The sequence below is a fragment of the Cereibacter azotoformans genome (assembly GCF_021391315.1).
Classification (GTDB): Bacteria; Pseudomonadota; Alphaproteobacteria; order Rhodobacterales; family Rhodobacteraceae; genus Cereibacter_A; species Cereibacter_A azotoformans.
The window spans coordinates 1-57,370 of the sequence record NZ_CP090024.1; the positions used below are offsets into that span (position 1 = coordinate 1).

Sequence of the window (57,370 nt, forward strand, 5' to 3'; positions counted from 1 at the left end):
ATGCGTGACTTCAGCTACCTTCAGGACATGAACGAGCGGAGCCTGGCGCAGCAGGCCGCTGTGCGCAAGGCGACCTTCTCGCCGTCCGAGACCAAGCAGCTGCGACCCTTCTCCATCTGGGAAATCTCGAGCTTCATGTTCGACGTGCCCGCAGACACGCTGCGCAAGAAGCTGGCGGAGGATCCTTCGTTGCCGCAGGGCGTGGTTGAGGAGGAAGGCCGCCAGAGATGGTTCACTCTGGCCGAGATCAACGAGCTTCGCCGACGGGTCCGGTTTCGCGGGAAGAAGCTGTTGCCGGAGCGTCCGAAGGGGCGCGCGCTGCGCGTGGCCGTCTCCAACTTCAAGGGCGGCGTGGGCAAGACGGTGGTGGCGCAGCATCTTGCCAACGCGGCCGCGCTCGACGGCTACCGCGTGCTGGTGGTCGATTTCGACCCGCAGGCGACGCTGACGCACTCGATGGGGCTGGTCGAGGTCAAGGAGTGGGACACGGTCTGGGGCATCATGTGCCGCGATCTCTGCAAGGAGGCCGACCGGATCATGGAGGCCTATGACGACCCGGCAGACTGCCCCTACCCGGCCGCCGACGAACTGCCCAAGGATGTCCAGGAAATCGGCACGATGCGCGTGCAGGACTTCATCCAGCGCACGGCCTGGTCGACGATCGACATCATTCCGTCCTGCGCCAACGCGGCCTTCGTCGAGTTCGCCTCCGCGCAATACCGCTCGCTGCACAAGGCCTGGTCCTTCTTCGGCTGCGTCGCGCGTTATCTCGACGAGCTGCCCGAGGACCAGTACGACCTCGTGATCTTCGATTGCCCGCCGGCCATCGGCTATCAGTCGCTGAACGCAGCCTTTGCGGCGGACGTGCTCTACATCCCCTCCGGGCCCGGCTACTGGGAGTATGACTCGACGACCTCGTTCCTCGGGCAGCTTGGCGACGCGCTGCAGGAGATCTCGGTCGGCTTCGAACGGATCGCGGCGGATGCCGGGATCCAGCTCCCCAAGCGGTTCGTCGATATCCGTGTGCTGATGACCCGGTTCGAGGCTGCAAACCCGCTGCATGTGGCGATGCTCCAGGCGTTTCGAAATGTGTTCGGGGCCGACGTCTGCCAGCACCCGATCGAGATGACCCGCGCCGTGGAGCAGTCCGGCCGGTTCCAGATGTCGGTCTATGAGCAGGACTACCGCGAGATGACGCGCGAGACCTGGAAACGGGCGCGGCAGTCTTTCGACAACGCCTATGCCGAGTTCAAGGAGACGATCCTGAAGGCATGGAAAGAACGCAACGAGATGCGGGAGGTGGCGTGATGGTCAAGGGCAACAGGTTCGGGATCGGTCCTGTCGAGGCGCCGACGACCGGGACCCGGCGCAGCCGCGATCCGGGTCCGATGGGCGTGGCGGTGCGAGAGAGCGCCGCGAGTGCGCAGGAGGCGAGCGATGCGCTGGTCGAGCAGCGGAGGCAGAATGCCGCCGATGCGCGGGAGTTCCGCGCGGCGCGCGACGAGGGCAGGGTGCTCGTCCGGCTGCCGGTGGGCGAGATCGAGGTGGACCAGCTTCCTCGCGATCGGCTCGACCTCGAGGGCATTGCCGAAAGCGACGAGATGGAGGAACTGAAGGCCTCGATCCGCGAGCGCGGACAGCGCGAACCCATCGAGGTCTACCTCTCGAGCTCGGGGCGCTATCAGCTCAAGAAAGGATGGCGTCGTCTCACCGCGCTGCGCCAGCTTCATGCGGAAAGTCAGGAGGAGCGGTTCGCCTGCGCCATTGCGCGCGTCACGACGCCGGATGCCGACCGCGCCGATCTCTACGTCGATATGGTGGAAGAGAACGTCATCCGCCAGGACCTGAGCTTCGCCGAGATGGCGCAGATCGCCCTGGCGCTGGCGGCCGATCCGCAGGCGGGGGTGGGCGATGCCGATGCCGCCGTTGCGAGGCTCTACCGCTCGCTCCACAAGGTGAAGCGCTCCTACATCCGGTCCTTCGTGGCCTTGATGGCGGCCGTGGGCGAGGATCTCCCGTTTCCCCGGGCCGTTCCGCGGGACCTCGGGGTGGAGGTCGCGCGGAAGCTCGGCGACGGGCTGGAGATTCCGCGGGGCCGTCTCGCGGCCTGTGCCTCCGCGGAGGAGCAGAACGATCTGCTGCGGGGGCTCGTCCAGGGGGCCGCACGCCCGGCGGATGTCGGGGCTGCGGCTGCGCCGACGGCGCGCCAGAAGTACGAGTTCCGGGTGGGCGACACGAAGGTGACCGCCCGCAATGGTGAGTTCCGAATCCGCGCCGCCTGCGACTATTCCGGCATCGAGCGCAGGGTGCTCGAGAGGGCGGTCCGTGCTTTCCAGGATGCGCTGTCCCGCAAGGAGTGAGACGCCGCAGTTACCGGTCGGGCTGGTTACCGGCCGGTAACGGTTTCATGCTGTCAGGGCGGGGGTCCGGGCCGGCGAAACTCCGATGTGCGCCGTGCCATCCGGGGCGGCCGATGGGACAGCTGACGTGCGGCGACCTTGTTGCTTGTATCGCCCGGTGCATGGTCAGCGACCGGAACGCCGAGGACTTCCGGCGAGCGCGCCGCGCTTCAACGGCCTGACCTCCGCGGTGTCAGGTCATAGGCCCAGAGGAACCTCTGGCCGTCGCGCGGCTCCGTCGATCACAGTAACCCGGCTTTTTCTGCCCTGTTGAGCAGCATTTTCACCGAAGAGGGGTTCCACCTGGTTCGACCTCGTGGGGTGCGTTCACGCATGGCCTCCAGCCGGTCGCAGATCGCCTGAAGGGTGATGTCGGGGTCTGCGCCCTTAATGGCGGCGACGATGACGGACAGGCGGTCGTCGCCGCGCCGCCGTCCGGCGCGTCCCAGCACGGTCTCGGGGAGGAAGCCGTCGCGAACATAGGCGTTCACGGCGCGCAGCAGGCGGGCCTGCGTCCAGTGGCGATCGTAGGGCAGGGGAGCGTTCACGATGCGCAGCAAGTCCTCCCAGGCCATGTCGGGCCGCAGTCGGCGGACGTGGGGCACCCAGTCCTGCGCGGTCTCGCCCAGGCGTTCCATGTAGCCGTCGGCCCGTGCCAGCCGAACCTTGCGCAGCGCCGCCGGATCGCGGGCCCGCAGGCCCGGATTGCCGCCCACGCGGCCTTCGGTCCGTGCGTGGGCGAGCCCTGCCTTGGTCCGCTCGCGGATGAGGGCGCGCTCGAACTCGGCCGCGGCGCCAAGAACCTGAAGCGTGAACTTGCCCTGCGGTGAGGCGGTGTCGATCGGATCCTGCAGTGACCGGAAGAAGGCGCCCTTGGCTTCGAGGCGCTCGATCACCTCGAGAAGATGCGAGAGCGAGCGCGCGAGGCGATCAATGCGGACGACCACCAGCGTGTCGCCCTTGCCGATGCGCTCGAGGAGGCGCGTCAGCACGGGTCGGGCTCGATTGCCGCCCGATGCCTGCTCCTCGTGGATCTCGGCGCATCCTGCCGATCTCAGGGCCTGCGCTTGGGGCAGGGGGGTCTGATCCTCGGTCGAGACGCGGGCATAGCCGATCAAGGGCATCGAGACGGGCCGTTTGCAGTTTCATCTGCTGCAAATAAACGACCGTTTGTAAACGCAAGCAAGGGGCAGGCACCCTGTTCCCGACGGTCAGAAACCGCTTGGTTTTCAGGTGAATGTGCCGCTGGAACCGTAAGGGCGTGCGCCCGTCACCCATGCCCTGAACGGTGCGATGCGTCAGCCGGAGTACCATCCGAAAAGGTCCCTCAGTAGCGCGCATAATGGCAGCAGTCTGCGCGCTAAATCCTCCAACCATTTGTCACAAAAAGGTACTTGCCGTGCTGCAGATGGTGGTCCCGGAGCCGCCCTGGCGGTGCGTCCGCTTCCGCGCGATCCGCCTGCGGATTTCCGCCGCAAATGCCATCGCCCAAGCGATCTCATCGTCGCGCACGTCCCGCTCGCTCTCCTTCAGCGCACTCTCGGCCGCCAGCAGCACCCGGTCACATCACTCCGACAGCCGATGCGCCGGCACGTTCAGTTCGCGCGACAGGGCCTCCAGGCTCTCGCCCCGCATCAGCCGCTGCACCACGTCCAGCTTCCTCTTCGCCGAGAAGCGCGTGCCCGGGCCAGCCTCGGCCCCGGCTCCGCCAGCGTGTGGGGCGCGCGTCGCCGGGGCCGAGGCCTCCGCTGCGCCAGGTTTCTGCTCGTTGTCTATCCCCGTTCCCTGGGAAAGTAGCGCTCGGCGATGTCTCAAGAAACCGTGCCCCGGCCGGCCCAACGCGCCGGGCGCTGGCGCGGCCAGCCTTACGCGCCGCCGGAAGGGGGACGGCCGCGGGAGGAACCGGAGCACCCGCCTCTTGATCTCGCGCGCCAATAGACCGACTGTGCGCCCGCCTTCCGCATCGACCGCATGCGTCCTACGCGCAGGGCTGCGCCCGAACGAAGATGAGCAACGAGCCACCAGGCCGCGAATGACCCTTTCCCCTAACCAGACACTCGAGCGAAACCGAAGACTGATAGACGATCTGCGTGCCCGACCAGCAGAGACGCCTTGGCTGGAGTTCAAGGAGAACAACGCAGATGCCTCGCTGATTGGCAAGCTGGTCTCCGCGCTGTCGAATGCTGCCCGTCTGGCTGACCAGCATTTTGGGTATCTTGTATGGGGTGTCCGCGATGGCAACCACGAGGCTGTCGGCACCAGCTTCGACTTCGCAACGAAGCGCGAACAAGGCCAGCCATTCGAGCTCTGGCTGGCCAACCGACTTCAGCCCGGCCTCGATTTCCGGTTCGAGGAGGTCGACTATCGGGGCGTACGGCTCGTCCTGCTGACGATACCGGCCGCGGGCACGGCACCGATCGAGTTTGACCGTATCAGCTACGTGCGGATCGGCAGCGCCACACCGAGGCTCTCAGATCATCCGGAGCGGCTTCGTGCGCTCTGGGCCAGGCTTCAACCCTACGCGTGGGAAGCCGGACTCACTGCGCAGTTCGTGACCGGCGACGACGTCCTCGCGCGGCTCGACTATGCGAACTATTTCGACCTGACTGGTCAGCGATTGCCGGACAATCGGCACGGCATCTTTGACAGGCTTCAAGCGGATCGGCTGATTCAGCAGGACGTTGGAGGGCACTGGAACATCACCAACCTTGGCGCGATCCTCTTTGCCAAGCGCCTCGCAGACTTCGGCCCCTCGCTCGAACGAAAAGGCGTCAGGTTCGTCGCCTATGGTGGTCCCGGCCGCGCCTACGCCGTAACGCACCGCCAGGATGGACAGCGTGGATATGCCGCCGGATTTCAGGGACTTATCGATTTCATCGACGGACTGCTTCCGCGCAACGAGCACATCGGCTCGGCCTTCCGGGAAGAACGTCCACTCTATCCTGCCATTGCCATTCGAGAGCTGGTTGCGAATGCGCTGATCCATCAGGACATGACGATCACGGGTGCCGGGCCCCTGATCGAGCTTTTCAGCGACCGCATGGAGATCACGAACCCCGGTGCGCCGCTAGTCAGCCCCGACCGGTTCCTTGACGCACCGCCGCGGTCCCGCAACGAGGCGTTGGCATCGCTGATGCGGCGGATGCGTCTCTGTGAGGAACAAGGCACCGGCATCGACAAGGTTCTGACCGCGGTCGAACTCCATCAGCTTCCGCCGCCCGATTTCCGCACGGAGGGAGAGGCGGTCAGGGTAGTGTTCTTCGCGCCCCGCCGCTTCGCCGACATGACGCCCGAGGAGCGCGTTCGCGCATGCTACCAGCACGCCGCCCTGAAATACGAGAGTGGCCAGCGGATGACCAACGCAACCTTGAGGGACCGTTTGGGGATAGATCCTCGCAACGCCTCGCAGGCCTCTGTCATCATCCGGCTTGCGGTGGGATCCGATCTCATCCGGCCAGCAGATCCGGAGCATCCTCGCGCAGGTTATGTCCCCTTCTGGGCTTGAGCCGACATGTTTTGATCGGGTTTTGATCCAGGAGTTGTGCCCCAGCGACGGATCTGCACGAAGCTATGTAATGTCAGATAGTTACGCACCGCACCCGCTCCATCTGGACTTGATCGGGTTTTGATCCGGGCCTGCTCCCTCGCAGGCCGCCGCCTGTTCTGGAGCCTGGGGCCACAGTCGGTTCTCCGCGCGAAGGCGCCATAGTGGTGCGCACACCGGGGTCATCGGGTCACGGATTCCGATAACATCCGGTCAGCCATTCCGATTTGATCCGGTCGTGGATTCCGGGGTGCCCGATCGCTCCGAGATCCTGCCGTAAGACACGCTGCTGGGCGATCGCTGTCAATCGGCTTCCAAAACTGGCTCTGACGCAATCTCTGTGCAAGTTTGGTGTGACGCCCTAGCTCTGGCACATGATGTAGCTGGAGGATTTGGCGATGGGCGGGATTGCGAGCTATGGCGGGGTACTGCCGCCGGGTCTTCGACTTCACGACGTGAGGCTGGAGGGGGACGAGGTGCTGATCCGCGCGCGTGTCGCAAACGATAGGGCCCGTTGTCCGTCGTGCGGCACGGTTTCAACCCGGCTCCACAGCCGATACGCGCGCCGTCTGTCGGATCTTCCCGCTCACGGGCGTCGCGTCCGGATCGTGCTGACCGTGCGGCGCTTTCGGTGCCCGAGCCGGACGTGCCGAACCCGGATCTTCGGCGAGCGTCTCGACGAAGGGATCGGCCAGCGCCATGGTCGCCGAACCGCGCGGCTGCAAGGGCTCGTCCACTGTCTTGGACTGGCCTTGGGCGGCCGGCCCGGGCAGGCGCTGGCCCATCGACTGCTGCTGCGCGTGAGCAAGGACACCTTGCTTCGCGCCGTGAAGAATGGCCTGGTGTAGAGCGTCAACCTTCTTGGCCGTGACCGACAACCAGGATGGCCGGTTTTGACCGCTGCGGTCGTTGGTGTTACTCGGCGCTGATCTCCCTAAGCTTGTCGTTGATGTTGTCGGTGGCTTCGACGCCGATGTTGTCGCTGGAGGCTGTCGGCGCAGCGACAGGCTCGGAGGATCGGCGTCGTGCGGCGGCGCGGCGGCGGAAGCTCTCGCCGTTCATCTCGAGGATGGTGGCGTGGTGAACCAGCCGGTCGATGGCGGCGACGGTCATGGCCTGATCGGGGAAGACGCGGTTCCAGGCGCTGAACGGCTGGTTGGCGGCGATGGCGAGGCTTCGCGTCTCGTAGCGCCGGGCGATGAGCTCGAAGAGCACCGAGCTCTCGGCCTGGTCCTTCTGGGCGTAGGTGATGTCGTCGAGAATGATCAGGTCGAACTTGTCGAGCTTCGCGAGTGCGGCCTCGAGGACCAGATCGCGGCGGGCGGCCTGCAGCCTCTGCACGATGTCGGTGGTGGGGGTGTAGAGGACGCGCTTGCCGGCCTCGACGAGAGCATGGCCGATGGCACAGAGAACGTGGCTCTTGCCGGCGCCCGAGTTGCCGATGGCGATGAGATTGGCGCCGGTCTCAACCCAATCCCCGGCGGCCAGCGCCTCGATGCGGGCCCGGGTCACGCCGGGCAGTGCCTTGAAGTCGAGCGTTGCCAGCGTCTTGCCGCCGGGGAGTTCGGACTGCTGCAGATGGCGCTGGATGCGGCGGGCATCGCGATCGGCGAGCTCGACCTCGGCCAAAGCTGCGAGGAAGCGCGACGCGGGCCAGCCCTCGGCGTCGGCGCGGTCTGCGAGCATCGTCCAGTGGCGCTGGATGCTGGGCAGGCGGAGAGCCGTGAGCATGGCGGGCAACGCATGCACATCGACGGGGCGCGGGGCAGCGGCGGTCATGCGCGCGCCTCCAGCAGTTCGTCGAAGCGGGCGAGATCGGTGAGGTTGACGGGCGTGTCGTCGGGCAGCTCGCGCCGGCGCGGCTCCAGCTTACTCCTTAGCGCATGGGCTTCGGGCAATTCGCCATGACCGAGGGTCTGGGCAATCAGCGCGGCCAGTTCAGCCTCACAGCCCTCCTCATGGGCGAGCCACAGCAGATCGACCATGCGACGGCAGGCGTCGCGACGCGGCAAGGCGGCGGACAACGCGACCCAGGCCTCGGCGTATTCCGATCGCGGGAACAGGCCGTCGCGGTAAACGGAACCGGCCAGCGCCTGCGGCTTGCGGCGCAGGGCGTGGATGACATGGCGATAGTTGACGCAGTGGACGCGGGTGCCGTCATCGCGGCCGCGACGGCGGGGGTGCGTGACGACAGGGGTCGCTCCGAGAAAGGCCTCGATCCGGTCGTCGTAGACATGGACCCGTTTCGCCGGAGGCGAACCTCCGGTTCGACCGCTTGCCGATCAGTTGGGAGGGCGCCGAGTAGAAGACCTGGTGGACCAGGAAGCCCCCGGTCTTCGTGACCCGCGCGACCACCTCGGTGAAGTCGGTGGTGCGCCGGGCCGGCAGCGGCCTGAGCGCCGCCATCTCAATGCGCACCGCGGACTCGCGCCGGCGGTTGCGTCGAGCAACCAGTTCATCGACGAAGCGGCGCCAGCTGGCGAGATCGGCGAAGTCGCGGGAGCCGCGCAGGATCAGGGCCTGATCAAGGGCGACCTTCAGGTGGTTGTTGTGGGCCTCGACAGATCCATTCTCGTGCGCCTCGCCCGGATTGTTGCGGCTGGCGAGCATGCCGTAGTGGGCGCAGAAGGCGTCATAGCGCTTGGTGACGTCCGCCGCGGCCTCGGCATCGAGGTTCCGATAAGCTGCGGACAGGCTGTCGGTGCGATGCTCGCCAGGCACTCCGCCAAGGGTCCAGAGCGCGTTCTGGAGGTTCTCGGCCAGCGCCGGGAAGCTCTCGCCGCCCAGCACCACGGCGGCATGTTCCCAGCCGCTGTAGGCCAGGACGAAGTGGTAGAGGCGCTGCTCAAGCGGCTGCCCCGCGATCGTCACGCAGAGTTCGTTCGCATCGGTGAAGTCCGACAGCGCCATCCGGCCGGGTTCCGGCGTCTGGCGGAAGATCACGTCGCGCTCGGGTCCGTTCAGGGCACGCCAGTCGCGGACGCGCCGCTCGAGCGTCCGGCGCACGCGGTCGTCGGGGAAGGCCTCCGGATCGCTCGTCTGAAGGTGCCGCAACAGGGTGACGGCCTGAACGGCTGGATCACGCGCGAGGATCGGCAGCAGCACCGGTTCCCACACCGCCTCGAGCGGGTCGGGCACGGTGCGGCCCCGGGGGGCCGGACGTTGCGATGGAAGGCGCGGATCGGCATCGATGCGGCGGGCGGTGCGTTCGCTGAAGCCGGCGCGGGCGGCGGCGACACGCTGGCTGTGCTGGAGACGGTCGGTCATGTAGACTCTCACTTGCTGGTCGGTGACGGGTTTGCCCGGCACGGTCGGATCTCCGTTTGGTAGCAGAGACCTCGACCCTACCGGCCCGCAGCGGCCAGCACCTACCCTTCTCCCCCGAAACGAGGGCCAGCCGCTGGGTTCAGCCTCCGGGACGGGCTACGCCCGTCCTCCGGCTGAACCCAGCGGCCAACTTGCCTGACGGTTTCGGCCAACTTGGTTGTCGCTCATCAGCCTGGCTTCGGAAGCGCCACCGCCCCGCGTCATCGGCATCGACGACTGGGCCTGGAGGAAGGGGCACCGCTACGGCTCGATCCTCTGCGACCTCGAGCGGCGCAAGGTGATCGACCTTTTGCCGGACCGGGAGCCGGCGACCGTCGAGGCTTGGCTAGCCGAGCACCCCAGCGTGGAGATCGTCTCCCGCGACCGCGGCGGCGGGTATGGACTGGCCGTGGCGAACGGACGACCTGAGGCCGTCCAGGTGGCCGATCGCTGGCACCTGCTCGAGAATGCGAGCCGCGCGTTCCTTGATGCGGTCCGCAGTTCCATGCCGGAGATCCGTCGGGCGCTGGGGCGGGCAAGGTGGATCCCACCTTGCTGACCTCGGCGGAACGCATTCAATACGTTGGATTTCTCCGTCGGCAAGAGGCGAACGCGGCGGTGCGCGCGCTGGCCGATGAGGGAATGCCCATCAAGCAGATCGTCCGGCGAACGGGCTGCAGCCGACAACTGGTGCGCCGGATCCTGAGGGGGCAGCGCGAGGACGTCTTCCGCGTCCGGCAGCACTCGCTCGAGCCATGGCTGCCTTGGCTGGATGCCGAGTGGACGGCCGGGTGCCGGAACGGTGCCGAGCTCTGGCGTCGGATGCAGGCGGCCGGATTCCGCGGCAGCCTGCGCGTCGTCACTGAATGGGCAACCCGCCGTCGCCGGGCGGAGGCGTCGCGCGCCGAACTTCCGGCCCGCTGCCCGGCAGCCCGCACCATCGCCAGGGCGATGACGTTGCGACGCCACGACCTCGCTCGGGACGAAGCCCTCATGGTCGCGGCGATCGAGGCGAAGGTGCCGGAGCTCGCCACGGCCGCGGCGCTGCTCGACCGGTTCCAGCGCATGGTCCGAAAGCGAAGCGCCGACCATCTGGCCGAGTGGCTGGATGCTGCCGCCACCAGCCCGCTCGCATCCTTCGCCAGAGGCCTGATGGCAGATCAGGCCGCCGTCTTGGCCGCTTTGCGGGAGCCGTGGTCCAACGGGCAGACGGAAGGCCAGATCAACCGCTTGAAGATGCTCAAACGCCAGATGTTCGGCCGTGCCGGCCTTGTGCTTCTCAAGGCCCGCCTGATCGGAACGGCCTCATGACCGCCGAAGCTGCACCGAAATTGAATCAGACCCAAACTTGCACGCCGGATCACACTGATCACTGGCACCGTGCCGTTCGGACGTGATCTGACGGCGCGCCTCACCAGTGGTCGGGATCAGGCGACCAGTTGTGCCGCCTTGCGCTTCGCATAACGAAGGTCACGAGCCGTTTTGCGGGCGGCTTCATCGGAAAGGACAAGAGCAATTCGTCGGGCCTGAGCCGACTGGCTCGCTTCAATCGCTGCAGCTTCTGCGGCCTGTCGGCGCACATCTTCCTCAACAACTGCGGCAGCCTCGGCGGCCGCGATCTGCAGCTGCTCCAGCTTCTCCGCTTCGCGCGCTGCGCGCCTTGCGTCGCGTGCCCGCGCCACCTCGGCACGTGCAGCCAGCTTTACGGCCAGATCAGGCGCGGCAGTCGCGCTCTTGAACTTTTCCAGAAGCGCCGCCTTGGCATTGCTCGCATCGCTTCTGCGATCCGAATATTCCTTGAATTTTGTCATTCCATTTTCTCTGCTGATGGCGTGAATCCGAAAAGGATCTGTCAAGCTGGATTGGCGCGCTGTTTCTTTGATGGCAGAGAAGAAATTGCCTTTCCTGCCTGCTCTCTTTCAAGGCGCGCTATTCTCAGTCGGCGGGTTATATTCGCACGCTCGGAGAGCTCCGCATCCTGTTCCCGCAAAGCGCGCGTGCGATCCAGAAAATGCGATTGCGTTTTACTGAAAGCCGTTTCCGCAATCTGCCGTGCTCTGCTCATTGTACCAGACATGATGAACTCCGATTTCGAGAACGTTTCCAACTCGTACCGGAGGAGAGATCTCCCACTCCGCCACTTTGTTTTGTGAGCGCGGCAGGCGAGGCTGTGCCGCTCTGCCTTCCGGGGCCATGAACTTGTGGGTAGGACCACTCAACGCGCACGCCTACGGGCCGGATCATCCGGCCGCGCGCCGGGTCGCGTAGCCTACAAGATCTTCCGGAATGTAGCCGGCCGATCTGGCCGCAGCGGCAAAGGCGCGTCGCGCCACGCCGACAGGCACAATACAGTTCATGGCGGCATCAACCTGTTTCAGAGCGGTCGAACGGGCATCGTCGGCAATCGGCCATCTCTTCAGCAACCAGTATTTTACTTGTTCGATCGTGCTGAATTTTTGCACATCCCCATCAGGAGATATGACAAGGGAAAGGGGTGGCCCCCAGTTAATTTCAATCAACCAGATATCTTTCATGAAAGACGAACGGCATACGCGAGATCGTATCTTCACCGTTCCAGGGATCGCGGGTCCGGCTTCGAACCGATCCAGCATTCGCTTTTTTCAGCCTGAAATTCAGGCAAGGACGAGGTTCGTCGCGGACTCACGACCGTTGCGGTCGGTTTCCATGTCGTACGTCACGGCCTGACCGTCATTCGGCTGATGGATCCCGGCGCGTTCCAGCGCAGTCACATGGACAAACACGTCCTTGGATCCGTGCGCCGGGGCGATGAAACCGAAACCTTTGGTGGCGTTGAACCATTTCACGGTGCCATTGGCCATCGTGATATTCCTTACATAAGTGCCGCCCGCGAAATGCGACGGCCCGGCAAAGCTGAAGATCCAAAGCTGAGCCGAAAGGGACAGGTCCGAAAAACAGAAGATGCTCAGTACACATAGTGCAAGAGAGGCAAGATTACTAGCTGAGGATTCCTGAAGGTGGCCGTCTGCGGTGTTACCTGCTGTTATCGCAGAAAACTATCCTTCTGCGGCTCAGCATGACCCTCGCCCGTGTCGGCGGACCTGCCGCCCGTTTGAGGCGATGTATTGCCATACTTCGTCCAAGGGAGCGCCTCGCGACGCTGGGCGCGAGCGAGGCGCGAAGTACTGAAAGACCGCTTTCCGCCCTCCGCGTCGGGGTCACATTGCTACAGCAGCGGGGTCCGGATCCATAGTGGGCTGTCCCCGCTCTCTGCAGTGCAGCGACTGTGCTGCTGTGGGCAATCCGTCGTCAACCTGAGCGTCTGAAGAGGTCGATCCACTTCAGTCGTGTGTGGAGAGCTTGCGCACGACGCGATAGAGCAGGCAAGACCCTAGACCGTAGTTGGCGATCACATAAAGCGGGAAGCTCGACATGAAGTCTCAGCCTCGCCGCCGATGATGATCTGGCCGCGCCGTCGCCCGATCAGCCGGCCGCTTGCCAGGAGGTGACGGCCGGCATTCCATTTGATCAGACACCTGTGTCATAGCCCACGCATATTGCCGTGGTGCGGTGCCTGAGGATCAGGCCGCCCGTTCGGGCAGGTCCATGCCCAGCCACTCGTTGTAGAAGGCGTCGATGTCGGGCTCGAAGTCGTGGATCACCGGATACCACGGCGTGGGCGCCTCGACGTCGAGCAAGTCGCCCGACAGGGGGCAGTAGTATTCGCGGATCACCTGCCACGATGTCGAGGGTGCCATCAGGCGGGGATAGATCTCCTCCATCTCGGAGGGCGTCTCGCGCACGCGCATCACGGCGTGAAGCTTCCAGTTCTCGCGCCAGTCGCAGAACTCGTGTCCGGCGTGGGACTTCACCACCCACCTGTGGTCCGTCTTGCGCTGGACGATGTAGAGCTTCGGCCCGACCGGCAGGATGATCCGGTCGTCCCACGGCACCTGCTCCTGCAGGATCTCGAGATACATCTCGAAACGCTCCTTGTCCTTGGGCGTAGCGAGCATGGTGTGGAGCGTGTCGCGGTCGATCTTGCCGTCGACGAGGTCCTTGATCTTGGTCTTGGTGTAAGCCATTTGGCAGATCCTCTGCTTTCGGGATGATGCGCCACGCGGGTGGCGTGGCGGCGCTGCGTCATTCCTCGACGAACTGGACGGTCTTCACGTCGGGCAGTTCGGAGAGATCCATCGAATACTCCCGGCCATAGGACGGGATCGGCAGGTCCGCCTCCATCAGCCGCCAGTCCACCGGCAGGTCCCAGAACTTGCGGAACCCTTCCTCCCAGCGCGGACCGAGCTTGAACGACGCCGCGTACATCTGCTGCACATGCACGCCCGCCTCCTTGCGCAGGATCCGCTCGCGTTCGCGGGCCATCCAGTCGCGGGTGGGCACCGCCTTGGCCAGACGCTCGCGGCGGATGGCGGCGCGGCGGGCTTCGGTGGCGGCCTCGTCCACCCCGAAGAGCCCGTCGGCCTGCCGCACCAGCGCCACGCCATAGACGCTGTCAGCGAAGCGTTCGATCAGGTAGCCGCCGTTCACGTCGTCGGCAACCGCCTGCGGATCACGGTCGAGCGGATCGCCGAAGCCCGGGCCGCCACGCATGTAGTTGAGGTAGAGGTCGTAGTCCTTGAACATCGCCTCGGTGGTGATGGCCTGCTTGTCGCGCTTGATCCGCGCGTCCTTCAGCATCCCGTCCCAGACCGGGTTCTGGGGGTCGGTGTCGCCACCGTGGGGGATGTCGCCGCCCTTGGCGATGGTCTCGCGCAGGCCGGTGTCATGCGCCTCGAAGCGGTAGCCCGAGGCCGCCGGATAGCCGCCCATCAGCCCCCAGTCAGAACTGATGTGACCATTGCCCATGAAGAACATGGTCCAGTCCTTGGCATTCCAGACCATGCGCAGGCTCTCGAAGCCGCAGCCGCCGCGGTACTTGCCCGCCCCGCCCGAGGAGGCCTTGATCTGGCGGCCGAGGTAGATCAGGGGTTCCGCCAGCTCCCAGATCTCCATGTCGCCCATGTCGCCCTCGGGGTTCCAGATCGCCGCGGCGTGGCTGATGCCATCGGCGATGGCCGAGGCTCCGACCCCGTTCGCCGCGCATTCGAACGAGTTCACGGCATGGATCTCGTCGTACTGGTTGAAGCCCCCGCCTTGCAGCCAGTTCGACGTGTTGGCGTTGCCGGCGTTCACCTCTTCCAGGTAGCCGCGGCCGAAGTAGCTGCGCGAAAGCCCCCGCCACAGCGCCGTCCACGAACTGACGAGGAAGTGCCAGCTGTAGGCGAAGGCCACGCGCCGGTCGTCGGGGTTCATCCAGGTGCCCTTGGGCAGGCGGAATTCGGTGCCGTAGGCCGCGCCGTCATTGATCATCTCGGTCGGGATCAGCGTCTGGGTCATCATCACCCAGATACCAGAGGTGAAGCTGACCGAGTGGGCGTTGTAGGTGTGCCAGCCCCAGCGGCTCGAGCCTTCGAAGTCCAGCCGCCACGTTCCGTCCGGCCGGATCGTCATCTCGGACGGCGTGTGCATGATCGTGTCGACCTTGGCGAAGTCGGACGGTACGCGCACGTCATCGTGCGCATAGGGCACGTCGACGAAGCCCACCTGCCGGTACTTGCCGGGGATGGTCATGGCCTTGATGCGGTTCTGCAGGCCAAGCCGGCCGTGCTCCACCGCCTCGTAGGCGAACTGCCAGTAGGCCTCGATGCCTTCCTCGGCGATCACCTCCTCGACCATTCGGCGGATCATGTGGCAGCCGGCGATTCGGGTGCGCTCGTCCAGCATCCAGTAGCGGGTGGTGCGCACGGCGCGCTGGCTTTCGTGCAGCCAGTCGCGGAACAGCGTGTCGTTCTCGCCGACCTTGCGGCAGGTGATCGAGTAGCCGTCACCGAAGCGCTGCACCTGCCCCGTGGTCATCGAGCCGGGCCCGACGGCGCCGGTGTCGATCACATGGGTCACGCCACCAACCCATCCGATCAGCTCGCCCTTGTGGAAGATCGGCACGATCGTGTGGATGTCGCAGGGGTGGACGTTGCCGATCAGGCTGTCGTTGTTGCAGAAGATGTCCTTGTCCTTGACGCCGGGGTTACTCTCCCAGTCGTTCTCGATCATGTACTTGATCGCGGCGCCCATGGTGCCGACGTGAATGATGATCCCGGTCGAGGTCAGGATGGAATCGCCGGCCGCATTGTAGAGGGTGAAGCACAGTTCCCCCTCCTGCTCGACAATGGGCGAGGCCGCGATCTTCTTCGCCGTCTCGCGCGCATCCACCACCCCGGCCCGCAGCCGCGAGAACAGCTTGTTGTAGAGGATCGGGTCCTGGTCGCGCAGTTCCATCTTCTTCAGCCCGGCGTAGTGGCCGGTGCGCTTCGTCTCGGACATGATCTCGTCGCGGTGCTGCTTCAGCGTCTGGCCGCCGCGGACGATGCCCTTCAGCTTCATTGGTGCGTTCATGGTCGTGCCCTCCCTTACACTTCCTTCAGGTGGAACAGGCGATGCCCGTCGAGCCAGGTCTCGAAGCCGCCTGGCACGACGAAGGTCGTGGCGTCGGATTCGATGATCGCGGGGCCGGTGATGCGGTTGCCGGGCTGGAGCATCTCCATCCGGTAAAGCTGCGCATCGACCCACTTCTTCTTGCGGTAGAACTTGCGGGTGCCGAGCTTCGCCTCCTCCGGCGGGGTCGGTCCGACCTCGGGTTCCTTCGGGATCTTCGGCTTGGGGATCGGCACCGTGCCGCGCATGATCGCGCCGGTGACGGAATAGCCCAACTCGGGCGAGCGCGCCGAGGCCGCGTAGACTCGGCCGTAGGTGTCGTTGAAGGCCGCGACCAGCTTGTCCCAGTCGGCCGCGGTCTTCGCGGTATGGATCGGGCTTTCGATCTCGAGGTCGTTCAGCTGCCCGCGGTACTGCATCCGGAAGCCGGGTTGCAGCCTGACCTGCTCGCGGCTGTAGCCGTTCAGCTCGAACTCTTCCAGCACGCGCTCGGTCAGCTCGTGCCAGGCCGCGTTCAGCGTCTGCGCCTCGGCGATCTTCAGGTCGTCCGAGGCAGTCTCGGCGATGTTGAGATCGAGCGACTTGTCATAGCGATACTCGAAATCCGCCGCCGCGCAGCCGAAGGCCGAGAAGCCCGCGGCCCAGGCGGGAACGATGACGTCCTCGAAGCCCAGCCCCTCGGTATAGCCGTAGGTGTGGACCGGCCCCGCCCCGCCGTAGCTGAAGCAGGTGAAGGAAGCCGGGCTGTAGCCCTTGCCCGAGATCATCGAGCGGAGGTAGTCGCGCAGGTCGCTGTCGAGAAGCTCGATCACCCCCGCCGCCGCGTCCTCGACAGAGAGGCCCAGCGGATCGGCCACCTGCACCTTCATCGCGTCCCACGCCCGTTGGCGATCGAGCTTCACCTGCCCGCCGAGGAAGTTGTCGGGGTTGAGGTAGCCGAGGATGACGTGGCAGTCCGAGATCGTCACCGTCTCGATGCCCGATGCCTCCCAGCAGACGCCGACGCGGTAGCCCGCCGAGTCGGGCCCCAGCTTGATCGCCTTGGTATAGGGATCGAGTCGGATGAAGGACCCCGCGCCCGCGCCGACCGAGTCCATGGCGACGAGCGGCAGGGACAGAACCAGCCGCGCCATGTCGGGGTCGTTCCTGATCGTCAGCTCGTTCTGGGTGATCAGCGCCACGTCGAAGGACGTCCCGCCGATGTCCGAGCAGGCGATGTTGCGGTAGCCCAGCACCTCGCCCAGGTACTTCGCCCCGATCACGCCGCCGATCGGCCCCGAGACGATGGTGCGCGCCAGCTCCTTGGCCTTCCAGCTGATCGTGCCGCCATGCGTCGCCATCACGCGGAAGTCGAACTTCGAGCCGTTCTCCTTGAAGGCGCCGGTGATCTTCTTCAGCGTCTGGCGCGAGGGCTCCGCCGCATAGGCCTCGAGGATCGTGGTGTTGGTGCGGTGGGTCTCCTTGCGCACCGGGTAGTAGTCGACCGAGGCAAAGACCGGGATCTGCGCGCCCGCCGTCTCGACCTCCTCGCGCACGATGTCGCGCACGCGGCGTTCGTGACCGGGGTTCTTGTAGCTGTGCAGCAGCGAGATCACGATGCCCTCGACCCCTTGCGCGATCAGGTCGCGCGCGGCCTGACGGGCGGTGTCCTCGCGCAGCGGGATCACCACGTCGCCCGACATGTCCACCCGCTCCATCACGCCGCGCGTCAGGTGGCGCGGCACCAGCGGCGGGTCGTAATAGTGGGTGTTCAGATGGATGCGGTCTTCATAGGCGAAGCCCAGATAAGCCTGGATTGCACGTCCCATGCGGTGGAAATCCTCCATACCCGCATTGACGATCAGCCCGCATTTCAGGCCCTTGCGCTGGACCACGCGATTGAGCATCGCGGTGCCCGAATAGACCCCGGTCTGGATCGAGGACAGCGCGTCCTCGAGGCTCAGCCCCCAGTGCGCCAGCCCCTCGCGGCTCGACTCGATCAGGCCGAGCGCCTCGTTCTCGGGTGTCGATTGCGCCTTGCCGACGACGAACTCCCCTTCCGCGTCGACGAAGAACGTGTCGGTCATGGTCCCGCCCGCGTCGATGCCAAGCACCTGCACGGACCGGGCGTTCTGCTTGTCCAGTGGCATGAACAGCTCCTTCCTCCCTGACGCCGCCCCCGGAGCGGGGCGGCTGGAGAAAGGCTAGGCGGACCAAGCGGCCCCCGGTTGTCCGATAATCGTCCGGCCCGACGGACATGCCGCGGACGCCAAGTCAGCCCTGCCGCATGCGCGGAATGCCGTGGCTGTCGAGCTTGAGATAAAGCGTCGAGCGTGCGATGCCGAGCCGCTGCGCCGCGCGCGAGAGGTTGCCCCCCTCGGCTTCGATCGCCTCGAGGATCTCAATGCGCTCCTTGTCGCGCAGGGTCTCGCCCGCAGGTCTCGGCGCGTGGCGGAACTCCGGCGGCAGGGTGCGCTCGTCGATCAGCCCGGTGGGCGACAGGGCATCGAGGGCGCCGATCAGGTTCTTCATCTCCAGCAGGTTTCCGGGCCACGGATGCGCCGCCAGCGCCGTCGTGGCCCGCGAGGTGAAGCGCAGCTCGCGCCGGTTGTTCTCGATGGCGTGGCTCAGCACCAGTTGCTGCAGGAGCGGCCGGATCTCGTCGGGACGCTCGCGCAGCGGCTGGATCTCGAGCCGCGCGCCCGCGATCCGGTAATAGAGATCGCTGCGGAACGCGCCCCGCTGCACCTCCTTCAGCAGCGGCCGGGCCGAGAGGGCGACGACCCGCATCCCGGCGTGCGAGACATCCTCCACCAGGTTCAGAAGCAGCTTCTGGATCTCGGGCGGGGCCTCGCCGGGACCGTTGAGGCAGAGCACGCCGTGCGATGCGCCGATCCGGCCATGGGCGAGGTCGTCGCAGAGCCGGCCCGCGATCAGCCGCGAGCAGTCGATCAGCTCGAACGGACCATCCGCCTGCGGACTGGCGCGGTGGATCGCCTGCGCGAGGAAGGTCTTGCCGACCCCGGTCTCGCCCTCGATGAGCAGCGCGATGTTGGTCTGCGCAAGCCTCTGGGCCTGCGTGCACAGGACGGTGCTCGCCGCTCCCGCCGCTCCGATCTTGACGAGGTCGGCGTTGGCATCCGCGGCATGGGCCCGGCTGCGCCGCAGCGAAATCAGCACACCAATGGCATCTTCGCCGGTCGCTATAACCTCGAGATCCGTGCCAGGCAGGCATTTCGACAACGCTTCGGTGATCGTATGCGGCGTCTGGTCGATCAGGTCCGGAACTCGGGCCCTCAGCGCCGTCAGCGTCTGGTCGTCGTCACAGAAGCGCGCGAAATCGTCTGTGGCAAAGACGTCCGCCCCGCTGCGGTCCACGATCAGCATGGGTTCATTGCCGCGGCGGAGACGCCGCAGGTGCAGCTGCTCCATCAGACGCTCGCGCTCGCGGGCGAGCATATGTGTCAGTTCGGATTCCACCTGCGCCGCCAGTGCAGCCGAAAGGGCAACGGCATTGTTTTGTGGAACATGGCTCGGCCAGGAGATGTCAACGAGCCCGAGGAGGCTGCGAGACCCGGCATCGCTGATCGGCGTCGCTGCGCAGCTCCAGCGCTGAATCGCTTCGCAGAAATGCTCGGGGCCCCGTACGGCTATCGGGCGGCCCGCCGCCAGCGCAGTGCCGATGGCATTGGTGCCGATGACATCCTCTGTCCAATGGCCGCCGAGGTGAAGATGGTTCTCGCGGCCACGCGCCAGTGTCACCTCGTCGCCCACGGCATCCAGAACCACCCCTGCCTGGTCGCACAGCAGAAGGATTGTGTCGGTTCCCCGCAAAAGGGTTCCCGCCTGTGCGAGCGCCGTCCGCGCTCCGCGGCGCAGCCGTCGAGACAGGGCCCGACGTGTAAGCAGCCCTTCCTCACCCACTAAAGGCGCATGTTTGCTGTTCTCGATCCGATACTTCGCGGATCGATTCCAACTCTGCAGCACCTCCTGGCGGATGTTGGGGGGGACGCGGCCGACGGCCACGAACTCCTCCCAGTCGCCCTTGCCAACGCTTGGCGCCGGTAATCCTCCCGGTTTAGCGGGATCCGGCCGTAGAATTCACGCGGCCATCTTCAGCTTCATGGCAGGTGTGACCCCGCCGATGCCCATGTTGGGGCGTTCGTTGTTGTAGTTCCAGAGCCATTCGGTGGCGATCTGCTGCACTTCCTCGATGGTTTCAAAGATGTAGAGGTCCAGCCATTCATGCCGGACCGTCCGGTTGTAGCGCTCGACGTAAGCGTTCTGCTGCGGCTTGCCGGGCTGGATGTAGGTCAGGGCGATGCCCTGCTTCGAAGCCCAGGTCATCAGCGTGGAACTGACGTATTCCGGGCCGTTGTCCACCCTGATCGCCAAGGGCTTGCCGCGCCACTCGATGATCTGGTTCAGCGACCGGACGACCCGCTCGGCGGGCAGCGAGAAGTCGACCTCGATACCCAGACCTTCGCGGTTGAAGTCGTCCAGCACGTTCAACAGCCGGAACTGCCGCCCATCCGCCAGCCGATCGGCCATGAAATCCATCGACCAGACCAGGTTCGGCGCCTCGGGCACGGCCAGTTCCTCGGGCTTCTCCCGCTTCAGCCGTCGCCGCGGCTTGATGCGCAGGTTCAGTTCCAGTTCGCAGTAGATCCGATGGACCCGCTTGTGGTTCCAGACGTGCCCTTTGACGTTCCGCAGGTGCAGGAAACACAGCCCGAACCCCCAGGTCTTGTGGACATTGGTCAGCCCGACCAGCAGGTCTGCGATCATCTCGTTCTCTTCGTCGCGCTTCGGGCTGTAGCGGAAACAGGTCTCGCTGACGCCAAACGCCCGGCAGGCCAGCGCGATGCTCACACCCTTCGTCGCCACCGCCTTCTCGGCCAGCTCGCGGCGCTGAGCTGGCCGCGTCACTTTTTTCCAAGGGCCTCGCGAAGCAGGTCGGCCTGCATACTCAGGTCGGCGAACATGCGCTTCAGCCGCCGGTTCTCGTCCTCGAGGGCCTTCATCTGGCTCATCATGGACGCGTCCATGCCGCCATACTTCGCCCGCCACTTGTAGAACGTCGCAGTGCTGATCCCATGCTCGCGGCACAGTTCGGCCACGGCCAAACCGCCCTCCGCCTGACGCAGCACGCCCATGATCTGGGCTTCGGTGAAACGGCTCTTCTTCATCGGAATCTCCTCGTCCATCCTGCCGAGAAAATTCTACTTCCGCATCCCTCTAACCTTGGGGAGGATTACCCGTGGCGTTGAACACACGCTGCGCAGCGGCCCGCAAGCCCTTGTGATCGTCAGCGACAACCAACTTCGCGCCGCGCAGGCCCCGCTCGGCGAGAGGACCTGAGGAAGTCTGTCCAGAACGTCTCCGCGTCGGAAGGCCCGGTGGCAGCGCCAAGAGCCTCGCGTGTGCCATCTTCATTGACCAGCCACTGGAGGTTGCTTCGTATGCGCCGCCTATGGCCCATTGAGTTCCCGGGTTCCGGATCGGGATGGGAGGGGCGAGTCTCGTTCTGAGGGTTCAGAAGGAGGCGACCATGCCGGATGGCGGTGAAGGGTTCGACGGCCGGATCGAGGTGATCCGGCGCACTCGTGGCTATCGGCGTTGGCCGGACGAGGTGAAGGCCCGGATCGTGGCAGAGAGCTTTCGCCCGGGCGTCCGTGTGGCAGAAGTGGCGCGGCGGCACGGGGTGCTTGCGCACCAGCTTTCGGCTTGGCGGCGGCAAGCCCGTAAGGGGCTGCTCGCTCTGCCCGAGGACGCGGTGGAGGGCCTGGAGGCTGCCTTCGTGCCCCTGACGGTGGAGCCGGAGTGTGGCGCCGGACTGGATGGCCTGTCAGGCGTGGTCACCATCGAGATCGGCGCCGTCATCCTGCGGGTTCCGGGTAACGTTCCGGCCGAACGGGCGGCGGCGCTGGTGCGGGCGCTGCAGGAGGCACCATGATCGTCGCCGGCCAGCGGCTGCCGATCGTGGTGGCGACCCGGCCCGTCGACTTCCGCTGCGGCCATCCGGCGCTGGCGCTGATCGTGCAGAACGAGCTGAAGCTCGATCCGCATTCGGGCGTGACGGTGATCTTCCGCTCGAAGCGGGGCGATCGGCTGAAGATTTTGGTCTGGGACGGCAGCGGCCTGGTGCTGATCTACAAGCGGCTCGAGCAGGGAAACTTCGCCTGGCCGAGGATCCAGGACGGGGTCATGCGGCTGTCCCGGGCGCAGTACGAGGCTCTGTTCGAAGGGCTGGAGTGGCGTCGGGTGGTGGCACAACGGGTGGCGCCTCCGGCTGCGGCGGGGTGACTCAGGCGGTCGTTTCCGACCTTGTTTTACTGGGGTCCGCGGCTCGGATCGGGTCGAAGGGCGCATGTCGCAGCCCCTCGATCTCAGCCGGTTTCCCGATCTTCCGCCCGAGGTGGTGACGGCCTTCCAGGCCCAGCATGCGGCTCTGGAAGCGGCCCGGTTCGAGGCCTCCGTCGAGCGTGCCGCGCGCCTGCACGAGCAGGCGGTGGTGGCCGAGAAGGACGCCTTCATTGCCGAGCTCAAGGAACTGATCGGGACGCTGGAGGGCCAGGTCGCGCAGTACCGGCAGGCGAAGTTCGGGCCGAAGTCCGAGAAGCTTGATCCGGCCCAGCTGGAACTGGCCCTCGAGGATCTGGAGACCGCCATCGCCGAGACCGAGGCGCGCATCGCCGCGGTCGAGGAGAGGATCGCAGCCAGCGCTCCCGATGCGGAGAAGAAGCCCCGCGCGCCCCGCAGGGCCCGTGCCCTGCCGGACCACCTGCCGCGGGTCGAACGGGTGATCGAGCCGGCCAACATCGTCTGCCCCTGCGGCTGCGGGGACATGGTCCGGATCGGCGAGGATCGAACCGAGCGGCTCGACATCATTCCGGCCCGGTACCAGGTGATCGTCACGATCCGCCCGAAATACGCCTGCCCGAAGGGGCGGATTGGCGTCGTCCAGGCCAAGGCTCCGGCGCATCTGCTGGAAGGCAGCTGGCCGACCGAGGCGCTGCTTGCCCATGTCGCCGTGGCCAAGCATTCCGAACACATGCCGCTTCTGTGATCGGGCGGGTTCGGTCAATGGCGATGACGGTCCAACGAGCAGGTCCATGCTTCTGTCCGTGGTCGGCGCGCCGCCACAAGATGCGGACTGTGGAGGTCGGGATGCTCCTAAGCTCTACCTCGGCTTCACTTCAGCCATGGGCAAATCCGAGCTGATCCCGTCCGTCGTCCCTACTCGGGACTTCACACCGTCGCCCAAAGGCGCCGGATCTCAGTGATGACGAGCACGTGGTCCTGGTGGCTCGCGGGGCCTGATAAATTTCGTCATCATGCTGCTGCGAGGTCCTGGGCCGAGGCTGGTGGCCGACCCGCCGCCCAGTATGCGGTTCCGGACTTCCACATCGCCAGCAGGATCGTTGCGAGCTTGCGGCTCACGGCAACGATCGCCTTCTTCATTGATGTCCGTTTCGCGATCCTCAAACCCCAGGACTTCAAGGGCGACATGACCCGCGCCCGCCCGAGAATGCTCGCCGCGGCCTCGAAGAGCATGACGCGCACCCGCGGATCACCGGCCTTGGTGATCCGTCCGGCGATATCAGTCTTGCCCGATTGCCACCTTCGCGGGGTCAGTCCCGCCCAGGCGCCAACATCCCTGCTGCGTGGGAAGCGGTCCGGGTCATCGACGGCACTTCGGAAGGTCAGCGCCACGATCACGCCCACACCCGGGGTCGTCATCAGCAGCCGTGTCACGGGATCGGACTTCGCGAGTGCCATGAGCTGGCCGTCGAGGCTGGCAAGTTCGTCAAGGAGCAGGGCTCGCACCCGCAACATGGCGTCCACGATGCCCTCGAGGAGCGGGTTTCCGGCGGCAAGTTCGCGCGCCCGGGCCTCCCACGTCTTCCGCGTCACAGATCCCATCTTCAGCCCGAAGGTCCTCAGCGCGGCGCGGAGCGAGTTCTCCGTCGCCGTCACTTTTTCTATGAGGAAGGTGCGCGCGGTGAGCAGAACGCGGGTCTCCTGGGCGGTCAGCGACTTCACGTGTACGCGCTTGAACCAGCCAAGGCGCACGAGCTGGGCGATGCCGCGGGCGTCATGGCGATCGGTCTTGACGCGCATCGCGGCGAAGGCCGCTCGGACGTGACGCGCCTCCATCACCGAGACAGAGAACCCCTCGCGGACAAGCCCCTCGTGGAGCCACTGGGAAAGGTTTCCGGCTTCGAGGCCGACATGCTCGATGCGCCGGCCCTGGTGCCGGATAGCCTTGGCAATCGCCTTCGGCTCGCTCGCAGCGCGTGTCTCCTTGACGATGCGACCGCCTTCGTCGACGACGCAGATGTGCGTCTCGTCGAGCGACACATCAAGACCCACGAAAAACTCCATGGCATGAGCTCCTTGATCGGTTGCGATGCAGGACAGGGTCTCAACGTCGACGCTTGGCGCAAAGCCCGATCAGCGCATCTCTGGGGCCTGTCGCGAGCGACCCTTCATCGCCAGCGCATGCGGCAAGCAGCGAACGACCCGCGCACACCCCGTCGCCGCGGCCCTCAGGGTGCTGCCGGCGACACCGACCTGCTGGCGGCGATCCGCGAGGTGATCGAGGTCTCGCCCTTCACGGGGAAAGGCTATCGCAAGGTCTAGGCGCGGCTGCGCTTCCGCGGCCTCCGGACGGTGGCGCGCCGGGTGCGGCGGCTGATGAAGGCGCATGGCCTGCTCGCACCCCACCGGCCCGCGCCGCGGGCGGCTCATCCGCACGACGGGACGGTGGTGACGGCGCGGGCGGATCAGGTCGGGGGCACCGACATGAGCGGGAACGTTCGCATCATGACGGATGGCGAGCAGCGACAGCGTGCCTCCGAAGAGGCGCGCGGTCGCAAGGATGTCGGGGGCTCAAGGCGAAGCGAAGATACCCGGCCGGATCGGCGTAAAACGGCCGGTATGGCGAATGTCTCTGCCGCCCGCCCCGTCAGGGCAGTTGTCACCGGTTCTGGATCTGGAAGTGTATCCTGAGGCGGGCGGGACAGGACGACGGGTTTGGCTTACTCACGGGAACGAAAGGCGGCGGTTCTTACGAAGATGCTGCCGCCGAACAACATGCCCCTGGGCCAGTTGGCCAAGGAGGACGGGATCAGTGTCGCGACGCTCGCCAAGTGGCGGGCGGAGGCTCGGGCGAAGGGCCAGCTCCTGCCGGATGCGAACGCCGGGCCTGAGGGCTGGACCTCCCAGGACAAGCTGGCGGCGGTGATCGAGACCGCTTCGATGAACGAGGCGGAGCTGGCTGAGTACTGCCGCCGCCGTGGCATCTACCCCGAGCACTCGCTGTCTGGCGCGAAGCCTGCGCGCGCGCCAACGACTGGGAGCGGGCAGCCGCGAGCCGGATCGCCCGCGAGACGCGCGACGACAAGAAACGGATCCAGCAGCTGGAGCGTGAGTTGGCGCGCAAGGAGAAGGCGCTGGCCGAGGCGGCCGCGCTGATGATCCTGCGAAAAAAGGTCGAGGCGATCTGGGACCGCAGGGAGGGCGAGGACGAATGACCTCAGCCCCGGATCGCCAGGAGATTGCCGCCCTCGTCGCTGCCGCCACGGAGGCCGGGGCCCGGCCCTCGGCCGCCTGCGCCGCAGCGGGCCTCAGCCCGCGCACCCTGCGCCGCTGGCAGGGCCCCGACGGCGGGATCCGCGAGGATCGCCGCCCCTCTGCCGACCGCCCGGCGCCGGCCAACAAGCTCACCGAGGAGGAGGGCGACCGGATCGTGGCGACCTGCGCCACGCCGGAATTCGCGAGCCTTCCGCCGAGCCAGATCGTGCCCCGGCTGGCCGACCGAAACATCTGGATCGCCTCGGAATCCAGCTTCTACAGGGTGTTGCGCGAGCGCGGGCAGAACCATCGCCGTGGCCGCGCCCGCCCCGCTGCGCGCCGGAAACCACCGACGAGCTTCGAGGCGAAGGGGCCGTGCCAGGTGTGGAGTTGGGATATAACGTGGCTTCCAGAGCCGATCGCGGGGACCTTCTTCTACCTCTACCTCATCGTCGACATCTTCAGCCGCAAGATCGTCGGCTGGGAGGTCCACGACCGCGAGACCTCGGAGTTCGCCGCACAGGTCCTGAAACGTGCGGTCTGGTTCGAGAAGTGCCTGACCAGCCCGCTCGTACTCCACGCGGATAATGGCAGCCCGATGAAGGGCGCGACCATGAAGGTGACGATGGAGCGGCTGGGCGTCATCGCGTCCTTCAGCCGGCCGCGGGTGTCGAACGACAATCCCTTCTCCGAGGCGCTGTTCCGGACCTGCAAGTACACACCCCGCTGGCCGACCCGGGGCTTCGCGACGATCGACGAGGCGCGGGCCTGGGTCCAGAGTTTCGTCCGCTGGTACAACACCGAGCACCGTCACAGCGCGATCCGCTTCGTCACCCCCGACCAGCGCCACCGCGGCGAGGACAAGGCGCTGCTGGCCGAGCGCCGCCGCGTCTACCAGCTGGCCCGCGCCGCACACCCCGAACGCTGGTCAGGCCAGACCCGCAACTGGCAGCCCATCGGCTCGGTCTGGCTGAACCCGGAACGGCCCGATGCCGGGCGCGGAGGCCATGGGTTCGCCGCCGCGCTCCCCCATCAAGCTGGCGGCGGCGGACCCATGGCCGGGTCGGCCGTACAGGCAGCCTGAAAACGAGAGACCGGGACAACTAGCTTGCCTGTGAATGTGGTATTCGCAGCCCTTGGCCGATCGTGTCCCGACGCTTGGTGTGGTGTAAGAGTGCCGACCCTCGGAGAGGTTCGAGCCTGATCAGGCAGCCACGGCGGGCAGCCTGACGGTTGGATTGTCGGCGACGCGGGCGAGCGTTTCAAGGCTCATGTATCTGCGGGCGACGGCCCATTCGTCGTTGGTCTCCAGCATCAGCGCACCGACCAGTCGGATGATGGCCTCGTCGTTGGGAAGTTAGGAGGATCAGAAATGCTTCCAGTGGAAGGATTTCCCGACCAACGCCGATGACATCGGCCCGGCGCTTGATCTCGCGGTTCACCCGCTCAAGGGGATTTGTCGAAGCGATCTGGGTCCAGTGCTCGCGCGGAAAGTCCATGTAGGCCAGCACGTCGTCCCGCGAAGCGTCCATCATGGCGGCAAGCTTGGGCTGCTTCTCGCGAAGAGCGTCAGCCACGACCGCCCATTGTGCCTCGGCATCAGCCTTGGTTTCCTGGGCGAAGATCGTCTTCAGCATGGCCGCCACCGCCGTGCGCTGCTTGGTGGGCGCGTGGGCGAGTGCGTTCCTCATCCAGTGGATGCGGCACCGCTGATGGGTGGCGTTGAAGACGCGGCGAGGTGAGGAGGATCAGGCGACCGTCCGGTGGACGGTCGACCCGACGAACGCGCGCAAGCCCTTGTGGTCGTCGGCGATCACCAGCTTCACTCCGCGCAGACCGCGGTCGGCGAGGCTGCGCAGAAACTCGGTCCAGAACGTCTCGGCCTCCGAGGAGCCGGTGGTCACGCCCAGCACCTCGCGCTTGCCATCCTCGTTCACCGCCACGGCGATTATAACGGCACGGCTGACGATCCGCCCGCCCTCGCGCACCTTCACATAGGTCGCGTCGAGCCAGAGATAGGGCCATGCGCCCTCGAGCGGCCGGGAGAGGAACGCGTTCACCCGCTCGTCGATCTCGCTGCAAAGCCGGCTGACCTGGCTCTTGGACATGCCGCCCGCGCCCATGGCCTTGACGAGGTCGTCCACCGACCGCGTCGAGACGCCATGGACATCGTTCGTCGGGCGGTCCTTCCACTGGAAGGCCCGCTGATCCTCCTCACCCTGGAACACCGCCACCAAGGCCTTCTCGGCCGTCCGGCGCGGCTCCAGGAAGCTGGGCAGGTAGCTTCCCTTCCGAAGCTTCGGGATCTCCAGCGCGATCCGGCCCGCCCTCGTGTCCCAATCCCGTTCCCGGTAGCCGTTGCGCTGCGCCTCCCGCAGCGGTGAGCGAGCACCCTTGGCGGCGCCGGTGCGCAACTCCACCTCCAGTTCCATGATCCGGTCGGCCGCGAAGGCCAGCATCTCGCGGACAAGGTCCGTATCGGCCTGCTTTTCAATCAACTCCAGCAGCGCCATTCTGTCGTCGGTCATCGTTCGGCGGCTTACGCGGCGCCACTGGCGCCACGGTCCGCCTCACCCTCGTGGTGGTTCCAGGTCTTGCAACCCGAACCTCTACCGAAGACCGGCGATGGCCCCCACCGGAACCACCGGCCGCGCGCTGCGCTACGCCGAGGGCTCCGCGCCCGGCCTCCTACACCAAGCCTTGGGACACGGCCCCGCGGCCTTGCCCAGGTGGGCGCGCCGCGTTCCCTTTTAATCCTCGGGACACAGCAACGCCCGGGTGAACCGATCACGCACCTGTCATCCCCGAGCAGCGCGCAGGCTGTCAACCGGAAAGCGAAGGCGTCGAGGCCCCGGTTGACAGAACCGGCCCCCCGCCGCATCGTCGCGGTGCCCTGGTTCCCGCGGTGATCCCGCGGGCGAAGAGGGAAGCCGGTGCAACTCCGGCGCTGCCCCCGCAACTGTGAGCGGCGAGCCATCTGCCATGCCACTGGCCCCATGGGCCGGGAAGGGGCAGCCGGCGTCCGAGCCGCGAGCCAGGAGACCTGCCGGGCCTTGACGACCATCCCGGGCGGCGGGCCCGGAGGCATGGGCCCGTGCGCTCGCGCCGGGATCAGCCACCCTTCCGCCTTCCGGTCAAGCGACCGAAGGAGTGGCCATGGAGCCGAAAGACACAACCCTGAGGCCTTCAAGGGCTTCACCAACCGCGACTGCCCGTTCCTGCCCTGCCATCCGGGGGTGAAGCGCGCGTTCAACTGCCTGTTCTGCTACTGCCCGCTGATCGCCTACGACTGCCCCGGGCCGTATGAGATCTATACCGACCGCAACGGGCTGGTGCGCAAGGACTGCTCGGCCTGTACCCTGCCGCATGACGGCTACCAGCAGTCGTGGAACTTTATCCAGAAGTGGCTGGAATTCCCGCAGCCCTGGTCGGGCCAGCCGCAGACCGACCCGCCGACACCGCGGCCCCGTCCGGCCGAGGGTGCGACCGAGGCCGTGGCCGAGGCACATCGCCGCCACCGCGAGGGCTGACGCCGCGAGGTGCGCCGGGTATGCCGCGGCCGAAGCGCCCCGGTGGCCTAGTGCGCCAGCCTCAGCAGCGCATCGAGATCGAGGTCCGCCTCGATCCCGTCGGCCAGCCGATCAAGCGCGGTCTCTATCCGCGCGGCGTGGTCCCCGGCCGATCCGGCGCCGCCCATGGCCTGAAGCCACCGGGCGCGGAAGGCCCCCGCGCCGAAGATGCCGTGCAGGTAGCTGCCCATCACCCGGCCGTCCGGCGACAGCGCGCCCTCGGGTCGGCCGTCCGGGCTCAGCCACGGGCGGGCGAGGCCTGCGCCCGTGGTCACCCCCATGTGCATCTCGTAGCCGGTCACCCGCGTTCCGCTGATCGCGTCTGTCGCGGTGATCTCGCAGAGCCGCTTGGCCGGGCCGATCACGGTGTCGATGTCCAGCAGGCCCAGGCCCTCGGTCTCGCCCGGCGGGCCCTCGATCCCGTCGGGGTCCGTGACGCGCCGGCCCAGCATCTGGAAGCCTGCGCAGATCCCGACCACCCGGCCGCCGCGGCGGTGATGGGCGCGGATGTCGATGTCCCAGCCCTCGGCCCGCAAGGCTTCCAGCGCGGCGCGCGTGGATTTCGCGCCCGGCAGGACCACCACGGCGGCCTCGGCGGGCAGCGGATGGCCGGGGCGCACCCAGTGCAGATCCACCCCCGGCTCGGCCGCCAGCGGGTCGAGGTCGCAGGCATTGGCCAGCCGCGGGATCTCGGGCACCGCGATCACCAGACCGCGGCCGGGCTGCCGCGCCTGATCCAGCGCCAGCGAATCCTCGGCCGGAAGGGCGCGGGCGGCCTCGGACCATCGCACGAGACCCAGAACCTGCCAGCCGGTCGCCTGCCGGATGTCGGCGGCAGCGGGTGCGAAGATCGCCGGATCGCCGCGGAACTTGTTCACGATCACCCCTGCCACACGCGCCCGCTCGGCCGCGGTCCACAGGAGATGATGCCCCAGCACCGCCGCCGTGACGCCACCGCGCGAGTCATCGGCCAGCAGCACCGCCGGCAGGTCGGCGGCCGAGGCCAGCCCCATGTTCGAGATGTCCTGCGGGCGCAGATAGCGCTCGGCCCCGCTGCCCGCGCCCTCGATCAGCACCAGATCGCGGCCCTCGCAGAGCCGGTTCAGGCTTTCCACCACCCGCGGCAACAGGGCGGGCTTCAGCCGCTGGTAGTCGGCCGCGGAAAGCCGCCCCTCGACCCGGCCCTGCACCACCAGCTGCGCGGTCACGTCGCTGTCGGGCTTCAGCAGCACCGGGTTCATGTCGGTGGTGGGCGCCAGCCCCGCCGCGCGAGCCTGCAGGGCCTGCGCCCGGCCGATCTCGCCTCCGTCCACGGTCACCGCGGCGTTGTTCGACATGTTCTGCGCCTTGAACGGCGCGACCTGCAGCCCCCGGCGGGCATAGGCGCGGCAGAGGCCCGCCACAGACAGGCTCTTGCCCACGTCCGAGCCGGTGCCGAGCACCATCAGCCGTCGCGCCCTCATCGCGCCAGCGCCAGCAGCGCGTCGAGGTCGAGGGTCGCCTCGACATGGGTCGCCAGCGCGTCCAGCGCCGTCTCGACCTGGCCCGCGTGATCGAGCCCCGAGGCCCGGCCCCCCATCGCCTCCAGCCAGTGCGCGCGGAAGCCGTCGGCGCCGAAGAGCCCGTGGACATAGCTGCCCATCACGCGCCCGTCGGCCGAAACCGCGCCCTCGGCCCGCCCGTCGAGGTCGAGCCACGGCCGGGCAAGGCCGGGGCCGTGCGTCACCCCCATGTGCATCTCATAGCCGGTGACGCGGGCGCCGCTGATCCGGTCGGTCGCCCCGAGCGTCAGAAGCCGCTTCGAACGGCCGATCACCGTCTCGACATCCAGCAGCCCAAGGCCCGGCGTCTCGCCCGGCGGGCCCTCGATGCCATCAGGGTCCGCGACGCTCCGGCCCAGCATCTGGAACCCGGCGCAGATCCCCACCACGCGGCCGCCGCGGCGGTGATGGGCGCGGATGTCGATGTCCCAGCCGTTCGCCACCAGTTCCTGCAGCGCCTGACGGGTGGTCTTGGAGCCCGGGAGCAGCACCACGTCAATTCCCTCGGGGATCGGTTCGCCGGACCGCACCCAGCGCAAATCCACCCCCGGCTCGGACGAGAGCGGGTCGAGATCGTCGAAATTCGCCACGCGGCTGAGTTGCGGCACCGCGATCCGCAGCCCCCCGCCGTCGCTGCGCAGGGGCCGCGCCAGCGCCAGCGCATCCTCGGCCGGCAGCAGCGTCGCGGCATCGAACCAGCGCACCACGCCCAGCAGCGGCCAGCCCGTCTGCGCCGTCATCACCTCGCAGCCCGGCGCATAGAGCGCGAAGTCGCCGCGGAACTTGTTGACGATATAGCCGCGGATGCGCGCGCGTTCCTCCTCGGTGTGCAGCATCCAGCTGCCGACGACCGCCGCCAGCGCGCCGCCGCGGTCGTTGTCGGTCAGCACCACCACCGGCAGGTCGGCCTCGACCGCCAGCAGCATGTTGGCGATGTCCGACCGGCGCAGGTGGACCTCGGTCGCGGCCCCCGCACCCTCGACAATCACCAGGTCGGCCTCGGCCGCCACGCGGGCGAAGCTGTCCATGATGGCGGGCATCATCAGCGGCTTCAGCTCGTGGTAATGCTTCGCCGGCCAGTTCCCCAGCGCGCGGCCGCGCAGCACCACTTGCGAGCCGACCAGCGCCTGCGGCTTCAAGAGCACCGGGTTCATGTGGATGGACGGAGCCACCCCCGCCGCCCGCGCCTGCAGCGCCTGCGCGCGGCCGATCTCGCCGAAGTTCGGCCCGTCCGGTCCCGGCGGCAGGTCGCTGTCGGCGGCGACGGCGGCGTTGTTCGACATGTTCTGCGCCTTGAACGGGGCAACCTTCAGCCCGCGGCGAGCATAGGCGCGGCAGAGCCCCGCCACCAGGAGGCTCTTGCCGACATCCGAACTGGTGCCCTGGATCATCAGCGCCCGCGCGCGCCGCGGCGGGGGCGGGTCGAGCAGCGGCACGTCGATCTGCGGCAGGGCGGGGCGGGGATGGTGGGTCATGCGAACTCCGGGGCGACAAGATGGAAGAACGAGCCGGTGACGAGCCCGCGGCGCGAGCCGGCCTCGGGCACGGGATTGCCCTCGGCATCGGTGACGCGGGCCAGCGGCGCGTCGGGCTGCGCAAGGATGGTGGAATATTGGAACTCAAGGCCGCGCAGCGCCGCGCCCGGCGCATGGCCTGGCATCGGCGCCAGCAGCTCGGCCCGGCGGTAGCCCAGATGCAGCCGCCGCCGCTCGAAGCTGGTGACGAGGCCGAGGAGGCCCGTCATCGTGTGGCGGGTGCCCGAGGCATCCACCAGCGCCTCGCCCAGCACCATGCAGCCGCCGCATTCGCCATGCACGGGGCGGCTTTCGGCGTGGCGGGAAAGGCCCACGCGGAAGGTCGTGGCGGCAGCAAGGCGGCCGGCGTGCAGCTCGGGATAGCCGCCGGGCAGCCAGACCAGATCGGCCTCGGCGCCCGCGTCCATCGCCCAGCCGTCGAGGTTGCAGGACGGCCGCCCCGCCGCCACCCGATGAAAGGCCGGGTCGATGTAGTCCGGCCCGTTCTTGAAGGGCTGCACCGCCAGCCCCGTCTCGCTGAACGCCCGCAAAAGCCCCAGCGTCACCGTGGTCTTGCCCACACCCGAACCGGGCGCGGCGATCATCAGCCCCGGCGGCAGCGGGCCGGGTTGCAATGCACCGGCCTCGCCCGCCGAGGGTATCCCGTCCTTCCGCATCCGAACCTTCCCGTGTCGGAGGAACGACGCGCGACGGCGGCGAGAGCCGGAAACCGGAACCCGTCGCCGGAACACCCCGTCCGGTCAGCTTCATGTGGCTGGCAGGTCTCCCGGCTTGCGGATCCCGGGCGTCTGCCCGACGGGCACCCCGCCTTCCCGGCCCTTGCAGGGCCAGTGGCATCGGGGCGACCTCTCCGTTCACGGTCGCGGGGGCGGCTGCGCCAACGGCCCTTGCAGACCGCATCGCATTCCCTTTTCACCCGCCGAGGCGGGCACCAGCCCGACGCTGCTGCGCTTCGAAATTGTCGATGTCAAATGGACGGATTGCCGCGGATCCAGGGCGCACATTTGACCGTACGATACCTGAACGGTCGGCGGCAGCCGCGCATCCGGTGCCGGCAACCTGCTGTGGACATTGCGCGTGCGGCATGAGAATCTCGTGCTGATGGTGTTCGGCTCTCGCGAGTCGGATGAAAAGGGAATGCGGTGCGCCCTGCCGGGCAAGGCCGCAGCTGCCCCCGCAACTGTGAGCGGCGAGCGAGACCGGAAAAGCCACTGGGCTCTGGCCCGGGAAGGACCGGCCGAGCGGTGACCCGCGAGCCAGGAGACCTGCCATCTCCGGTGCCTTCGCGCACCGCAGTCACCTCAACCCGGGCGGGGCGCCCTGGGGCGGAGACCGCGATGAGCCTGACGCCACACCCGCGATCACCGTTGTCGACCAGCGCTCCGCCACCTGCGCGGAGGGCGCATCGTTGCTCGAACTGACAATCCATCAACTTCATGCCGATGTCCCGCCCGAACGGGCGCGCGAACTTGCGATGCTCGGCTACATGCAGTGGCTCGGCGGACTGCCGGCCGGTGCAAGCTACGTCGCCGAGGCTTGCCGGGCACTGGCCAAGGCTGCGCCCTTCGTTGCCACGGCACCGGGCGTGCAGGCGTTCTGCACCATTCTCGCCCTGTCGATCGCAAGGCCGCTGGCGCCGCTGGATCTCGCGCTTCCCGCCTCACGCCGTCGCGGCGGCGCGCGGATGCGCCGTGCGGCGCTCTGATGGCAGAACCTCGAGGGACACTCGAGGGACAGAGGAAGCCAGCCGCGCCAGCCTGACAAGTCTCGGCTGCGCCCGCAGCGGCGAGGAGATCGGCCTCTGGGCGGCGCCTCGGAGGCCGAGCGAGCGGCGATCTGAAACGCGCTGCCGGCGAGGTGCGACGCGCTCGGGATCGCCTGCCGGCGCCTGCCGCTGGGAGCGCAGGAGATCCGTGACTTCCCGGCTTGCCGGCGTGCTTCGCCCGCGCGACCGCCAGCATCGGCTCGGAGAAGTCGAGCGCAGTCACGTCGTGGCCAAGGTCGTGGACCAGCCGCGTCACTTCGCCGGTACCGCAGGCCAGTTCCAGCACTCGTGCGGGCGCGGGACCGAGGTGGTCACGCATCGGCTGCGCCCAGGCGTGCGCCTCCGGTCCCGGCGCGATGCGATGGCCGAAGGCGAGGTCGAAGGTCGCCGACCGCCGCGACCAGTAGTCCCTTATGTCCTCGACGAGGTCATGGTTCGCCTTCATTCTTCCCCCTGTGCGAGGATCGCCTCGAACCGGTCCCGCGCGCGCGCCGGCAGGTCGTCGGGCAGCACCGGGGCGGGCGCCTCGCCCACCTCGATCAGCATGACCATCCCCATGGCGAAATGCGGGCTGCACTTGATGCCGTAGACCCCGGGCACGTTCACCGTCACGGTGAAGTCCTCGTTGATCCGCGACTTGAACGGCTCGGCGCCGTCGGGGATCATGCCGTCGATGGTGGCGGCGTTGTGGCTGGGCTGGGCGGGAAGGAATCGCACGGCGTCGCCCGGCGCGAGGCTCAGCCGGTCGGGTTCGTAGATCATCGGCCCACGGTCGTTGCGGTTGAACATGCGGACCTCGTGGGTCTCGGCCCAGGCCGGAGAGGCGAGAAGGGCGGCGAACAGCAGGGCTGCGGGTGTCATCGGGTCAATCCTCGAGGCAGCGGAAACGGAAGTGGGTCGTGGCGTCCGCGGGATCGAGGAGCGCCGTGGCGCGGACGCGGAAGATGTCGGCGAGGCGCGCGGGCGTGAGCACTTCGGCGGGCGGGCCGCAGGCGGCGAGGCGTCCGCCCTCCATCACCGCTAGCCGGTCGCAGCCCATCGCCTGGTTCAGGTCATGGAGCGCCATCACCACCGTCACCGGCAGCCGGCTGACGAGGCGCAGGAGCGACAGCTGGTGGTGGATGTCGAGATGGTTGGTCGGCTCGTCCAGCATCAGGAGCCGCGGCCGCTGCGCCAGCGCGCGGGCGATCTGCACCCGCTGCCGCTCGCCGCCGGAAAGGGTGGACCAGCGGCGCCGGCCCATCGCGGTGAGGCCGACGACGCGAAGCGCCTCGTCCACGATGGCGGTATCCTGCGGCCCGAACGGCGCCAGCGCCGAAAGCCAGGGTGTGCGGCCCAGTTCCACCACATCGCGCACCGTGAGAGCCTCGGAGGTCTCGGCGATCTGCTCGACGAAGGCGATCGCCCTTGCGACGTCGCGACGGCTCAGGGTGTTCAGGGGAATGCCGTCCAGATGCACCGCTCCCTCGGGCCGGGGCGCGAGACCGGCCATCAGCCGCAGCAGCGTGGACTTTCCCGAGCCGTTCGGCCCGATCAGGCCGAAGGTCTCGCCCGGCACGATCTCGAGCGAGACGCCCGCGACGATGGTCTGCCTGCCCGCGCGCCAGCCGAGGTTGGTGGCGCGCAGCCTCATGCCCGCCCCCGGTTGCGCATGAGGATCAGCGCGAAGCCCGGCGCCCCCACCAGCGCGGTGACGACGCCGATCGGCACCACTTGGCCGGGGATCAGCATCCGGGAGGCTATGTCGGCGGCGATCAGGAACACCGCCCCCGCCAGCGCCGCGGCGGGCACCAGCCGGGCGTGACGCGGCCCGACGAGGAAGCGCATCGCATGCGGGATGACGAGGCCCACGAAGCCGATCGAGCCGACGAGGCTCACCATCGTCGCGGTCATCAGCGTGACGGTGCCGATCAGCACCGCCTGCACCCGGCGCACCGGCACGCCCAGCGAAGCGGCCGAGGAGGAGCCGAAGGAAAAGGCGTCCATCGCACGGGCGAACCAGAGGCAGACGAGGAAGCCCGCCGCGGCCGCGGGCATCGCCAGCGCGACATCGGGCCAGCGCACGCCCGAGAGGTTGCCGAGCAGCCAGAACATGATGCCGCGCGCCTGCTCGGCATTGGCGGACTTGGCGATGAAGAACGAGGTCAGCGCGTTGAAGAGCTGCGATCCCGCGATGCCGGCCAGCACCAGTTGCGCCGAACCGCCCCCCGCGGCACGCGCCAGCGCCGCCACCAGCAGGAACGCGAGCCCCGCGCCGCCGAAGGCCCCCGCCGAGATGCCGAGGAGTCCGCCGCCGAGGCCCATGATCGTCACCGCCACCGCCCCCGTCCCGGCGCCCGCCGAGACGCCGAGCAGGTAGGGATCGGCCAGCGCATTGCGGACCAGCGCCTGAAGCACCACGCCGGAAAGCGCGAGCCCCGCGCCGCAGGCGGCAGCGACCAGCGTCCGGGGCAGGCGGTAGGCCCAGATGATGCCGGCGTCGATCGGATCCACGGGGTAGCCTGCGCCCCAGAGGTGATTGGCCAGCACCGCCGCCACCGTCCGGAGCGGCAGCGGCGTCTCTCCGACGACGACGCCCGTCAGGATCGCCGCCAGCAGCACGGCGGTTCCCGCGGCGCCCCGGAGCGCGAGGGATCGTGGCAACGCCCCGAAAACCGCCGCGGCCGTCATTTCAGCCCGAAGGCCGGCAGCGCCTCGGCCAGAGTCTCGAGCGCCGTCACGTTGCGGATCGAGGGATCCATCGAATGGGCGTCGAGGATGACGATGCGGTTGTTCTTCACCGCGTCCATCTGGCTGGCCACCGGATCGGTCTTCAGGAATTCGAGCTTCTTCTCGACGTCGTCGGCGGGAAAGCGGCGCCGTTCCATGCGGGCAACCACGATCACCGAGGGGTTGGCGCGTGCGATGGTCTCCCACGACACGGTCGGCCATTCCTCGTCGCTCTCGACGACGTTCCGCAGCCCCAGCTTCTCCATCATGTAGCCGGGCGGGCCCTTGCGTCCCGCAACATAAGGATCGACGTCCATCTCGGCGGAGGAGAACCAGAACAGCGCGGAAGCGCCCGTCAGGTTCAGCGCGCGGGCCTTTTCGATGGCGGCGGCCTCGCGCGACTTGAGGGTCGCGACCAGTTCCTCGCCCTTGTCAGGCACATTGAAGATCCGGCCGAGTTCGGTGACGCCGGCGTAGACCGACTTCATCTCGAACAGCGCCTGCCGGGTGCCGTCCGAGCCGGTCGTGTTGTCCTTCTTCCAGCAGTCTGCAGGCAGGATGTAGGTCGGGATGCCCACGTCGGCGAACTGCTCGCGGGTGGCGACGATCCCCTGCGGGCCGACGTGCCATTCGTATTGCACGGCGACGAGGTCCGGCTTTCGGTTCACCACGCTCTCGAAGCTGGGATCGTTGTCGGCGAGCCGCTCGACCTTGGAGTTCAGTTCCTCGAACTCGGGCAGGACCTTGGTGAACCAGACCGAGGTGCCCAGCACCTTGTCGCCCAATCCAAGCGAATAGAGGATCTCGGTGGCGGCCTGTCCCACCGTCACGGCGCTTTCGGGTGCCTTGTCGAAGGTCAGATCGACCCCGCAGTTCGTCAGCGACAGCGGATAGGTGGTCTCGGCGGCGGCGGGCAGGGCTAGCGCCGCACCAAGGGCGGCGGCGGGCAGGAACCTGGCAGGCATGGGAGGTCTCCGGAGGATGAGGCGACCGGAGACGGGACGGGAAGGTCGGTCCGATGGCTGACGCCGCCCCGGCGCAGGGCGCGGGGATCGGGCGGTCTGGCTGACGACGGCGCCACCGGGCACCGTTGGACATGGTTCATTCGACACCTCCCCGGACACCCCGCCCGGGCCGCGTTGCTTCACGTGTCGGCAGGTCTCCTGACTGGCGGGTCGTGGCTTGCAGCGGCCTTCCCATGACCCCGGGGGTCACAGTGGCCGGTTCGCTGCTTGCTCGCCGCCTACAGTTGCGGGGGCAGTTCCGGTTCGCCGGCGGACCGGCGGCGGATTCCCTTTTCATTCCCTTCGGAAACCGACGCGCGAGGTGTAGCGGCCGGGTGTGCGCATGGCAATGGCCTTTGTCCGCGCGCCCGGGCGCGATCCCGGCGGTCGGCCCGACATGCCGACCCGAATGGCAGGTCCGGCCTTGGTCCAAGATATCGGCCTCATCCCGCCACCGGGGCCTGCTCACCGAGGCTCGCACCGCAGGGTGGGGTGCCGGCCCTTCGAGTCGATTGACAGAACGCCGCGGGAGAGGCCACGGATCCGGTCAGGTCACACCGCGATGGCAGTGTCCCACTTCGTTCTCTAATCGCCTTGGTCAAGCGCTGATCTCTCTGCCGTTGATCCTGGGTGCCGGGCTCTGAGGTTCTCTCCGTGGTCACCGCGCGGGAGCCACATGTTGGCGTTCAGGGTCGGGTGGATCGAAGTGGTGTGCGCGGTCGGTACCGCATACCCGGGAGCGATCTCACCCTCGCCGCGCGTCCCGGCTGGACGCATTCCGTTACGCTGGCTGTCAGCGTCGTTCCGTTCGTTTTCCTTATGCCACCGCGGCCTCCCGGAAGGGCGTGTTGGTGCGCCACATGGCGTGCAGCGTCACCGCCAGCTTCCGGGCCAGCGCCACCTTTGCCTTGCGCGGCCCGGTCCTCTCGGCAATCGCCTTGGCCCAATCCCGCAGGCGTGGGCCACCCAGGTTCCGGCAGAAGATTGCGTTCGCGGCTTCAAACAGGCACTTCCTCGTGAAGGCATCTCCCCGTTTGGACACCCGCCCGTTCCGGCTGATCTCTCCGGACTCGTAGCGCCTGGGCGTCAGCCCAAGATAAGCGCCCGCGCTGGAGGATCGGCGGAAGCGGGAGGCATCATCGAAGGCCGCGACAACCGCCATTGCCGTGATCGGTCCCACGCCGGGCGCAGTCATCAGCAGGCGGACCGTCGCATGACGCCTGGCAACCGCCCTGATCCGACTATCGAGCGCGGCGATGCGGGCGAGGATGTCCCGCCTGGCCTGCATGAGCGCCTCGAAGATCGGCACGAGGTCCGGGACAACGGTCAGCTCGTCCCGGATGATCTCCTCGGCGCGGCGCTTGAACCCGCCGACCCGCTTGCCGAACATGATGCCGAAGGTCTTCAGCAGCCCCCGGATCTCGTTCTCCAGCCTGACGCGCATGCCAACCAGCGCCTCCCGCGCGGTCAGCATCGCCCGGTTGACATAGGCATCGTGGCTCTTGATCTGCGCGGCCTCGAACCACCCGGTGCGGACGATCTGCGCGAGCCCGCGGGCATCATGCCGGTCGGTCTTATTCGGCATCATCTTCAGCACGCCATTGGCGTGGCGCGCATCAATGCAGATGATCGGGACCTGCCTTTCCGTAAGGGCGTTCCAGAGCCAGACCGCCAGAGGCCCGGTCTCCATGCCGACCCGCTCGAGACCGCTGGCGCGTTCGGCCAGCCAGCCGGTGATCGCATCCGGGCAGGTCGGAACCTTCGTCTCGGCTACGAGCACCCCGTCCTGCCCCACCACGCAGATCGCTGTCTCTTCCTGGGACACGTCCAACGCCGCAAACACTCCCATCGCATCCTCCTTGCTCAAGCCCCGGCGAAGTGCCGGAGCGACAGACCCATCCTGCAACGGCGACGACCGCGGGTGGGACGTGGCGATTACGCTAAGTGGTGTAGGAGCGCCGACCTTCGGAGAGGTCAGGGCCTGATCAGGCAGCCACGGCGGGCAGCCTGACGGTTGGATTGTCGGTCACGCGGCCAAGCGTTTCAAGCGACATGTATCGTCTTGCAACCGCCCATTCGTCGTTGGTCTCGAGCATCAGCGCACCGACGAGGCGGATGATGGCCTCATCATTGGGGAAGATGCCGATGACGTCGGCGCGCCGCTTCACCTCGCGGTTCACCCGCTCCAGCGGGTTCGTGCTGGCGATCTGGGTCCAGTGTTCGCGTGGGAAGTGCATGTAGGCCAGCACGTCGTCGCGGGAGGCATCCATCAGGGCCCCGAGCTTGGGCTGCTTTTCGCGCAGGGCATCGGCCACGATCTCCCACTGGGCTTCGGCGTCGGCCCGGGTCTCCTGTGCGAAGATCGTCTTCAGCATCGCCGCCGCGGCGGTGCGCTGCTTGGCCGGGGCGTGAGCCAGCGCGTTTCGCATCCAGTGAATGCGGCACCTCTGGTGGGTGGCGTTGAAGACCCGACGTGCCGCAGCCCGCAGGCCCTTGTGGTCGTCGGCGATCACCAGCTTCACGCCGCGCAGGCCCCGGTCGGCCAGGGACCGCAGGAACTCGGTCCAGAAGGTCTCGGCTTCGGATGGCCCGGTGGCGACACCCAGAACCTCGCGCTTGCCGTCCTCGTTGACCGCCACCGCGATTATCACCGCCTTGCTGATGATGCGCCCGCCTTCCCGGACCTTGAGGTATGTGGCGTCCAGCCAGAGATAGGGCCACGCGCCCTCCAGAGGCCGGGAGAGGAAGGCGTTCACTCGTTCGTCGATCTCGGCGCAGAGGCGGCTGACCTGGCTCTTCGACATGCCGCCCGCGCCCATGGCCTTGACCAGATCGTCGACCGAGCGCGTCGAGACACCGTGGACGCAGGCCTCTTGGATCACGGCCACGAGGGCCTTCTCGGCCGTGCGGCGCGGCTCCAGAAAGCTGGGGAAATAGCTGCCCTTCCGGAGCTTGGGGATCTCCAGCGCGATCCGACCTGCTCGCGTGTCCCAGTCACGGTCGCGGTATCCATTGCGCTGTGCTTCCCGCATCGGCGTTCGCGCGCCCTTGGCCGCGCCGGTCCGGGCCTCAATCTCGGCCTCCATGATCCGTTCGGCCGCAAAGGCCAGCATCTCGCGCACGAGGTCGCCATCGGCCTGCTTCTCAACCAGCTCGATCAGCGCCATTCTCTTTTCGGTCATCGTCGTCTCCGTTGTCGGTTGCAGGTCTCGCAACCCAAACCTTCTCCGAAGATCGGCGATGACCGCCAGCGTCACCCGCGGCCGCGCGCTGCGCTACGCCGGAGGCTCCGCGCGCGGCCTCCTACACCACTTAGCGTAATCGCCACGTCCCACCCGCGGTCGTCGCCGTTGCAGGATGGGTCTGTCGCTCCGGCACTTCGCCGGGGCTTGAGCAAGGAGGATGCGATGGGAGTGTTTGCGGCGTTGGACGTGTCCCAGGAAGAGACAGCGATCTGCGTGGTGGGGCAGGACGGGGTGCTCGTAGCCGAGACGAAGGTTCCGACCTGCCCGGATGCGATCACCGGCTGGCTGGCCGAACGCGCCAGCGGTCTCGAGCGGGTCGGCATGGAGACCGGGCCTCTGGCGGTCTGGCTCTGGAACGCCCTTACGGAAAGGCAGGTCCCGATCATCTGCATTGATGCGCGCCACGCCAATGGCGTGCTGAAGATGATGCCGAATAAGACCGACCGGCATGATGCCCGCGGGCTCGCGCAGATCGTCCGCACCGGGTGGTTCGAGGCCGCGCAGATCAAGAGCCACGATGCCTATGTCAACCGGGCGATGCTGACCGCGCGGGAGGCGCTGGTTGGCATGCGCGTCAGGCTGGAGAACGAGATCCGGGGGCTGCTGAAGACCTTCGGCATCATGTTCGGCAAGCGGGTCGGCGGGTTCAAGCGCCGCGCCGAGGAGATCATCCGGGACGAGCTGACCGTTGTCCCGGACCTCGTGCCGATCTTCGAGGCGCTCATGCAGGCCAGGCGGGACATCCTCGCCCGCATCGCCGCGCTCGATAGTCGGATCAGGGCGGTTGCCAGGCGTCATGCGACGGTCCGCCTGCTGATGACTGCGCCCGGCGTGGGACCGATCACGGCAATGGCGGTTGTCGCGGCCTTCGATGATGCCTCCCGCTTCCGCCGATCCTCCAGCGCGGGCGCTTATCTTGGGCTGACGCCCAGGCGCTACGAGTCCGGAGAGATCAGCCGGAACGGGCGGGTGTCCAAACGGGGAGATGCCTTCACGAGGAAGTGCCTGTTTGAAGCCGCGAACGCAATCTTCTGCCGGAACCTGGGTGGCCCACGCCTGCGGGATTGGGCCAAGGCGATTGCCGAGAGGACCGGGCCGCGCAAGGCAAAGGTGGCGCTGGCCCGGAAGCTGGCGGTGACGCTGCACGCCATGTGGCGCACCAACACGCCCTTCCGGGAGGCCGCGGTGGCATAAGGAAAACGAACGGAACGACGCTGACAGCCAGCGTAACGGAATGCGTCCAGCCGGGACGCGCGGCGAGGGTGAGATCGCTCCCGGGTATGCGGTACCGACCGCGCACACCACTTCGATCCACCCGACCCTGAACGCCAACATGTGGCTCCCGCGCGGTGACCACGGAGAGAACCTCAGAGCCCGGCACCCAGGATCAACGGCAGAGAGATCAGCGCTTGACCAAGGCGATTAGAGAATGAAGTGGGACACTATCCAAAGCAGGTCTTCCAGGTTCACGGGGCAGCGGCTGATGGACGGGTTCTGTTCCGCAAGAAACTCTCCCGGCCCCAGTTCGCGAAGTTCATGGCGTCGCTGCCGCCGTGACTCTGAGCGAAGTTATGAATAAACGGGGCGGTCGCGCCGCCCCACGCCCGCACCGCCTATGCACCAACCCTGACAATCTGATGACGGGAAAAACAACCGGAACGGATGATACTCGGCGCAGTCGAAAGTTCTGAACAATCCATCAGATTTCAGGGGGTGCGCTGTCTGGGCCCCCGACATATCCGTTTTGTGGGTGCAACAGGGATCCGCGTCACAGCGATAACCCGCTGCGCCTGCCTTGAGGGAGGATCAACCAGCGCCGGCCAAGCAGGCGGCAGCAGCAATGACGGAGACTAGATGCAAGCCCTCGCGAGAGCCCTGAACTTCCGCGCGAAGATCATCCTTGCCCTTCTCCTTGCTGGCCTCCTCCCTTCCGGCGCGATCCTGACACTCGATATGGCCCGCTTTGAGGCCTCGGTGAGGAGATCGGTCGAGTCCCAGTTGCATCAGGCCAGTGACGCAAAGGGAGCGATGCTCGAGGCATGGTTCGCCAACCTGCTCACGGTGGCCGGAAGTCTTGCAGAAAATCCCTTCGTGATCGCCGCAATGATGGACCTCGAACGCGGCGCGGAACAGCTTGGAAGGAGCGGGTCCCGGCCCGTCAACGAGGCAAGGCTTCGTGAGCGTTACCAGATCCAGGCTGATCGGACGCGCGACGCGTCCCCCGACGCTCTTGATCGATGGATGCGGCTGGACGTGGCGGCGCGTCGCCTGCAGGACCTTTATGTATCCGGCAATCCGAGGCCCTTGGGAGAGAAGCAGGCTCTCGAGGACGCAGGCGACGGCAGCCCCTACTCCGCAGGGCACCGCAAATACCATCCTTTCTTGCGCAACTACTTGAAAGATTTCGGGTTCTACGACATATTCCTCATTGAGCCCCAGGCCGGCTCGATCGTCTACTCGGTGTTCAAGGAGACCGATTTCGGAACCTCCCTGTTCGACGGCCCGTACAGCGGCACCGCCTTCGGACGCGCCGCCCAAGCCATCGTGCGCAACGCCGGAAGCGATCCGTTTCTGGTCACCGATTTCGCGCCCTATGAACCGTCCTACAACGCTCATGCGGCCTTTATCCTTATGCCTCTTCGTCAGGACGGCACGCTTGTCGGCATCCTCGCCTTCCAGATCCCGATTGAACCGCTCAATGACATTCTGAGAAGGCCGATCGCGGGATTTGCCACGTCTGACGGCTTCCTCGTCGGCGCCGACCGTCTCCTGCGTTCCGTGCCGCTGAAGGACCAATCCCTGGAAGTGGGATCGCCGGTCGATGGCGACATCGTGGAAGCCGCCCTGGCTCGAGACGAGGGTGTCATGCGAGGTGCGAACTACGCCGGCGACGATGTGTTGGCGGCCTTCCGGCCGGTAGCCATTCCCGGCATGACATGGGCCATCGTGTCCGAGATCTCATCGGACGAGGCCTATGCCGACTTGCGCGCAGGCCTGCGAGCGGCGGGCATGACGGCAGGGGGCGCCGCGGGCTTGATCGTCATCGCCGGATTGTTGACCGCCATCTGGCTGCTTCGGCCGATACGGCGGCTCTCCGAGGATATGCATGGCATTGCCGTCCGCTCGGTCGGGGCGCTGAAGGAAGCCTCCGGTTCTGCCATAGAGGCCGCCGAGAAGATGGTCGTGACCGCTGAAGAGACGAGCCGCCAGAGTCAGGTGGTCAAGGAAAACTCCGGTCATGCGGCGACCAATGTCGCGGATGTGGCCTCTGCCGTTGAACAGATGTCGGCGTCGGCTCAGGAAGTGGTGCAGGGCGTGGTCCGCACGACGGGCTTCATGGAGGAGGTCACGCGGAAGGCAGAATCTGCTCGGACGTCGCTCACGGACCTCGAGAAGGTCACGCATCGTATTCGCGGTGTCGCGAGCCACATCGACGGAATTGCCAAGCAGACAGATCTTCTAGCCTTGAATGCGGCCATCGAGGCGGCGCGAGCGGGGGAGGCCGGACGTGGGTTCAGCGTGGTCGCTGAAGAAGTGCGCAAGCTGGCAGCCATGACGACCCGATCGACCGGCGAGATTGCGGCTGAAGTACAAGCCGTCGTCGGTGCGGTGGAACGGAACGTGGTCATGATCCGCGAGATGACGAGTGTGATGGAGCGGGTTCGCGACCAGGCGCAGGTCATGTCTGTAACCGCTCTTGAACAGGGAGATGTTTCCGCACGCATCGCCTCGCGCATGGCGGACACCGCTCAACGCGTCGCAATCGTCGACCACAGCATTGCCGGTGTGGGATCCGCCTCGGCCGAGGCGGCTTCGACCGCAACCGGTCTGATGGATCAGATGGCAGATGTCGATGCGGCGTCCATGGATCTGGATACTGCCATCGGAACGTTCGTCGAAAGGGTCAGACGCCTCTAGCATTGCGTTGCCGGGCAACCTGGTCACGAGCCTGGAGCGAATGAGCCATCGCTGGCTGCTCAGGGATGAGCCAACGGACGGCCTCCAGCCTTTCCCTCCTTCTGCTGCCGATGGCCGATCTGTCGCAGTGCAACCCCGCAGAACACGAGGTGGCCGGTCGCCGGCCAACGCGCCTTGGGGTGGCACCGGCTAAGCCGCGGGACTTGTCGCTCCGAGTCCCGTGGCTGAGCCGGCGCATCAGTGGCTCGAGCGTCAGGGTGACCCCGACAACCTGCATGAAAGTTTGATCACGGATTGCCCGACGTCATCCCCGCGTCGAACCAAGACACACCCGCTTCCCGCGCAGGATCTGGTCGGATCGGGGAGGACTGCCGTGGGGGCGAGCCATGGCCGAATCTGGGTGATGCGGCCTGAGAGGGCGGCGAGTCGTGGCGGGTGTCCAAGCCTGCCAGAACCTTCAATCTGCTCATGCTACAAGGAGTAAGGTGGCAATGAGTGTGACGATGGACGACCCGATCAAGCGGTGGACGTCGAAGCGCAAGACGGCGCTCGTGGTGGAGATCATCCAGGGGAAGACGACGGTGGCCGAGGCCAGCCGGTCGGTGACGTCCCTTCAAATGGTGTAGCTCGCCGGTAGCACCGCCGCCCGCTCGCGCGCTCACATCAAGCGCCGTAGCGGGCAGGCGGCGGTGCGGTGGTCATCGGGTTTTTCGGTAGGGTCGGGTTGCTGAGCTGTTCAGTCCCGGCATCTGGTGGATCGGATCAAGGATGAATCGATCCGGGTCTGATGTCCGGATTTTGCAGATGTATTCGTAGGGCGTGAGGCCGCCGAGTGTCTTCAGTCGGCGGGCGAAGTTGTAGGCTGCCAGGAAGTCGGCGAGGTGTGTTCGCAGCTGGTCGTGGTTCTCGTAGTGGAAGCGCTTGACGGTGGCGTCCTTGAGCGTGGGGTTCATCCGCTCGACCTGGCCGTTCGGCGGGAAAACGATCCACTGGATCGTTTTCTGCCCCGCCTCACTCCACGGGTGGTTGGGTTTGGTTAGTCTGTGCTCGATCCCGTTCGCTTCGCAGATCATGTCGACGCGCATTGGCCGGGAGTAGATGGTGTTCCGGTTGTGGGGCTGCTCGGCGAACTGGATGCCCCTCGCCATTGTCTCTCGGACCAATGGCGTTCCAATGGCTCGATCGGTGAGAACCGTTGGACCTGGTAGGGCACGACCTCGAGCATGTGCTGGAGGAACTCCCAGGCAGTCTTTCTGTCAGCTGTTGCAACGAGTTGAGCAACGCGAACTTGGACGTCCGGTCGATGCCGACGAACAGGTAGAGCTTCCCTTCGCCGGTCTGCACCTCCGCGATATCGATGTGAAAGAAGCCGATGGGGTAGCGCAGCAGAAGTTCAGCGAATGGCGGACGAGGTGAAGACGGATTTTCGAGCCTTTGTTTCCGTTTCGGATCTCCGCTCCGAACTCGGGATCACACTCTACCGCTGCATGGGCCCGGATGGCGCGCTCACGGATTACGGACGGCGCGTTCTTGGGGCGCAGCTTCGGTTCAAGTGCAACTGGAGGGGAACAGCCGGTTCGGGGCCGCAGTGCCGGGGAGGCAAGGCACGACCTTGCGAAAAAGGCCGCGTCAGATACATATGGACCACGGACCGCCCCAGAATGTGGCAGATTGCGGGAAGGTCCAGCCACGGCGAGGGAAGGACGGAAACTGACGCAGGGTGATACAACGGCCATGTCCACGGACAAGGACGAATGCGGGTCCCCCTCGGATCCGGGCGACCGACGAAGTCGGCCGCCGAAGGAACGGCGGCGGCTGTCGGGAATCCTGCAGGAGGTTGCACGGGACGGCAGGCGTGACCGCGTGGCTTTGGCAGATCGGCTCCGAATCCTGGACGCACGGGCCTCCGAGGCATCGCGGCTCATCTTTGCCCTGCCGAGCGTGCTGCCGACCCCGCCCGGAACTTCTGGCCTCCTGGGTCTTCCTCTTGTCTGTCTCTCCAGCCAACTCATGCTCGGCCAGCGGCCCTGGCAGCCGCGCTTCGATGCCGAAAGATCTCTGGCGCGTGCGGATTTCTCCGCGCTGGTCGAGCGTGTCCTGCCGATCCTGAACGGGCGCGCCACGTGCGTCTGCTGCCCCAAGAGGTTGAGTGATGTATCTTGAAATCGCGATCGTGGTCCTTCTGACCCTGATCAACGGCCTTCTGGCCATGTCCGAGCTTGCCATCGTCTCGGCGCGTCCCGGGCGGCTCAAGGTTCTCGCCGACCAGGAGACCCCGGGCGCGGCCACCGCCATCCGTCTGGCCGAGGATCCGGGCCGGTTTCTGTCCAGCGTGCAGATCGGCATCACACTTGTGGGTGTCCTGTCCGGCGCCTTCTCCGGCGCAACGCTCGGTGCCCGGCTTGCCGGGACGCTGACAACCGCGGGAATGCCCGCCACCCTCGCGCAATCGGTGGGCGTCGGCGCCGTGGTGGTGGCCATCACCTACCTGTCGCTGATCGTGGGCGAACTGGTGCCCAAGCAGATCGCGCTGCGGTCGCCGGAACAGGTGGCCTGCCGCGTGGCGCCGCTGATGCGGGCCGTGGCGGCCGTGGCCGCGCCCCTGGTCTGGCTGCTCGACCGGTCGGGCAAGGTGGTGCTGGCGCTGCTGGGTCAGGGCGGCGCGCGCACGCAGGCCGTGACCGACGAAGAGGTCCGGCTTCTGATCTCGGAGGCCGAGGCCTCGGGCTCGATCCACGCGGCCGAGAGCCGGATGATCTCGGGTGTGATGCGCATGGCCGACCGGACCGCCCGCGGCCTGATGACGCCGCGCCATGAGGTGGACGTGCTGAACGCAGGCGCCACCCGTGCCGAGGCCATGGCGCTGTTCAACGGCTCGCGCCGCTCGCGCCTTCCGGTCCGCGCCGGCGGCCCGGATGACATCATCGGCGTGGTCTCGATCCGCGACGTGGCCGCCGCGCCCGCGAGCGACGGGTTTGACCTGCGTGACCTCGTGCAGGAGGCGCCGGTGGTCCACGAACACCAGGGCGCGCTGGAAGTGATCGAGCGGTTGCGCGCGACACCGTCGCACATGGTTCTGGTCTATGATGAATACGGCGCGTTCGAGGGTATCGTGACACCGCTCGACCTGCTGGAGATCATCACTGGCGCCTTCAACGAGGAAACCACCGATGAGCCGGTCGTGGTCACCCGGGAGGATGGGTCGATGCTGGTGGCGGGTTGGATGCCGGCGGATGAATTTGCGGATCTGTTGTCGCTGCGGCTGCCGGACGGCCGGGAGTACGACACGGCCGCCGGCCTGGTGCTGGAGGCGCTGGCCCGTATTCCCGCGGTCGGAGACATTTTCCATCTGCAGGGCTGGCGGATCGAGGTTGTCGACCTCGACGGACGCCGCATCGACAAGCTGCTGGTGTCCAGGGACCGGCCGGTCGTGCGCCACCGGCAGAGCGATCGCTGAACGGTCATCCTCCTCTCGGTCGCCTGACAGGGTCAGGCCGAGATGAGTCGGGGGTCAAGACGCCGGCAATGAAGGGCTCGGACGACGCCGGGCCCGGCATGGCGAGGCGGTGGAGGTCTGCTGCGGGAAGGGCGTGGATCGTGTGCAGCCGCCCTTCCCGGCCGTGGTGGACAGCAGGACAAGCGCTTGTTCCTCAGACATGAAGGGCACTTGCAACCTCATTCGGCGGATGATCAAGCGCTCACCGCGCACTTGTGCCGGGGCCTAAAGGCTCAGAACCGCGTGGTGAGGCCCAGCCAGAGCCGGCGTCCCTCGCCCACGCTGTTGTAGTCCGCCTCGTCGGTGCGCTTGTCGGTGATGTTGTAGATGGCAGAGCTCAGGCTGACCCGGTCGTTCACCTGGTAGGAGGCGCCGACATCCACCGTGGCATAGGCGGCATATTTGCGGCCCTCGACGCCGTTGATCACGACGGGCGCGCCGTTGGTGCCGATGCGGGGGCCGGCGGCCAGCTCGCTGCCGTGGTAGTTGGCCGCGGTCCAGGCTTCCAGACCCTCGATCGGCGTCACCCAGTCCAGCCGCAGCGACGCCTGATGCCGCGGAGTCCGGGCCAGCGGATAGCCCGCGAAATCGCCCGTCCGCTGCTCGGAGCTGGTGTGGGTGTAGCTTGCCCGGAAGGACAGGCTCTCCGTCGCTTCCCAGTCGGCGGTCAGTTCCACGCCCTTGATCACCGCGTCGTCGATGTTGAAATTCTGCCAGAGGCAGGAATAGCCGGGAAACGGCTCCAGCGCCGCGGCGTCGCAGGCCGCCCCGCCCAGCGGGTCGATGATCGAGCCGGTGTCGGGGTCGATCAGACGGCCGGTGTTGAAGTTGCTGATCTTGTCCCGGAAGCGGGTGTGGAACAGCGTGCCGCCAAGGCTCAGCCCGCGGCCATTGTCCCACAGGGCCGCCAGTTCCAGGCTGTCGCTGGTCTCGGGCTCCAGATCCGGGTTCGGGGCCAGCAGCCCCGCGCCCCGCTGGGTCGGCAGGTAGTAGCCGGGCGCCACCTGACGGATCTCGGGCGCCCGGAAGCCGGTGGAATAGCCGCCCTTCAGCGTCAGCGCCTCGGTCGCGTGGAAGACGGCATAGAGCCTCGGGGTGACATGGCTGCCATAGGTCTCGTGATGATTGTAGCGGACGCCCGCGGTCACGGCGAAGCGGTCCGACAGCCACCATTCGTCCTCCGCGAAGAGCGCCCACTGGTCCACGCTCAGCCGCTGGTCCTCCTCGCGGCTGCCGCGGTCGGTCAGGCGGGCGTTCTGGTGCTGGAAGCCCGTCACCAGCGTGTGATCGCCGCCCATCGAGAAGGGCAGCGTCAGCTTGCCGTCGAGGACCGTGTTGCGGATCCGCGGCACCCGATCGTCCCGGACGAACGCGCCACCGGCCTCGCGCTCGTAGGTCTCGCGCTGGCCTTCCTCGACCTGCAGCGACAATTCGGTCCGCGCATCGCCCCAGCGCCCGCTGTGGCCGACGGCCACCGACTCGCGGCTGTAGTCGCGATAGGCATCCTCGGCCGTGGGGGCAAGCACCCGCCCGGCCGAGGTGATGCCCCGCACCACCGTGCGCCCCGCCTCGAACCACAGGTCATGCTCCGGCGTCAGCGCGTAGGTCAGCCGTGCGGCGAGATCGCTCTCTTCCCGGCCCTGGTTGCCGGCCAGGATGCGGTCCTCGGATCGGTCCAGCACGCGGCCCCAGAGTTGCAGGCTCAGCCGGTCCCGCACCAGCGGGCCGCCGATGTGGAACGAGAGCTGCCCGCTGTGGCCGCTGTCGTCATGCTCCTGGGCCGTCACCTCGGCGGTGACGCTGCCGCGCCACTCCTGATCGGCGCGCTTGGTGATGATGTTGATTACCCCGCCCATGGCGTCCGACCCGTAGAGCGAGGACATCGGCCCGCGCACGACCTCGATCCGGTCGATGGCCGAAAGCGGCGGGATGAAGCTCTGCTCGTAGCCGGAATTGCCGTTCGGGCGCGCGTCGCGCGTGCTCTGGCGGCGGCCGTCCACGAGGATCAGCGTATAGGCGCCGGGCAGCCCCCGGATGAAGATGTCGCGCTCGTTCGCAACGCCGGTGACCGACACACCCTGCACCTCGCGCAGCGCGTCGGCGAGGTTGGTGAAGGCGCCGCGTTCCAGTTCCTCGGCCTGGATGACCGAAACGCTGGCCGGGGCGTCCTTCAGCGCCTGCTCGAAGCCGCCGGCCGTCACCACGATCTGGTCGAGCGCAATCGCTTCCTGCGCTGTGGCGGCTGCGGGAAGGGCCATGGCAACAGCCGCCAGCCCCCCCACTATCGCCGTCGCTGAAGTCCTCGACCTGAGTTGTCGGACGCCCACATCCTGCATGGCGTTGCGCTCTCCCATAATTCCTGACAAGAATTGTCATTAATGTGTGGGCCGGTCAGGGCAATGCCGATGTTCGAGAACGATTCCAAATTCAGCTTTGCGGAACCCGACGCGTGCGGAGCGTCGAATGGCCGGCCGGAGCCGCTTCTGCCCGTGGCCCCGCTGGCGCGTCTGCGGCTTCTGGTGGCGCTGGATGCGCTTCTGGCCACAGGCAGCGTCTCGGGGGCGGCCAAGGCGCTGGGGATCTCGCCACCGGCCGCGAGCCGGATGCTGGCGCAGCTGCGGCGCCTCTTCGACGACGAGTTGCTGGTCCGGTCCGGCCGCGGAATGGTGCCGACGGCCCTCGCGGGCCGGCTGCGGATGCGGGTCCGGGGGCTGGCCGCCGAGGCGGACGCGCTGATGCGGGGCGAGCCGGCCCCGGCCGATCCGCCCCCGCCCCATCCGCCGCTGGCCCTCGAGAGGGGGGCGCGGCTGGACGGGCAGCCGGACGAATGCGGTCGTCTGCGTCGCCTGTTCGAGATCGGCCCCGCCCATCCGCCGCAACACCGGCTGGCGCGTCACGTGGCGATGGTCGGGGCGGGCCGCAGCCGCGCGCGCCCGCTGGATCTGGCCGAAGCCGAGGATGCCTTCGCGATCCTGCTGGATGGCGAGGCCGATCCGGTGCAGGTCGGGGCCCTTCTGGTGGCGCTGCAATATCGCGGCATCACACCGGACGAACTGGCGGGCCTCGTCCGTGCGGCGCGGCGGCAGCTGCGGCCCCTGACGGACGCGGGGCCCGTGGATCTGGACTGGCCTGCCTATCTGTCGCCGCGCAACCGGCGCACGCCCTGGTTCCTGCCCGCGGCGCGCCTGCTGGGAGAGGCGGGGCACCGCGTCCTGCTGCATGGCTTCGGACCGCAACTGTCGCCCCTCGATCCGGTGCTGGAGGCGCTCGGCATTCCGGTCGCCGGTTCGGTCGCGGAGGCGGAGGCGCGCCTCTCGGGTCCGGGATGCGTGTTCCTGCCCCTGCCGGCGATCCTGCCGCAGCTTCAGGCCCTGGTGAACCTCTACCGGGTGCTCCAGATGCGCTCGCCGGTCAACCTGTCGCTGCAGTTGCTGAATCCGCTGGCGGCGCCCGCGACGGTGATGGGGCTTCCGGGCGCGTCGCTCGCCACGCTGCACCGCGAGGCAGCGGGGCTTCTGGGCTGGAACCGGCTGCTCTGCATCGACAGCCATCGCGACGTGGCGCAGGCCACGCCGCACCGCCTGATGGGCCTGGCCCTGAGCGAGCGGACGGAGGTGTCATGGCTCTCGGCCCCCGCCCGCCTTGCCGAACGGTGCGCCTCGCCGCCTCCGGGCCTCACCAGCGCGGAACATTGCAGGGCGGTCTGGAACGGTCAGTCCCGCGATCCTGCGGCGATCGCCGCGATCGTCGATACGGCCGCCCTGGGCCTGCTTGCCACAGGAGCCGCGCCCTACGATCTGGCCGAGGCGCGGCGGCTGGCCCGCAACCTCTGGGACCGGCGCACGATCGCAGGTCCGGGGGCCGACACCGTCGCCGCGCGCGCGGTTCCGGGCCGACGCCCGCGCGTCTGTCGCGGAACCGCCTGACCGGCCCGTGTCGTCACGGATCAGGCGGCGGGGATCCGAAGCGAGGCAGGCCCGGCCGGGCAGGTGTCACCGAAGCCGCCTTCCGCAGCCGCGCGGGGCGCGCGCATGGCGGCCGCGCGGTCACGTCCGATCCGGCGGGCGCGGCCGGTCCTGCCGCGAGGCCGAGATCAGGTCGAGGGCGGCCGGAATGGAGAGAGGGCGGGCGAGGTGGAAGCCCTGGGCAAAATCGGCCCCCGTGGCGCGAATGAAGTCGATCTGTGCGGGCGTCTCGACCCCCTCCTGCACCACCTTCAGATCCACCGCGTGGATGAGGCTGTTGACCGCCGCGAAGAACCTGTCGTCCTGCGGCTCGGCGCTGGAATTCTTCAGGAAGGCGCGGTCCAGTTTCACGATGTCCGCGGGCAGGCGGCGCAAGCAGGCCAGCGACGAGAAGCCCGTGCCGAAGTCGTCGATGGCGACCTGAACCCCCAGCGCCCGGATCGCGCCCAGAGCCTCGGAGACGGCCTCGTCGCTCAGGCAGGTCTCGGTGATCTCGAGGCAGAGCGCGTGGGACGGCAGGTCCGGCATCTGCCCCAGCATGTCCGTCAGACGCGCGGCAAACCCCGGCTTCGCCAGCTGCAGGGGCGAGACGTTCACATTGATCTTCAGATCCAGCTCCGGGCCGGCCGACCGGAACGCCTGTACCTGCCGCAGGGCGTTGCGCAGCGCCCAGTCGCCCAGCACATGGATGTGGCCCAGCTTTTCCGCCATCGGGATGAAGACCCCGGGCTGAAGGGAGCCGTAGTGCGGATGCTCCCAGCGCAGCAGGGCCTCGAAGCCCACCAGCCTCTCCGTCCCGGGGGCCAGGGCGAAGATCGGCTGATAGGCCAGATGGAACTGGCCGTTCTCGAGCGCATTGCGCAGGTCGTTGTCAAGCTCGACAAGCTGCGTCGTCTCTTCGTAGAGCGAGGGACGGAACAGCTCGCCCCGGTTGCCGCCGTTCTTCTTGGCCGCATACATCGCAATGTCGGCCGCCCGCACCAGATCGAGTTCGCCGATGCTGTCGGACATCGCGATGCCGATGCTGGCCGAGATGTGGCACTTGCGGCCGGTGACCTCGAAGGGCCGCTCGAGCACTTGCCGCAACCGCTCGGCCAGTCCCATCACCGCGGCCCTGTCCAGCCCGTGGCACAGGACCACGAACTCGTCGCCGCCCAGCCGGACCACCAGATCCTCGGGACGCACGCTCGCCACGAGGCTGTGCGCCACTTCGATCAGCAGCCCGTCGCCCACGCCGTGGCCCATGGAGTCGTTCACCGCCTTGAACCGGTCGAGGTCGATGAAGAGCAGGGCCACATCCGGCCCGCCGGCCAGCGTGGCGTTGGCCAGACATTCCTGAAGGAAGCTGCGGTTCGCAAGGCCCGTCAGCGGATCGTAGTGGCGCAGGCGCGCGAGCGCCGCCCGGGTGCGCTGCGCCATCTCGGCGGTGATGGCCTCGCCCAGGTCATGGGCGCAGGCCAGTTCGATCGAGGTCCAGGGAAGCGAGCGGCCGGTGACCGTCTCCTTCCAGGCGTCGAACGAGGCGCGCGGGCTCATCCGCCGGGTTTGCGGGTTCCAGGTCCCATGTTCGGCCGGATTGCCGCCCCAGGTGATGGTCTGCACATGCTCGGGGCGGAACCAGGCGATCAGGTCTCCGTCGCCCGAGGGCAGGGGGAGCAGGAGGAGGCCGCTTCCCGCCGCGGCCAGTTCCGGCAGTTCGGGATGGCGAAGGGTGACATCGTCGATGGCCAGGATCTCTGGCGGCCGGGTGCTGCCCAGGATCTCCAGGGCCCTGCGCACCGCGTCGGCGGGCGGTATCCGCCCGAAATGCAGTTCCTGCCCTTCCAGTCGGACGACGGCCCCGCTGGCCCCGACCAGATCGAGCAGCAGCGGATCGGCCGCGGTGATCGCCGCGGCCAGCGTGTCCCCGATCGACAGCCGATCGACCAGCGTCGAGAGCGTCGCCTGCCGGGCCAGCTTCTCGGCGGCATTCTCGACCTCGCCCAGCCGGCTCAGCAGCAGCGAGACCACCTGACCGATCATGCCCGCCGCCGCCCGACGCTCGGGGCCGGCGGTCCGGGGGGTCATGTTGTGGCAGACCAGCATCCCCCACAGCCTGTCGCCATCGGCCAGTCCGATGGTCAGGCTGGCGGCCGTGTGCATGTTCCGCATGTATTCGAGGTGGATCGGCGAGACGCTGCGCAGGGCGCTGTGCGTCAGGTCGAGAGCGTCGATCCCGGGATGGCCCAGCAGCGGCACCGGCTTGTAGTGCGAATCCGCGATCGAGCCCACCCTCTGGCGCAGGTAGAGGGCCCGCGCGATCTGCGGAATGTCCGAGGCCGGGTAGCGCAGGCCGAGGTAGGGCTCGAGATCCGGCCTGAGGTCCTCGGCGATGACCTCGCCATGGCCGTCCGGGCCGAAGCGATAGGCCATCACCCGATCGTAGCCCGTCACCTGCCGCAGCCCATGCACCGCAAGCTCGCACAGCTCGACCTGCGTCACGGCGGCCGAGAAGGTCTCGATCACCGATTGGGTGAGCCCCGGCGGCAGCCGGTCGTCTTCGTCGCGCACCGCCTCGAGGTCGAGGCACATGTAGTCGCCCGACTGGAAGGCATGGAGATGCAGCAGCCGCCCGTCCGCCCGGCGCAGCGATCCGATCGACTCCAGTGTCTCGGAGCCGCGACGGCGCGCCTCGCGCAGCAGGACCTCGTTGACGTGCCCGATCACGTCGCAGATGGGACGGCCCAGGGCCGCGGCCGCCGGCAGGCCGAGGATCTCGGCCAGGTTGGCGCTGGCGTGGGCGACGAGGCCGCTGTCGGCCTGCGCCGTGACCAGCGCGCCGTGCGGCTGGATCGCGCCGGGCGTTGCGATGGGTTCCGTCTCGCAGATCGAAGGGTCGCAGGCGGCCGTCATGAGGATGTGTCCTTGCACTCGCGGGGATCGGGGACCATCGCGTCCCGGCAGGCGAGGGGCCTTCTGACGGCGCGGGGCGGTCACGCCCGCCGCTCCGCCATGAAGGGAGTGAACCATTCCAGCAGCGCCATGAAGGTCGCCGCGGCTCCGGCGAGCACATCCGCCCTCTTGTCCGGATGTTCGTCGCCGAACCGGTCGAGCGCGGCCTTGAAGGTCCGCCAGTGCCCCGCCTCGGGATGGGACGGGCCGCCGAAGAAGGCGGTGGCCGGCCCGATCGCGTCGCCGATCCGCGCCTGCAGATGGCGCAGGATGACCTTCCCACCAAGCGCCGAACCTTCGAGCACATAGCGCGCGCCGAGCGCCTGGGCAAAGTTTGCAAGCGAGGGACAGACCGCGGCAGGGGCGCGCCCGAGACGCCGCGCGTCGATGCCGAGGTCGTCGAGATCCCGGATCAGGCGCCGCGAATGGCCGGGGTCCGGGTCGAACGGCCCCAGTTCCCTCCAGCCGTCGAAGGCGGCCATGCGGTTCTCGAGCGGTTCGTAAAGCGCAAGATAATGTCCGAGCCAGGCCATGTAGTCGGCCCGGTCCGCGATGCTGTCGGGCAGGCCGAGGAGCGTCTCAGTCCGCTCGTGAAGCCCGGCCGTCGTCTGCCGGAGGTCTTGGGCAAGGGGCAGGGGCGGCTGCCATCCGGGTTCCGGGTCCGGGTCAGGCGGAAACATCACAGGCGCGCCGGCCGCTTCCCCCTTGCCACGCTTCCTGCGAAGGGGAGGCGTCCGGTCCTGAGGGTGCGTCGTGGGCGACATGTTCATGAGAATCTCTCGGTGACCAATGCGCATACCACTCCGGAAAGTCCTGGTCGCGTGCGCATTGGTATGGTCGCTGACTTTTGTCGGTCTGCCGAGCCGCGGCCCCGACGGCGCCCGAAGGCTGGCGCGGAAGGCCCCCGCCGGACCGGCGCCGGTCCGGCGGGGGCCGGCGCTCAGCCGAGGTTGCTCCCGATGGCCAGGGCCCCGATCCGCCTGCGTGCGCCGCGCCGCTCCCGCGGGTCCTGGCCGAAAGGGGCGCCGCTTTCGCCGGTCGCCGGATCCGGCCCCGTGTCCGGTGCGGTGTCCGGCGCGGCGGGGTGCTCCGCCGGCTCTGGTGCCGCGGGGGCGCTTCCGTCAGCGTCCTCCAGTCGGAAGTAGGAAACGGCCTCGTCCAGCAGCTTCGCCTGATCGAGCAGGTGCTCGGCCTCTTCCGCCAGGTCCCGGGCCGCCGCGAAATTCTGCCGCGTCGTCTCGTCGAGGCGGCCGATCGCTCCGGCGACCTGCTGCGCGCCGGCGGAGATCTCGTGCGAGGCGTCCGAGATCTCGCTGACATAGCTCGAGGTCTGCTGGATCCGGGGCACCAGATGGGAAATCACGCCATTGGCGCGCCCTGCCAGATCGGCCGTGCTCTGCGACAGATCGGACACTTCGACCGCCGCGGTGCGGCTGTTTTCCGCCAGCTTGCGCACTTCGGAGGCGACGACCGAGAAGCCGCGCCCGTGTTCGCCGGCGCGTGCCGCCTCGACCGCGGCGTTCAGCGCCAGCAGATCGGTGCGGCGCGCGATCTCCTGAAGGACCAGGATCCGCTCGGCGATGCGCTGCATCGCGTCGGCGGCCTCGACGACGGCGCGACCGCCTTCGGCCGCCTCGCCGGCCGCGCTGGCCGCCAGTTGCTCGGTCTGCTGCGCATTGTCGGCCGTCTGCTGGATGCTCGCGGCCATTTCCTCGACCGAGGCTGAGGCCAGGGCGGTGGACTCCGCCTGTTCGTTCGCCCGCTGGCTGAGCCGCTGGGCGCTGCGGGCGATGCGCTCCCCGCCTTCGGACAGCAGCCGCGAGGCCGCGGCCACTGCGGTCACGATCTCGCGCAGCCGGACGACCATCGCATCGTTGGCGGCGAGCAGGTGACTGATCTCGTCGCGCCCGGACACGGCCGTGGTCGAGGTCAGGTCTCCGGCCGCCACCCGCTGCGAGACGGCCAGCGCCCGGTTCAGGCCCCGGCCTATGGTCCACATCAGATGCGCGGCGACGAGGACCCCGATCAGCAGGGCCGCCGCGACCAGGGCCGCCAGCGCGACGAGCGTCGAGTGGGTACTGCCCACGGCTTCGTCCGTCGCCTCTTCCATGAGGGCGGCGTAGCCGTCACGGAAGTCGGCGAGGACGATCCGGGCGTCGAACAGCGCGATCTGGGACTCGCGCGTGAGATACGCCAGGGCCGCGTCGCGGCCCTCGGCCTGCAGGAGCCGCATCACCTCGTCGGCCACCTCGTTGGCCCCGGCCCCGAGGTCGCGGAAGAGGTCCAGCTTTTCCAGCCCGTCCGCGTCGATGGTGGCTTCAAGCCCGGCCACGATATCGGCCTGTTCCCGGCGCAGGTCGGAGAGCTCGGCGGCGTAGCCCTCACGCTCTTCCGGATCCCCCGCCAGCACATAG

At 67.6% G+C, this 57,370-nt stretch carries 39 protein-coding genes, 10 pseudogenes and 4 riboswitches (1 of these 53 cut by a window edge); of the genes and pseudogenes, 18 read left to right on the forward strand and 31 right to left on the reverse strand.

Annotated elements, in window-relative coordinates; genetic code table 11:
- Positions 1 to 1,308, forward strand: a complete 1,308-nt coding sequence (locus LV780_RS20845; RefSeq protein WP_011911178.1) for an AAA family ATPase — start codon at positions 1 to 3, stop codon at positions 1,306 to 1,308.
- Positions 1,308 to 2,360, forward strand: a complete 1,053-nt coding sequence (locus LV780_RS20850; RefSeq protein ID WP_108222758.1) for a ParB N-terminal domain-containing protein — start codon at positions 1,308 to 1,310, stop codon at positions 2,358 to 2,360. The genes LV780_RS20845 and LV780_RS20850 overlap by 1 nt, the downstream gene beginning before the upstream one ends.
- Positions 2,361 to 2,641: 281 nt before the next feature.
- On the opposite strand, the gene LV780_RS20855 is transcribed toward LV780_RS20850, so the two are convergent.
- Both LV780_RS20855 and LV780_RS20860 read right to left on the reverse strand, forming a co-directional pair.
- Positions 2,642 to 3,523, reverse strand: a complete 882-nt coding sequence (locus tag LV780_RS20855) for a recombinase family protein (RefSeq protein ID WP_101342009.1) — start codon at positions 3,521 to 3,523, stop codon at positions 2,642 to 2,644.
- 256 nt (positions 3,524 to 3,779) lie between these two features.
- On the reverse strand, positions 3,780 to 3,956 hold the full coding sequence (locus tag LV780_RS20860; RefSeq protein WP_181318595.1) for a hypothetical protein: 177 nt from the start codon (positions 3,954 to 3,956) through the stop codon (positions 3,780 to 3,782).
- A 475-nt stretch (positions 3,957 to 4,431) separates the two neighbouring features.
- Between LV780_RS20860 and LV780_RS20865 the strand changes: the two genes are divergently transcribed.
- Positions 4,432 to 5,904, forward strand: coding sequence for an ATP-binding protein (locus LV780_RS20865; protein ID WP_101342006.1), 1,473 nt, complete (start codon positions 4,432 to 4,434; stop codon positions 5,902 to 5,904).
- Between the two features lie 437 nt (positions 5,905 to 6,341).
- A complete protein-coding gene (locus tag LV780_RS22155) occupies positions 6,342 to 6,791 on the forward strand; it encodes a transposase family protein (RefSeq protein WP_108222759.1) in 450 nt (149 codons plus the stop codon).
- Positions 6,792 to 6,858: 67 nt separating this feature from the next.
- Here the strand turns inward: LV780_RS22155 and istB are convergent, their stop codons facing one another.
- A complete protein-coding gene (istB, locus tag LV780_RS20875; protein WP_101339570.1) occupies positions 6,859 to 7,722 on the reverse strand; it encodes an IS21-like element helper ATPase IstB in 864 nt (287 codons plus the stop codon).
- Positions 7,719 to 9,252, reverse strand: a pseudogene (gene istA, locus LV780_RS20880) (IS21 family transposase). Before istA ends, istB begins: the two are co-directional and overlap by 4 nt.
- A gap of 196 nt (positions 9,253 to 9,448) precedes the next feature.
- Between istA and LV780_RS20885 the strand changes: the two are divergent.
- Positions 9,449 to 10,560: pseudogene (locus LV780_RS20885) on the forward strand (ISL3 family transposase); the annotation flags it as partial.
- Between the two features lie 116 nt (positions 10,561 to 10,676).
- Here the strand turns inward: LV780_RS20885 and LV780_RS20890 are convergent.
- From LV780_RS20890 to LV780_RS20935, 10 genes and pseudogenes are all read right to left on the reverse strand, one after another.
- Positions 10,677 to 11,060 (reverse strand): DUF6481 family protein, encoded by a 384-nt coding sequence (locus LV780_RS20890; RefSeq protein ID WP_044249869.1) that lies wholly within the window; start codon positions 11,058 to 11,060, stop codon positions 10,677 to 10,679.
- Between the two features lie 41 nt (positions 11,061 to 11,101).
- Positions 11,102 to 11,326 (reverse strand): hypothetical protein, encoded by a 225-nt coding sequence (locus LV780_RS20895; RefSeq protein WP_108222736.1) that lies wholly within the window; start codon positions 11,324 to 11,326, stop codon positions 11,102 to 11,104.
- A 163-nt stretch (positions 11,327 to 11,489) separates the two neighbouring features.
- Positions 11,490 to 11,861, reverse strand: a complete 372-nt coding sequence (locus LV780_RS20900) for a DUF982 domain-containing protein (RefSeq protein ID WP_108222735.1) — start codon at positions 11,859 to 11,861, stop codon at positions 11,490 to 11,492.
- Between the two features lie 21 nt (positions 11,862 to 11,882).
- On the reverse strand, positions 11,883 to 12,089 hold the full coding sequence (locus tag LV780_RS20905; RefSeq protein ID WP_108222734.1) for a cold-shock protein: 207 nt from the start codon (positions 12,087 to 12,089) through the stop codon (positions 11,883 to 11,885).
- Between the two features lie 720 nt (positions 12,090 to 12,809).
- Positions 12,810 to 13,313 carry an acetone carboxylase subunit gamma gene (locus LV780_RS20910; protein WP_101341611.1) on the reverse strand — a complete coding sequence of 168 codons (504 nt, stop codon included), beginning with the start codon at positions 13,311 to 13,313 and terminating at the stop codon, positions 12,810 to 12,812.
- Positions 13,314 to 13,371: 58 nt separating this feature from the next.
- The gene (locus LV780_RS20915; RefSeq protein WP_108222733.1) at positions 13,372 to 15,681 is read right to left on the reverse strand and encodes a hydantoinase B/oxoprolinase family protein; all 2,310 of its coding nucleotides are present in this window, start codon (positions 15,679 to 15,681) and stop codon (positions 13,372 to 13,374) included.
- A 14-nt stretch (positions 15,682 to 15,695) separates the two neighbouring features.
- The gene (locus LV780_RS20920; protein ID WP_108222732.1) at positions 15,696 to 17,849 is read right to left on the reverse strand and encodes a hydantoinase/oxoprolinase family protein; all 2,154 of its coding nucleotides are present in this window, start codon (positions 17,847 to 17,849) and stop codon (positions 15,696 to 15,698) included.
- A gap of 124 nt (positions 17,850 to 17,973) precedes the next feature.
- Positions 17,974 to 19,725 (reverse strand): sigma-54-dependent Fis family transcriptional regulator, encoded by a 1,752-nt coding sequence (locus LV780_RS20925; RefSeq protein ID WP_233864336.1) that lies wholly within the window; start codon positions 19,723 to 19,725, stop codon positions 17,974 to 17,976.
- A gap of 75 nt (positions 19,726 to 19,800) precedes the next feature.
- Positions 19,801 to 20,888, reverse strand: a protein-coding gene (locus tag LV780_RS20930; protein WP_117345046.1) for an IS3 family transposase whose coding sequence is annotated in 2 segments (ribosomal slippage) — positions 19,801 to 20,627 and positions 20,627 to 20,888 — 1,089 coding nt in all. Because the reading frame shifts where the segments join, the coding sequence is not laid out codon by codon here.
- Positions 20,889 to 20,958: 70 nt separating this feature from the next.
- Positions 20,959 to 21,139: pseudogene (locus LV780_RS20935) on the reverse strand (transposase); the annotation flags it as partial.
- 111 nt (positions 21,140 to 21,250) lie between these two features.
- Between LV780_RS20935 and tnpA the strand changes: the two are divergent.
- The 3 genes and pseudogenes from tnpA to LV780_RS20950 form a co-directional block, all read left to right on the forward strand.
- A complete protein-coding gene (gene tnpA, locus LV780_RS20940) occupies positions 21,251 to 21,655 on the forward strand; it encodes an IS66-like element accessory protein TnpA (protein ID WP_044247894.1) in 405 nt (134 codons plus the stop codon).
- Positions 21,652 to 22,005, forward strand: a complete 354-nt coding sequence (gene tnpB / locus LV780_RS20945; RefSeq protein WP_108221760.1) for an IS66 family insertion sequence element accessory protein TnpB — start codon at positions 21,652 to 21,654, stop codon at positions 22,003 to 22,005. The genes tnpA and tnpB overlap by 4 nt, the downstream gene beginning before the upstream one ends.
- Positions 22,006 to 22,069: 64 nt before the next feature.
- Positions 22,070 to 22,762: pseudogene (locus LV780_RS20950) on the forward strand (IS66 family transposase); the annotation flags it as partial.
- Positions 22,763 to 23,034: 272 nt separating this feature from the next.
- Here the strand turns inward: LV780_RS20950 and LV780_RS20955 are convergent.
- The gene (locus LV780_RS20955; RefSeq protein ID WP_108222804.1) at positions 23,035 to 24,087 is read right to left on the reverse strand and encodes an IS110 family RNA-guided transposase; all 1,053 of its coding nucleotides are present in this window, start codon (positions 24,085 to 24,087) and stop codon (positions 23,035 to 23,037) included.
- Between the two features lie 3 nt (positions 24,088 to 24,090).
- Between LV780_RS20955 and LV780_RS20960 the strand changes: the two genes are divergently transcribed.
- Both LV780_RS20960 and LV780_RS20965 read left to right on the forward strand, forming a co-directional pair.
- A complete protein-coding gene (locus LV780_RS20960; protein WP_181969631.1) occupies positions 24,091 to 24,345 on the forward strand; it encodes a hypothetical protein in 255 nt (84 codons plus the stop codon).
- 435 nt (positions 24,346 to 24,780) lie between these two features.
- A pseudogene (locus tag LV780_RS20965) lies at positions 24,781 to 26,269 on the forward strand (IS3 family transposase); the annotation flags it as partial.
- 213 nt (positions 26,270 to 26,482) lie between these two features.
- Here LV780_RS20965 and LV780_RS20970 read toward each other — a convergent pair.
- Positions 26,483 to 27,806: pseudogene (locus LV780_RS20970) on the reverse strand (IS256 family transposase).
- Between the two features lie 349 nt (positions 27,807 to 28,155).
- Positions 28,156 to 28,343: riboswitch (cobalamin riboswitch) on the forward strand.
- Between the two features lie 91 nt (positions 28,344 to 28,434).
- Here LV780_RS20970 and LV780_RS20975 point away from each other — a divergent pair.
- A pseudogene (locus LV780_RS20975) lies at positions 28,435 to 28,808 on the forward strand (cysteine-rich small domain-containing protein).
- Between the two features lie 47 nt (positions 28,809 to 28,855).
- On the opposite strand, the gene LV780_RS20980 reads toward LV780_RS20975, so the two are convergent.
- Genes LV780_RS20980 through LV780_RS20990 form a run of 3 tightly spaced genes read right to left on the reverse strand, consistent with a single transcriptional unit; the run spans position 28,856 to position 32,579 of the window.
- The gene (locus LV780_RS20980) at positions 28,856 to 30,310 is read right to left on the reverse strand and encodes a cobyric acid synthase (RefSeq protein WP_108222743.1); all 1,455 of its coding nucleotides are present in this window, start codon (positions 30,308 to 30,310) and stop codon (positions 28,856 to 28,858) included.
- Complete coding sequence (locus tag LV780_RS20985) at positions 30,307 to 31,863, reverse strand: cobyric acid synthase (protein WP_108222742.1); 1,557 nt, start codon at positions 31,861 to 31,863, stop codon at positions 30,307 to 30,309. Before LV780_RS20985 ends, LV780_RS20980 begins: the two co-directional genes overlap by 4 nt.
- Positions 31,860 to 32,579, reverse strand: a complete 720-nt coding sequence (locus LV780_RS20990) for a nucleotide-binding protein (RefSeq protein ID WP_108222741.1) — start codon at positions 32,577 to 32,579, stop codon at positions 31,860 to 31,862. The genes LV780_RS20985 and LV780_RS20990 overlap by 4 nt, the downstream gene beginning before the upstream one ends.
- Before the next feature lie 83 nt (positions 32,580 to 32,662).
- A riboswitch (cobalamin riboswitch) is annotated at positions 32,663 to 32,874 on the reverse strand.
- Between the two features lie 134 nt (positions 32,875 to 33,008).
- Positions 33,009 to 33,210: riboswitch (cobalamin riboswitch) on the forward strand.
- Positions 33,211 to 33,331: 121 nt separating this feature from the next.
- Between LV780_RS20990 and LV780_RS20995 the strand changes: the two genes are divergently transcribed.
- The gene (locus LV780_RS20995) at positions 33,332 to 33,628 is read left to right on the forward strand and encodes a hypothetical protein (protein ID WP_181318593.1); all 297 of its coding nucleotides are present in this window, start codon (positions 33,332 to 33,334) and stop codon (positions 33,626 to 33,628) included.
- A 223-nt stretch (positions 33,629 to 33,851) separates the two neighbouring features.
- Here the strand turns inward: LV780_RS20995 and LV780_RS21000 are convergent.
- From LV780_RS21000 to LV780_RS21030, 7 genes and pseudogenes are all read right to left on the reverse strand, one after another.
- Positions 33,852 to 34,133 (reverse strand): annotated as a pseudogene (locus LV780_RS21000) (methyltransferase domain-containing protein); the annotation flags it as partial.
- Positions 34,130 to 34,549: a pseudoazurin gene (locus LV780_RS21005; RefSeq protein ID WP_108222740.1), complete on the reverse strand. Its 420-nt coding sequence runs from the start codon at positions 34,547 to 34,549 to the stop codon at positions 34,130 to 34,132. The gene LV780_RS21005 and the pseudogene LV780_RS21000, both read right to left, overlap by 4 nt.
- Before the next feature lie 4 nt (positions 34,550 to 34,553).
- A complete protein-coding gene (locus LV780_RS21010; RefSeq protein WP_108222739.1) occupies positions 34,554 to 35,321 on the reverse strand; it encodes an ABC transporter ATP-binding protein in 768 nt (255 codons plus the stop codon).
- Entirely contained in the window at positions 35,318 to 36,358 is a 1,041-nt protein-coding gene (locus LV780_RS21015; protein ID WP_108222738.1) for a FecCD family ABC transporter permease, read from the reverse strand. Before LV780_RS21015 ends, LV780_RS21010 begins: the two co-directional genes overlap by 4 nt.
- Positions 36,355 to 37,362: an ABC transporter substrate-binding protein gene (locus tag LV780_RS21020; RefSeq protein WP_108222737.1), complete on the reverse strand. Its 1,008-nt coding sequence runs from the start codon at positions 37,360 to 37,362 to the stop codon at positions 36,355 to 36,357. Before LV780_RS21020 ends, LV780_RS21015 begins: the two co-directional genes overlap by 4 nt.
- 171 nt (positions 37,363 to 37,533) lie before the next feature.
- A riboswitch (cobalamin riboswitch) is annotated at positions 37,534 to 37,731 on the reverse strand.
- Positions 37,732 to 38,218: 487 nt separating this feature from the next.
- Positions 38,219 to 39,250: an IS110 family RNA-guided transposase gene (locus LV780_RS21025; RefSeq protein WP_108222813.1), complete on the reverse strand. Its 1,032-nt coding sequence runs from the start codon at positions 39,248 to 39,250 to the stop codon at positions 38,219 to 38,221.
- A 136-nt stretch (positions 39,251 to 39,386) separates the two neighbouring features.
- The gene (locus tag LV780_RS21030) at positions 39,387 to 40,583 is read right to left on the reverse strand and encodes an IS256 family transposase (RefSeq protein ID WP_108222810.1); all 1,197 of its coding nucleotides are present in this window, start codon (positions 40,581 to 40,583) and stop codon (positions 39,387 to 39,389) included.
- A 225-nt stretch (positions 40,584 to 40,808) separates the two neighbouring features.
- On the opposite strand from LV780_RS21030, the gene LV780_RS21035 reads away from it, so the two are divergent.
- From LV780_RS21035 to LV780_RS21045, 3 genes and pseudogenes are all read left to right on the forward strand, one after another.
- Positions 40,809 to 41,840 carry an IS110 family RNA-guided transposase gene (locus tag LV780_RS21035; protein WP_108222813.1) on the forward strand — a complete coding sequence of 344 codons (1,032 nt, stop codon included), beginning with the start codon at positions 40,809 to 40,811 and terminating at the stop codon, positions 41,838 to 41,840.
- 660 nt (positions 41,841 to 42,500) lie between these two features.
- The gene (locus LV780_RS21040; RefSeq protein ID WP_108222048.1) at positions 42,501 to 44,564 is read left to right on the forward strand and encodes a methyl-accepting chemotaxis protein; all 2,064 of its coding nucleotides are present in this window, start codon (positions 42,501 to 42,503) and stop codon (positions 44,562 to 44,564) included.
- 491 nt (positions 44,565 to 45,055) lie between these two features.
- Positions 45,056 to 45,166: pseudogene (locus LV780_RS21045) on the forward strand (DUF1153 domain-containing protein); the annotation flags it as partial.
- Between the two features lie 96 nt (positions 45,167 to 45,262).
- On the opposite strand, the pseudogene LV780_RS21050 reads toward LV780_RS21045, so the two are convergent.
- Positions 45,263 to 45,944, reverse strand: a pseudogene (locus tag LV780_RS21050) (integrase core domain-containing protein); the annotation flags it as partial.
- Positions 45,945 to 46,298: 354 nt separating this feature from the next.
- Here LV780_RS21050 and LV780_RS21060 point away from each other — a divergent pair.
- On the forward strand, positions 46,299 to 46,727 hold the full coding sequence (locus LV780_RS21060) for an exopolysaccharide biosynthesis protein (protein ID WP_108222050.1): 429 nt from the start codon (positions 46,299 to 46,301) through the stop codon (positions 46,725 to 46,727).
- On the forward strand, positions 46,717 to 48,021 hold the full coding sequence (locus LV780_RS21065; protein ID WP_108222052.1) for a hemolysin family protein: 1,305 nt from the start codon (positions 46,717 to 46,719) through the stop codon (positions 48,019 to 48,021). The genes LV780_RS21060 and LV780_RS21065 overlap by 11 nt, the downstream gene beginning before the upstream one ends.
- Before the next feature lie 272 nt (positions 48,022 to 48,293).
- Here LV780_RS21065 and LV780_RS21070 read toward each other — a convergent pair whose 3' ends face one another.
- Positions 48,294 to 50,318 carry a TonB-dependent receptor domain-containing protein gene (locus LV780_RS21070; RefSeq protein ID WP_101342038.1) on the reverse strand — a complete coding sequence of 675 codons (2,025 nt, stop codon included), beginning with the start codon at positions 50,316 to 50,318 and terminating at the stop codon, positions 48,294 to 48,296.
- A gap of 147 nt (positions 50,319 to 50,465) precedes the next feature.
- On the opposite strand from LV780_RS21070, the gene LV780_RS21075 reads away from it, so the two are divergent.
- Positions 50,466 to 51,986, forward strand: coding sequence for a glycosyl transferase family protein (locus LV780_RS21075; protein WP_108222126.1), 1,521 nt, complete (start codon positions 50,466 to 50,468; stop codon positions 51,984 to 51,986).
- Positions 51,987 to 52,106: 120 nt separating this feature from the next.
- Here LV780_RS21075 and LV780_RS21080 read toward each other — a convergent pair whose 3' ends face one another.
- The 3 genes from LV780_RS21080 to LV780_RS21090 form a co-directional block, all read right to left on the reverse strand.
- Complete coding sequence (locus tag LV780_RS21080; protein ID WP_108222054.1) at positions 52,107 to 54,917, reverse strand: bifunctional diguanylate cyclase/phosphodiesterase; 2,811 nt, start codon at positions 54,915 to 54,917, stop codon at positions 52,107 to 52,109.
- A gap of 80 nt (positions 54,918 to 54,997) precedes the next feature.
- On the reverse strand, positions 54,998 to 55,636 hold the full coding sequence (locus LV780_RS21085; protein ID WP_233864339.1) for a biliverdin-producing heme oxygenase: 639 nt from the start codon (positions 55,634 to 55,636) through the stop codon (positions 54,998 to 55,000).
- Between the two features lie 260 nt (positions 55,637 to 55,896).
- On the reverse strand, positions 55,897 to 57,370 hold the 3' portion of the coding sequence (locus LV780_RS21090) for a methyl-accepting chemotaxis protein (protein ID WP_108222058.1). Its footprint extends 197 nt past the window's final position; the window shows 1,474 of its 1,671 coding nt (coding positions 198-1,671); its start codon lies beyond the right edge, outside the window; it ends in the stop codon at positions 55,897 to 55,899.

What these genes read in the sequence shown, in the direction of transcription:
- LV780_RS20845 (WP_011911178.1), top strand. Translation starts at nt 1, where the DNA reads ATGCGTGACTTCAGCTACCTTCAGGACATGAACGAGCGGAGCCTGGCG.
- LV780_RS20850 (WP_108222758.1), top strand. Translation starts at nt 1,308, where the DNA reads ATGGTCAAGGGCAACAGGTTCGGGATCGGTCCTGTCGAGGCGCCGACG.
- LV780_RS20855 (WP_101342009.1), bottom strand. Translation starts at nt 3,523, where the DNA reads ATGCCCTTGATCGGCTATGCCCGCGTCTCGACCGAGGATCAGACCCCC.
- LV780_RS20865 (WP_101342006.1), top strand. Translation starts at nt 4,432, where the DNA reads ATGACCCTTTCCCCTAACCAGACACTCGAGCGAAACCGAAGACTGATA.
- LV780_RS22155 (WP_108222759.1), top strand. Translation starts at nt 6,342, where the DNA reads ATGGGCGGGATTGCGAGCTATGGCGGGGTACTGCCGCCGGGTCTTCGA.
- istB (WP_101339570.1), bottom strand. Translation starts at nt 7,722, where the DNA reads ATGACCGCCGCTGCCCCGCGCCCCGTCGATGTGCATGCGTTGCCCGCC.
- LV780_RS20890 (WP_044249869.1), bottom strand. Translation starts at nt 11,060, where the DNA reads ATGACAAAATTCAAGGAATATTCGGATCGCAGAAGCGATGCGAGCAAT.
- LV780_RS20895 (WP_108222736.1), bottom strand. Translation starts at nt 11,326, where the DNA reads ATGTCTGGTACAATGAGCAGAGCACGGCAGATTGCGGAAACGGCTTTC.
- LV780_RS20900 (WP_108222735.1), bottom strand. Translation starts at nt 11,861, where the DNA reads ATGCTGGATCGGTTCGAAGCCGGACCCGCGATCCCTGGAACGGTGAAG.
- LV780_RS20905 (WP_108222734.1), bottom strand. Translation starts at nt 12,089, where the DNA reads ATGGCCAATGGCACCGTGAAATGGTTCAACGCCACCAAAGGTTTCGGT.
- LV780_RS20910 (WP_101341611.1), bottom strand. Translation starts at nt 13,313, where the DNA reads ATGGCTTACACCAAGACCAAGATCAAGGACCTCGTCGACGGCAAGATC.
- LV780_RS20915 (WP_108222733.1), bottom strand. Translation starts at nt 15,681, where the DNA reads ATGAACGCACCAATGAAGCTGAAGGGCATCGTCCGCGGCGGCCAGACG.
- LV780_RS20920 (WP_108222732.1), bottom strand. Translation starts at nt 17,849, where the DNA reads ATGCCACTGGACAAGCAGAACGCCCGGTCCGTGCAGGTGCTTGGCATC.
- tnpA (WP_044247894.1), top strand. Translation starts at nt 21,251, where the DNA reads ATGCCGGATGGCGGTGAAGGGTTCGACGGCCGGATCGAGGTGATCCGG.
- tnpB (WP_108221760.1), top strand. Translation starts at nt 21,652, where the DNA reads ATGATCGTCGCCGGCCAGCGGCTGCCGATCGTGGTGGCGACCCGGCCC.
- LV780_RS20955 (WP_108222804.1), bottom strand. Translation starts at nt 24,087, where the DNA reads ATGGAGTTTTTCGTGGGTCTTGATGTGTCGCTCGACGAGACGCACATC.
- LV780_RS20960 (WP_181969631.1), top strand. Translation starts at nt 24,091, where the DNA reads ATGAGCTCCTTGATCGGTTGCGATGCAGGACAGGGTCTCAACGTCGAC.
- LV780_RS20980 (WP_108222743.1), bottom strand. Translation starts at nt 30,310, where the DNA reads ATGAGGGCGCGACGGCTGATGGTGCTCGGCACCGGCTCGGACGTGGGC.
- LV780_RS20985 (WP_108222742.1), bottom strand. Translation starts at nt 31,863, where the DNA reads ATGACCCACCATCCCCGCCCCGCCCTGCCGCAGATCGACGTGCCGCTG.
- LV780_RS20990 (WP_108222741.1), bottom strand. Translation starts at nt 32,579, where the DNA reads ATGCGGAAGGACGGGATACCCTCGGCGGGCGAGGCCGGTGCATTGCAA.
- LV780_RS21005 (WP_108222740.1), bottom strand. Translation starts at nt 34,549, where the DNA reads ATGACACCCGCAGCCCTGCTGTTCGCCGCCCTTCTCGCCTCTCCGGCC.
- LV780_RS21010 (WP_108222739.1), bottom strand. Translation starts at nt 35,321, where the DNA reads ATGAGGCTGCGCGCCACCAACCTCGGCTGGCGCGCGGGCAGGCAGACC.
- LV780_RS21015 (WP_108222738.1), bottom strand. Translation starts at nt 36,358, where the DNA reads ATGACGGCCGCGGCGGTTTTCGGGGCGTTGCCACGATCCCTCGCGCTC.
- LV780_RS21020 (WP_108222737.1), bottom strand. Translation starts at nt 37,362, where the DNA reads ATGCCTGCCAGGTTCCTGCCCGCCGCCGCCCTTGGTGCGGCGCTAGCC.
- LV780_RS21025 (WP_108222813.1), bottom strand. Translation starts at nt 39,250, where the DNA reads ATGGGAGTGTTTGCGGCGTTGGACGTGTCCCAGGAAGAGACAGCGATC.
- LV780_RS21030 (WP_108222810.1), bottom strand. Translation starts at nt 40,583, where the DNA reads ATGACCGAAAAGAGAATGGCGCTGATCGAGCTGGTTGAGAAGCAGGCC.
- LV780_RS21035 (WP_108222813.1), top strand. Translation starts at nt 40,809, where the DNA reads ATGGGAGTGTTTGCGGCGTTGGACGTGTCCCAGGAAGAGACAGCGATC.
- LV780_RS21040 (WP_108222048.1), top strand. Translation starts at nt 42,501, where the DNA reads ATGCAAGCCCTCGCGAGAGCCCTGAACTTCCGCGCGAAGATCATCCTT.
- LV780_RS21060 (WP_108222050.1), top strand. Translation starts at nt 46,299, where the DNA reads ATGTCCACGGACAAGGACGAATGCGGGTCCCCCTCGGATCCGGGCGAC.
- LV780_RS21065 (WP_108222052.1), top strand. Translation starts at nt 46,717, where the DNA reads ATGTATCTTGAAATCGCGATCGTGGTCCTTCTGACCCTGATCAACGGC.
- LV780_RS21070 (WP_101342038.1), bottom strand. Translation starts at nt 50,318, where the DNA reads ATGGCCCTTCCCGCAGCCGCCACAGCGCAGGAAGCGATTGCGCTCGAC.
- LV780_RS21075 (WP_108222126.1), top strand. Translation starts at nt 50,466, where the DNA reads ATGTTCGAGAACGATTCCAAATTCAGCTTTGCGGAACCCGACGCGTGC.
- LV780_RS21080 (WP_108222054.1), bottom strand. Translation starts at nt 54,917, where the DNA reads ATGACGGCCGCCTGCGACCCTTCGATCTGCGAGACGGAACCCATCGCA.
- LV780_RS21085 (WP_233864339.1), bottom strand. Translation starts at nt 55,636, where the DNA reads ATGTTTCCGCCTGACCCGGACCCGGAACCCGGATGGCAGCCGCCCCTG.